Source organism: Vibrio hepatarius (assembly GCF_018860525.1).
Taxonomy (GTDB): domain Bacteria; phylum Pseudomonadota; class Gammaproteobacteria; order Enterobacterales; family Vibrionaceae; genus Vibrio; species Vibrio hepatarius_B.
The window spans coordinates 1-57,671 of the sequence record NZ_JAHKPM010000017.1 but is presented as its reverse complement, the minus strand read 5'-3'; the positions used below and the strand labels follow the sequence as shown (position 1 = coordinate 57,671).

Below are 57,671 nucleotides of genomic sequence, written 5' to 3'. Positions count from 1 at the left end.
CGCTCAAGTGGCAAAAACTCTAAAGAACCTTGCAATTACTTCAATAAAGTCAATCAAAAGCAATCAATAGAAAATGAACCTTACATCAATTAGCTCTACATCAGCGAACACAAGAAGCAGTTCAACTCAATCTGGCGGAGAATCTACAGCCTCCCAAATCAGCAATGAATTTATTACTTTGCTTTCCGCTCAAATGATGAATCAAGACCCATCTGACCCTTTGAAATCACATGAACTGACAGCTCAGTTAGCTCAAGTGGCTTCACTAGAGCAGCAGGAAGGCACAAATAAACTTATGCAAACATTAATCTCTGTTGTAGGTACTCAAGGCAACTTTGCCGCACTAAATACAGTAGGTAAAGAAGCTACAGTTGTATTGTCAGACTTCTCATACGATGGCAAAGAAACCTTATACGGTGAACTTTATATTGATGACGCAAACAAGAACGACAAGTTTACTGTTCAAGTTAAAGACTCGGCAGGTCTAGTTGTTAAAGAAATGGAAGTTGAAGTCTTTGACGGTAAAGCTAAATGGGAATGGGATGGAACTGATCACCAAGGAAATAAATTACCTGAAGGTGATTACAACATCTCTGCATTCCAAGAATCAGAAACAGGAGAAAAATTAGATGTCACCGTGACAACTAGTTCGGTTATAGAAAGTATTAACTTTTTGAATGGCATGATAAATATGGCAAATGGAACCGAGATCCTATTCGGTAATATTATTTCTGTTGCTGCGGATAGTGATGAATAAAGTATTTATAAATCAATAAAATAAAAAAATAATGAAGTTTAAAAGCCAAGGAATTCTTTAGTTATTTTGGCTTCTTGCACTTTTAATTTAACGAAAAAATTAGTATATAACTATAAAAAATATCACATGTCAGATTTTTCAAAAATTGCCCTGTCGGGACTACGTGCTGCCAATTCACAATTAGCAGTAACATCAAACAACTTGGCGAACTCTGAGACTTTTGGATACAAATCTCAGTCTGTTCAATTTAAAGCGTTATTTGCCTCTAATGGCATGAATGCAATGGGTATTGGTACAGCATTAGATGCAACTAAGACAAACTTTTCCAACGGCCCAATGATTCCAACAGGAGACCCACTGCACCACGCGATTGTGGGCGAAGGCTTCTTTATGGTCAAAGACTCTGATGGCGGAAATAAGTTTACTCGCGTTGGCCTGTTTGAGTTTAACCCAGACGGAATTTTGGTGGATAACTCTGGTAACCATGTTCAAGGCTACCTAGCTAAAGACAGTACTGGAACCACAACAGACATTATCCTTGATAAGTCGCCATTAACACCTCAGGTGTCTACCACTGGTGAACTTGACGCAAACCTAGGTACTGATGATGGTACTGGCTCTCTGACCACTACATACAGCGTATATGACGCGCTTGGTAAAGAGCACAGGATGCAAGTTAAGTTTGAGAACAAAGTAGCTAATCCCGCTACAGGCGAAGCTAGTTGGGATATGACCGCAACCATTAACGGTGAAGCAGTAAACCTTGGTCAGGTTCAGTTTGATGCTAACGGTAGAATTAAGAAAGATGCAGCACCATTCACAGATGGGGTTCTTAACATAGACCTTAGTGGTTTAGCTCAACCAATTAACGGGGTAGCGAATGTATCAATAAACATGAGCAAGCTTACGGGTTACGAAGGAGACACATCAATCCGAAATCAAGATATGGATGGTGCTCCTGTTGCAGAGTTTGAAAAGTACCAAATCGAAGCAAACGGTAACATCGTTTCTTACTACAAGGACGGACGTAGTAAACCTGTTGGTCAGATTGCACTAGCCGCAGCAGATAACCCTGACGGAATGTTGGTTGACGGAAGCTATTTCTCACTAACAACAAACTCAGGAAAAATGAGAGTTGGCGTAGCTGGGCAAGCAGGTTTTGGCAGCGTAACTCCCGGAGTTATTGAGGGCAGTAACGTAAGCACAACCGATGAACTTGTAAATATGATCTCTTCACAAAGATTCTTCCAAGCGAACGCAAAAGTAATTGGCGCGAGCAAAGAACTGAATAACGCTCTAATGCAAAACGTTTAATCTTAAAAACAGGCAATACAATGGATACATCCCTTTACTCAGTCATGTCGGCGGCAAAACAATATGGACTCCTACATGAAGTCAACACAAACAATGTCGCCAACGCGAATACAGCGGGATTTAAGCAAGATAAAGTAAGCTTCAAGGCGCTCTACTTGAATGGCGGGGATGCTATCAATAGCACTAGCTTTACAGAGCTTAACAACGTAAGCATCGATCTTACTGCTGGTGCATTAGCTCATACAGGAAACCCTTCTAATTTAGCTATTAGCGGACAAGGCTTCTTTGAGCTAACTGATTTTGAGGGGAATAAATACTACCGCCGCACACTAACTGTAATGAAAAACTCTGACGGGATATTGGTTAATGCAGACGGCGGTAAAATTTCTGGGGAAGACGGAAAGTCAATCGAGATTGGTGACGCACCATTTAAGACCGACCCTACAGGAAACGTAATTGTATTATCTGGCGATGCAACACAAGTTAGTGGAAAACTAAAGGTTGTAAGCCTTAACCATCAATCAGTTTTCAAATTAATCACAGGGGAGATATCTGTAGATCAGGAGATACCTCCTTTACCAGCAAGTGGCTACACAGTCGCACAAGGGTATCAAGAAGCCTCAAATGTAAACAGCGTCAAAGCGATGGCTACCATGGTTGAGACCCAAAAAAATTACGATATGGCATCCAAAACAATGGGAACTATCAAGGCCATACATAAAATATCAAATTCAATTTTAGAGTAACAGCAATGAACGGCGCACTATTAACAGCACAAACTGGCCTTGAGGCTCAGAACCTAAGAATGCAATTCATATCCAACAACCTCGCTAACGCAGAGACAACCGGATATAAAGCATCAAACCCTGAATTCGCAGCATTAATGACAATGAGAATTCGCGAACCTTCAGGTACTGAAGGAGCTGCATCTGGCGGCCTACAAGTTGGAACAGGAGTCCAAACACTTGGCTCGGTAACCAACTTCTCTCAAGGTGCTCCAGTCGAAACAAAAAGAGCACTAGATGTCATGATTGATGGGGATGGTTTTATCCCAGTAGTAAAAGATGACGGAACCAGACTATTCACGAGAGGCGGCACATTTAATATTGATGCGGATGGAGTACTAGTAACACTAGATAATTACGCATTAGACCCAGAAGTATCTGTGCCAGACAACACCGAAAGCATCACCATCAATAAGGACGGGACAATTCAGGTCAAAACACCTGACTCTGATGAGCTTACAGAAGTTGGTCAGTTTGAGATTGTTAAATTCCTTAATCCAAACGGACTGAGATCTATTGCTGGTGGCTACTATGAAAAAATCATCGATTCATCAGGTGATGAAATCACTGGAACACCATCGGAAGATGGGTTCGGCTCGATAATGCAAGGCTACAAAGAAGCCTCGAACGTTAACACCATCACTGAGTTGGTGAATATGATTAACGCGCAAAGAGGTTACGAAATGAACGCCAAAGCAATGAAAGCATCAGGCGATATGATGTCTACACTAAACCAAACGATTTAAAGAATGAAAAATAAAATAGCAACTTTAACCCTTTGTCTGGTTATGGCGGGTTGCGCTAGCCAGAATAAAATCCCTGAAAACAGTCAGCTAAAACCTTTTGAGACTGGGGATATAGTTTACCCGTCTACTGAGCCTCAGGATGGGGCTATTTTTACGACAAGCCAAAACTCAATGATGATTGGAGTAGGCAAGAGATACAACGTCGGCGACATAGTAATAATTCGAATGGATGAGTCGATTGATGCTCAAGATTCAATTAAGAGCAAAACGAGCCAAAAAACTTCATCAACCAGCTCATTTGGTATAACTCTACCAACCATTATTAATGAGCCATATTCAGGCGACATCAATGTTTCTCAAGACAAAAAAGTAGAAGGGGACGGAACATCAAGTCAAAGCCATCGACTAGAAGGCAATATAGCGACAACAGTAACTCAAATTTTCCCAAATGGTATTTTGGAGGTTAAGGGCTATAAAGAAATCACTCTGGAAAGAGGGACAGAAACCATCGCCATAACTGGAAGGATAAGAGAGCAAGATATCTCAACAGCAGACAACAGCGTGGCCTCTAATAGGCTAGCAGGAGCAAAAATTTACTATCGCGGTTCTGGTCATATCTATAACAAATCACAAGGTGGATGGCTTAGTGATCTCGTAACAAGTCCTTACTGGCCTTTTTAATAAAGAGTAGCAATATAATGAAAATAATAAATTTTAAGAAAAGCCTTACTTCACTACTAGTTGTATCTTCATTGATGATGCCGCTAATTAGCACTTCAGCTCAAGCAGAAAGGATCGGTGACATAGCCGAGATTAAAGGCGTAAGAACGAACGCCCTTCAAGGGTTTGGACTTGTTGTTGGCCTACCTAACTCAGGGGATCGTGGTAATTTCGCATCATCGAACTTGGTTACACTAATTCAAAAGTACGGAATTAAAGTACCGGAAAACATCAATTTATCATCTAGAAATGTAGCCGCAGTAATGGTGAATGCTACATTCCCAGCCTTTGCTAAAAAAGGACAAGAAATAGATGTCACAATCTCAACTCTAGGTAACGCAAAAAGCTTAAGAGGGGGAACGTTATTAGCAGCACCTCTAATGGGTCTTAATGGTGAGGTTTTTGCAGTTGCTCAAGGTCAGGTTCTCGTTGACGGCGTAAGTGCTGAAGGAATGGATGGCTCAACACTGGATGTCAACCTAGCTAGTGTTGCAAGAATTCCAATGGGAGCAACCGTTGAAAGAGAGCTGAGTTACGCATCTGTCTTTGAGAACAGACACATAACCATGAATTTAAACTCAAGTGACTTTGCTACAGTATCCGAAGTTGAAAAAACAATAAACAAGGCTTTTGGCGGTGGGGTCGCCAAGGCTATCGATGCAGGCAGCCTCAAAATTGTTGCACCAAAAGACAGCAGCTCAAGAATTGAGTTTATATCTATGCTGAAATCGCTTGATATAACTATACCGGAGCAGCAAGCAAGGGTAGTTATTAACTCCAGAACAGGAACTGTGATGATAACTGAAAATGTATCTCTATCACCTGTAGCGATAAGTGAAGGTAACATAGTAATCAACATATCAGAAGAGCAACAAGTTTCTCAGCCTAACCCTATCTCTGGAGGAAATACAGTAACTACTAGCAGCTCTCAAATTAGTATTGAAAGAAGGCAAGGCGACCTTGAAGTAATAAAAAGCGCTGGAACATTACAAGATTTAGTAAGCGCACTAAATACAATGGGGACGAATTCTAAAGATCTTGCAAATATTATACAATTACTAAAACAGAGCGGGTCGCTCAAAGCTAAAGTGATTGTCATATAATGCAGCTAGACACCAATTACATTATTAATAGTTCCGCTCAAAGTCTGAGCATAAATAACGTAAAAAAGCCCACAGAAGCGGAAACGGCTGCGACAGCCTTTTCCGCTCTATTTGTAGAAAAAATGTTAAACGATATGCAAACGGACGAGTCACTTTTCTCTTCTGAAAAGAAATCTGCTGGAGAAATAATGTCAAACCAATTATTAAACAGACAGCTTTCATTAATAATTTCGGAAAACAGTGACCTTAAACAAACATTCAAAGAATACCTTGAGAAGACACAAAAATGATTTTACCAGAAGTAAATAACCTAACCGACGGCTTGCTTGAATACTATAAGAAAATAGTAGAACTTGAAGGTGCATTGATGTCATTCAATATCATCAATGTTAGCAAAAAACAAAATGAAATCATGGTACTTAGAGTGATGATCAATAAAAGGTGGAAGGAGTTGGAGGAGGCGTTTGTCGAAAGAACCAACAGCCCCTTCACTGCCGATAACTTTGAAGACTATTGCTCAGGTGACGCAAGGCTAAGTATTGCTAGAGCAAACCTACACGGATACTGCACTGAGTGTAGCAAGATACTTGATGTAATATTTGCAGATAACGAACATGCAAAGAAGGTATCAGAAAATTTCTTTGGAAAATCGTTAGAGGAAAAAGCAAACCCAAAATTTGGAAAATGGGGCAAGAAGGCAAAAAATAATGAATCATAATGAATCAGAACAAAGGGACAGACAAGACCTCTAAGGTTAAGTCAAAATTTGTTAAATCCAACATAGAGATTGAAAAGAATTATAAAGAGCACGAGAAGTACATAAAAAATACACTCAGCTCTATATTGAGAAATTACGGTTACAACATAACGCAATCTGAAAGAGAAGATTTAGTTCAAATAGGGTTAATTAACCTTTTTGAACTTCACAGATCTTATGACCCCGAACTTGGAATTCCTTTTCACTCATTTGCTAGGAAAAGGATACATGGCGGATTCATTGATTACTTCAGAAATAACTCAGTAATTCCCAGACGCCAACAAGAGTTGTACCGTAATTATCAAAAAATAAAACAACAAGCTGCATCAAGAGGTGAAACTCTAAACCTTGAGGAAGCGGCGAGTTACCTAGAAATCGAGGTTGATAAACTCTCCTCAATGCTTTTAAATTGGGAAGCAAGATATAGTTCTTCAATGGATGATGTTTACGAAACCCTTAAGCAGGATGAGGACAACCCTTACAATCTATTAGAAAAATCTGTTGATAATGAATCCCTAGTGAATGCCATATCAAACCTTACAGAAAAAGAACAAATAGTGCTCTCGCTATATTTTGACAAAGAATTATCTTTGAGAGAAGTAGGAGAGGTTATGGGTATAACTGACGGGCGGGTGTCTCAAATAAAGAATGACGCCATTAGAAAAATAAGAAACCAGATAGTATGAGATTTAAACCGTGCAAAACAAACTAACTCAACTCAAAGACAATGTCAGTGCTTTGCCATTTAACAAAAAAGCTTTACTTGGCGGAGCACTAGCAGTAAGCGTGGCTGTGAGCGGATTTACAATTCATCAGCTCAGCCAACCAAGCTATGTCACCATGATGACAAATCTTGACCAAACAAACTTACAAACGATCATCCCAATTCTAGAAGCTGAAGGTATCCCCTTTACTGTAGCACCTAATAATTCAACACTATTAGTAGACCGTGACGCAGTACAAAAGGCGACTAATGTATTAGCAAAAAACGGGTTACCATCTAAACCTATATCAGGCTACGAGCACCTTAGTAACTCAAGTAGCCCCTATATGACTAAGTCTACTGAAGAGCAGATATCAAGACAGATCTTGGAAGAGAATCTAGAAAGCTCAATTCTGCAATTAGATAATGTCGAAAAGGCACAAGTTAGGTTGGCAGTAGCAAAAAACAGCCAATTCCTTAGAGATGTATCTCCGTCTAGTGCTTCTGTTGTTTTAACGATAAAAAGAGGTAAGAGTCTCAACCGTGCTCAAATTAATGGGATCGTTAAAATGATTTCATTCAGTATCCCAAATCTACCTGAGGAGAATGTAATAATCCTAGATCACACAGGAATAGCACTATCAAAAGGTTCTGACTACGCTCTAGGAAATATAGGCACTTCCTCGGAACACAAAGCGCAAATAGAAGAACAGCTAAGACAAAAAATAGTTGAGGTTGTTGCCCCTATAGTTGGCCTAGATCAAGTCAGAGTGAACGTAGAAGCCAATGTAAACTTTGATAAAGTAGAAAACACTAAAGAAGAACCCGTTACTTCATCAGTAATACTTAGCCAACAAACAGAAAAAAGCTACGACAAAGACCTAGCTGGTGGCGGTGGCGTAGTTGGTGCAGTCGCGAACCAACCGCCAGATCACGCATCTTTTGAGGAATCACCAGACTCAGGTTCTACAAATAGTTCGCAGGATAAAGGTGTAAGCCACATTAAGGAAACCACAAACTACTCTGTTGGTAAGAGCATAACTCACACAATTAAATCTGCTGGAGAAATCCAGAAGATAAATGTTGCCATACTTTTTGATAGCCGAAACTTTACCGAGGTAGAGCTACCAAAAGCAATAGAAAGCATTACTTCACTAACTCAATCAAGTATTGGATTTAATCCTGATCGAGGCGACAACCTAGATGTCCGTGCCATGACCTTCACAGAGCCTGAAGTGGTTCCTGCGGATCCACTGCCGTTTTACGAGACAAAAATAGGTAAAGACGCAATCGAAGCAGGCAAGATGATAGGCGCAATCCTACTTCTATGGCTTCTGTTCTGGCGTCCTTTAGTAAACAGAATCCTTCCATCATCAAAAGAAGAAGAAAGCAGCAACGATAATGAGGCAGCTAGCCTAACAACAACGGACGAAGCGCTCAATAGCGAAACTGGTCTGGTTGAACAAATTTCAACCGAAGCAACTGAAGCTGAATTTAACAATGAAACAACCAAGTCTATTGAGCTAATGAAGACTAAGCCAACTGAGTCACAAAACGTCCTACAGAGTTGGCTTGCTGACATCTCATTAGAAGACCTTTTAAACTCTGAAAAAGATGAAGATCTAGATTCAGATAATAATAAGTTGGCTGACCCTGAAGAGAAATCAGAAGAAGAAAATAACGAAAGCGCAGCAGGTGAGAAAAATGACAAGTAACCTAACAGGCACCCAAAAAATTGGCCTACTAATTCGAGCAGTTGGTTATGACGCTATAACACCGATTATTCAAACCTTGCAGCTATCAGAAGAGACTCTCGACCTTATTGATAAAGAGACACCGGAAACGGTGTCCAAAAGCCAAGCAATCGAAATCGTAAGAGAGTTTAACACCTCCGTTAACTTAGTTGTGGGTGGTAAGCGCGAGAGCCTAATGGATGCCCTTGATGATATTGGATTCGAGAATGGCGCATTTGGAAAGATATCAAGAAAGATGAATGGCTTTAAAAAGTTATCTTCAATGAGTTCCGAGGAAGTTTTTAACCTGATCAAAATGGAACAACCGCTTCATCAGGCAATTATACTATTTGAGATGCCAGAAAAACTGTCTGTTGAAGTGTTTGGTTATTTCGATATAGATGAACAGTCTAAAATCACACATGAAGCGGATAAAGCTGAGGCTCCTAGTCGAGAAACACTTATTGCAATCAATTCAGTAGTTGAAGACCTAATCTCAAGCAACGAAAGCAGTAACTCTGGAAACCTTGATAGAATATTGTCTTTCACTGATGGTATGGAAGAAGATCATCTCAATAAATACCTTGATAGTCTGCCTGAAGATATTGCTGAAAAGATTAGAGCCAATGTTCTTACGTTTAGCCATATCCTTGAACAAGGCGAAGATGTGTTGTCTGAAATTATTGGTGACATCGGCACTACAGATATCGCTTACGCTTTCTGCCTGTGCGATGAGTCAATATTCAACAAGGTTAAAGCTGGGTTGACTCCAACCAAAGCACAAGACGTCACATTCAACATAGATAAGACTGTCAAAAAAGACGACAAGAAGATGATTTCAGAAGCTCAAAAGCTGGTTATTGTACGAGCCAAAAAGCTTCAGTCTGATGGCAAGATAGAGATTGTGAAATAAGAAAAAAATTCACTAAACTTCCAAGGCACCTACGGGTGCCTTATTTATTACACAGGAGAAATAATGAGGATAAAACCAGCATTAATCATCATTGCAGCAGTTATTGCCCCTTTGGAAGCCGCCTACAATACAGATATTGAAAAGATTCTACTTAGCTACATACCAGCAAGTAAAGATACAAGTTATTCATCTTTAAGAATAAATGATAGAACAAAAAGGCTTTTGGAAAACTGCTCTATCTCTAAGGTTAGTTTCAACATTAATGAAAACAGACCTTCCATATCCACCTTTAAAACAAAATGCCAAGACGGAAGAGAAGTATCATTCTCAGCGAAACTGGACGGGAGGACAAAGAGTTTAGTTGCGAAAAGGAGCATAAAAAGGAAAACTAGACTAAATAGAGATAATTTCGCTATTGATTGGGTTCCAGTTAATGAAATAAACGGAATCACTTTCAAAGATCTAGTTAAAGATAATTACTATCAAACATCTAGAAATCTTACAAAAGGTCAGCCAATAAGTCTTAAAAATGTAGATGTGGCACCTGTGATAGAAAGAGGGTGGCATATAAAAGCAAAGGCTATATTGTCCAATATCGCTATTTCAATTGACGTTGTAGCGCTAGAAGATGGTGCCATTGGAGAAACTATAAAAGTAGAAAATACGACATCAGAAAAGACATTTTACGCAAAAGTACTTAACAGCTCTACAGTGATAATAAATGAACATAAAATTTAATAAAGAAATTATGCAAGGGTTTACCATACCATTCGCAATAATTTTAATACTAGGGATGATTATAATCCCATTACCACCTATAGCTCTTGACCTACTCTTTATCACGAACATAGTGATATCACTGAGTGTTTTGATGGCATGTGTTTTCGCCAAGAGAACACTTGAATTCTCAATTTTCCCAACAGTTCTGCTGCTAGCAACCATGCTAAGGCTTTCATTAAACATAGCCTCAACGCGAGTAATTTTACTTAAAGGTCACGTCGGGAGCGGAGCATCAGGTCAGATTATTGAGTCATTTGGAAACTTCGTAATTGGAGGAAACTTTGTAGTAGGTATAATCGTTTTTGTAATTTTAACGATTATCAACTTTGTTGTTGTAACAAAGGGTACTGAGCGTGTTTCTGAAGTTTCAGCTCGTTTCACACTTGATGCAATGCCCGGAAAACAAATGGCAATTGACGCTGATTTGAACAGTGGTGCCATTACACAAGAACAGGCAACAGAAAGGCGTGCAGAGCTATCCCAAGAGTCACAGTTCTATGGCTCAATGGACGGAGCATCAAAGTTTGTTAAAGGTGACGCAATAGCTGGAATACTAATCCTTCTGATCAATATTATTGGAGGCATTACAGTTGGTTCAGCACAAAAAGGCATGACATTTGTTGAGGCGACAGAAACTTACTTGCTGCTCTCGATTGGTGATGGCTTAGTCGCAATACTACCTTCTATCATCATGGCACTTGCTACAGCTATCATATCAACGAAGGTTAGTAACAACACCGAACTAAGCGAAATGATTAAGATCCAGTTCGGGTCTAATCACATGATCCCAATTATGGCAGGCGCTATTGTTTGCATTATTGGTTTAATACCCGCAATGCCTAATGTTCTCTTTCTGAGTATCGGGGCTGCACTTCTCTTTTTTGGCAGCAAGATAAAGAAAAAAAATGAAGATATCGCGAAAAGGGAGCTAGAAGCGAGTCAATCCACAGAAGAACAGAAACCTCTTGATAGAAAGGGAGTTTCTATCGAAGATATCAAAGAGCACGACACCATTAGACTATCGGTAGGAAGTGGACTTACTGATTTAGTTAAATCTGAAACTACTGCTCTTTTACAATCAATTACTGGTGAAAGAATTGAAATTTCGAAAGAGTATGGGGTACTGATTGAGGCACCTAGAGTAGACTACAACTTTGAGTTAAATCCTAATGAATATAAAATTCACATCAAAGGGCTGCCTTGTGGTGGAGGTGAAGTTTACTCAAACCTTCTTCTTGCCATCGGTGAAGAAGATTTTGAGCCAATTGACGGTATACCTGCAAAAGATCCAGCCTTAGGCTATGATGGGTTCTGGATAATGGAGTCAATGGTTTCGGAAGCAGAAGAAAAAGGTTATGAAGTCTTAGAGCCAAACCAAATAATAACAACACACCTGAGTATCACAATACAAAAGCACCTAGATGCGATGGTCGATACCGACACGGCTCAAAGCATGATTCAGCAACTCGAAAGTCGAAAACCAAAATTAGTAGCTTCAGCAATTAAGGGCGATCAGTCGTTAGTTACCTTACTCGGTATCCTCAAAGCTCTTCTGCATGAGAGAGTGCCGATCACTCAAATGCCGATTATCCTAGAAGCTATGGCTGAACTGCAAAGTTTCAGCGGAATTACCGCTTCGGGATACCTTAGTGAAGTTAGAAAGAAACTTATGCCGTGGATAATTGAAAGCATTATCAAGGAAGCTAACGATACTTCATCACTTAAAGTTGTGACTCTTCACCCTGATAAGCAGATGGCTTTAAGTCAAATGAGAAACCCAGCAGGTGGACTGTTTATACCACCAGAGACACTTGATTCTCTGAAAGAAAATCTTATGAAGGTTAATGAATTCATGAGTGATATGCAGTACCCGCTAGTTTTGATTTGTGATGACACCTTAAGAACGGGACTGTATGACCAGCTTCATATTTTATTCCCAGAAATACACGTATTAGGTATTAATGAAGTTGGCACTAGCACTTCAATAGATATTGCTCACATAATTTCTTAAACTTTTATCAATCAAAAAGACAATATGTTTATAAAGAAAACTACATCGGCTGAATTTGAATCTCAGCAGCAAGCAATTGCAATGAGGGGGTTTGCCTCAAGTATAGGTAGCAAAATATGCGCCTTAACAAGAGGTAACCTATCTATACCTATGGTTCCGTCAGGCAATTTAGAACTAGCCACGCATACCGCAAAAGAGTACATAGAAAATGTATCACCACAGATAAAGTACAAATTGGGTGTACAGTTTGATGAAAGTTCATTCATTGCCATTGGCTTTGATAGTGAATTCTTATCAAAATGCTCTTACTACTGGGCTGGGGGTAGACTAAACGCCCCTCAGAAACATGGGTTAGCAAAAGCTACAAGTTGTGAAATAGCATTCCTCAGACAGTTTATGCAACTTATACATCCTGTTATTACTGAAGAGCTAAATAAGCACTCGGAAGTAATGCTTAAAATAAGTGAACTAGATGACAATGGAGTAGCATTCAAGAACGACCAAAGGGTGCAGGTCAACACAGTGAACTGCACCTTCAAAGAAGAGGTTGTAAAACTATCGATAATTACTTCTGATGGTGTTCTAAAATACTGTAACCTTAACAGTTTAGACGAGAACTCGACCAAGATATCTGATAAGACCAATCTATCTGAACTGAACGTAAACCTTGATGCTCGCTTTGAGGTCTTTAAAGCGAAACTAGGTGATGTGAAGAATCTTAAGGTAGGCGATGAGTTTTACATCCCTACCAGCGAAGTCTCACTCATAAATAGATCAGACAATTCAACAATTGCAAAAGGTCTGCTGGGTAGTGACGACACAAACAATCAATTAATTCAAATTTCAGAAAAAAGGTAAATACCATGAGTAACGCAAACGAAAACACAATCGACAATGTATCAGTTGACCTATCAGTAAGGGTAGGAAAAGTATCAATAAAAATAGGTAAACTAAAAAACCTAAAAGAGGGTTCAATAGTCGAGCTTGACACACAAGCAAGTGACAGTTTCGAACTCCTTGCAGGTGAGCAGCTTCTTGGAAAAGGTACAGTAGAAGAAGTTGATGGAAAGATTAAATTCACAATAACGGAAACAGCATAACATGATTTCTCCAATATCTAATAGCAGCATGCTAGTTGAGATGGAGGCAATGAAGATAGGGGCGGCTAACGCCCCTAGAACAGAAAATGCTCCATCTGAAAACTTTAGTGACCTATTTGCGTCAGCAATTAACAACTCGAACGCACTACAGTCTCAAGCTGCTGATTTATCGAGAAGGTTTGTATCAGGAGAAGAAGGAATAAGCGTAGCTAACGTAATGCAAGCTAACCACAAATCAGAGATTTCCATGGAGGCAACCAAACAAGTAAGAAATAAGCTACTTGAACAATACAAGGAGATATTAAATACTCAATTATAAATAACAAAAAAAATGCAAATACTATTTTCATTACTATTTATCGTCGCATCATTAATAGGAGGCTTTGTTGGCGCTGGTGGTAATATCGCAAATTTATGGCAACCATTTGAACTAATAATGTTAGGCGGGTCAGGAATTGGTTTCTTTATTGCCACAAACACTGGCAAAGGGATGAAACAATTCGCTAAATTCATGACATACTTTTTTAAGCCACCTTACAGCGAAAAAAAATTCCAAAACGTAATCGGCCTAATGTTCCAACTGCATACTCAGTGTTCTCAGAACAAGAAGGAGCTTGCTAAAATACTTGCCGACCCTGCATCTGATCCGATCTTTTCAAAGTACCCAGAAATACTCAATGATGAAGATTCGAGAAAATTCATATGCAATAATTTAAACCTACTAATCGACTCAGGCAGCGTATTATCACCCTTTACATTTGAGGATATGCTCGATGCTGAAATTGAAGCTTACAGAAAAGAATGGATAGCACCATACAAAACAGCCACTGCAATGACCGATACATTCCCAGCATTAGGGATCGCAGTCGCTGTGATGGGGATTATTCTTGCAATGCAATACCTCGATGCAGGAATGGACAAACTTGGTTCAAAGATCGGGGCTGCTCTATTTGGTACATTCTTTGGGATATTTATGGCATACGGGATATTTAAGCCAATATCAGTTAAGTTTGGAAAATACGCAGAAGAGGGTGAGCTTTTCCTTAACGTAATCAAAACCTACATTATGTGCATGGTTAAAAACTATGACCCACTCACAGCGGCAGCAGTAACGAACAAGGATGTCCCGCCAAGATACAAACTGGATACAGGCGTTCTGAGAGAAAAATTACAAAATGATCAACTATAAGAGGTGTTGGACGATTTAGTTATACGTAAAAAGAAAAGAGGTGTACAAGCTGAAGAGGCTGGAGGTGGATGGAAAATCGCTTTAGCTGACTTCATGTGTGCACTGATGATAACATTTTTTGCACTTTGGGCTATAGGCCAGCAAGATCAACAAAGTCAGCAGGAGCTAGCAGACTATTTTAAGGGAGAACACGTAAACAAAGAGCAAAAAATGGCATTACTAGATACCATTTTTGAAGAGATTAAAGAAATCTTAGACGAGCAAGGGATTCTGGTAACCATGGAAAAAAACTCTAGAGGAATAGTAATCAAGTTTGATTCAGCCTCACTCTTTGAGTCAGGTTCAGAAAACCTTAAACCAAAAGCAAGCCACGCTCTGACCACCTTAGCCAAAGAAACTGAGCATACTGGGCTTTTTTATCACATATACGGATATACTGACAACATACCTGTTAGATATGGCTCAGCAATAGAAAATAACCTTCTTCTTTCTGTCATGAGGTCAACAGAAGCAGCAAGAGCTGTTATAAACGGCGGAGTAACTAGCAATAGAGTAACTATTCATGGTGAAGGTCTGTTAAACCCTGACGACAGCGGAAACAGTAAGGATGCAAGGCAAAAAAACAGGAGAGTTGAACTGTACATGTCATATTCTTCTGCACCCCATAAAATCTATGGCAAGAACGTAACTTACACAAAGTTTGATAAGTTAAAGGGCGAAAAATAACAACAAAGGGAGCATGAAGCTCCCTTTTTTATATGTCGTTGATTTACTTTTCAGATAAAAGTTGGAGCAAGCTTGAAGCTGTAACATAGCCAGAAACTGCTCTTCCGTCATCGAAAACTAAGTGAGGGGTGCCTTGTAAGCCAACCCCTACACCAGTCTCGATGCCGCTTTTGACAGCATTTACACCAACAGTATTATTGTCTGAGTGGTCAACACTATCTCCCAACATCAACTGGTCATGAATCTCTCTTTTCTTAGCCTGATCCTGAACAGACATCATTGCAACTGTATTTTTGTACACTCTAGATTGCTCAAAGTTAGGAGCGCCAACATTTCTTACAAATGGAACTACTTTGATATCGTAACCAGCTTCGTTTATCTCTTCATACTCCTCGTGAAATCTTTGGCAGTACCCACAAGTAACATCTGAATAGATATATAAAACACCTTTAGACTCTGCTAGTTTAGACGGATATTCGACAAATTGATCATCCGTTAATGAGCTAACAATTCTCTTGCGAGACTGATCTTTTGCTTGCTCTAGATGATTCACCTTGTCCTGCATATTAACAACGTCACCACCAAGGATGTACTTACCATCTTCAGATATAGCTAACACAGAGTCATTGAGGCTTAGTACATAGAAGTTTGATTTCAATGAAAACTTACTCTCAAGATGTATTCCATCGTGAGAAGCAAGTGCTTCAACAGGATAGTATTGAGCTAGAGCGTCATAGGTTTCTTTTGGTAGTTGTTCCTTAATCGTGTTTGTACTCGCTATTGCAGAGGAAGCAAAAGCCAACGATAGTAATATTGCGATTTTTTTCATTTTTGTTCTATTGTAATTTTAATTAAAAACTTAGGTTTACTAAAAAGGTTAATTCTTAATGAGAGAAACTTCGAATGACATTCTTAAAGAATATCACGCAGCGTCAGCAAGGTTTGCTGAAAATGAACTAGGTGAAGCAATTCTTCATATCACTTCAGCCGCCATAATTTGCATTAAGTGTATTGAGAATACACAAAACCTCAAAGAGCTTAAAAAAAATTATGATGAACAACCTGTAAGTAATCCAAATAAAAATACAGCCATAGCAACCTTGCTTATATATCAAGCTGGTTATCATGCAGAAAACCATGATTACTTAGAATGTTATAAATGTTTTACAGAAGCAGCGTTGCAATTAGGCTTAAATCTTTATGATTTGGATGCTACTCAGTTTGAATATTCAAGCACAGAGGAGCTACACTCCTTATCTAAGGAATATGTAACACAACATACAAAGAAAATATTCAGGTTACTCAAAAATGATAAATAGCGAACAACTAAATAATCTGAAGAAACACCTAAACAGAAGTGCATCAACCATTTTTGTGATCGGACAAGGTATTGATTATAAAGATATCGTTTTGTGGAAAAACGATGCTATTAAATCACTATACTCAGACTCAATTAATGAAGTAATGGAGTCATGGCATAATCTTTTAGATTCAGGAATTGACCCTGTTAAGGTTCCATTTATATCAAATTACACCAATTATGTAAGCGAGACAGCGCTAATTGATTTAGCGAGCTTTTATATACTGAACACATCTATAACCGCCGATGTCGGAGATTGCAGTAAGAACACTGTAACAATAAACCTAAATGGGCTTCTACATAAAGGTGTATGTATAAACACAGGCATTGTAAAAGATGTTAAAACTAGAGGTGATACAGATAACTTAATGCCTGCATTTGTACCAATGTCAGAAAACTACCAACCGTTCAGAGAGGTCGTAGATGAATTGGAGCAATTCATAGAAAAGCAAGAAGTAAGGAGTGTAATTTTCCTTGGATGTTCAGGGAACTGCCCAGTTGTAGAGAGCATCTATAACCGTGCCCTTATCAGAAGTGCTGCTAAAGATCCTGTGTTTAAATGTGTTGTGAACCCAACAGAAACATACATGGACGACCAAGCAGACTTGGTGGTAAGAGAGGATGCCAAAGAGTTCTTAGAATACTTAGCATCCACCTTCAAAGATAAAGATGCAGAAAGGTTCTTTTAATGTGTAACTACCAGCTACTTTCGAGTAAGGCTGCTTTTAATAGCCGACTTCAAAGTTACCCTAAAGAAATTAGGGACGGAATGTCCGCATCACTTACGCAAACGATAGCAACATACGATATAGAAGATAAAGACAAGATAATAGCTTTGTCATTTCTCTGTGATTTAGTGTCTGCCTCTATCGAGTCTAATTTACTGAGTATGATCCATAACATAAAGCCGTGTATGGATAATTCATATGGATTTGAGCTTCATGGTGGAGAGGATATCCGATACCTATATTACCCTGAGTATATCAAAGCGCCAATACAACATGCCATTAGAGCATTTAAACTCGCCTATAGAGCAAAATTTGAAGGAGACTTTGGTGTCTGGATTGACGATTTAATCATAGAGGAACTTGCAGATAACATTGCATATTACATAGATATCTGCACCCAAAGACACTCAAGGCAGTAGCGCTTGGTGCTTACTTTAATTTAAACGAATAAATCCTTATTATAAAAAAAAAGAATGAAAAAATCAGACAAGTTTGAAGATAGCTGGGACGACAACAATTTAAGAAAAAGGGGATCGCTTAAGAGTAATATCCTAATTGCTTCATTTATCGGTGTATTAGCTGTTGGGGGATTTACATATGTTGCTAGTTCTGAAGATGCTGACGATGCAAGAATGCATTATATCAGACAAGATTACGCCAAGAGCTTAAAGGTTATCGAGTCAATTTTAAGTGAGCCTGAGTTAGGCATGCAATATGCTCAAGCTTTAGAAATAAAGTCAGAGATCCTTATGGATTCTAAATCAGAGTTTTTTGATAGGCATGAAGCTTATGCTGCACTAAAAGACCTATTTTTTGAAAGCAAATCTGTAGATACTGCAAGAAAACTTATAGAAATTGGTGACTTCCTAAAGAAGAAAGACAAGGAGTTGGAGCAATTCATTGTTTATCTAGCTAAGAACAAAGATATTGATTCTATTTATAGAATTTCCAGATACTACTTATCTTTAGAGAACACAAGAGATCAGCTTAAAGCAAGGAAGTTCTTGGAAATGTTACCAGAAACAACTGAAAAATTAATCAGTTTATCCAAAGTAGAACTTGCTATTGGAAAAAGTAATACAACAATCAAAAATGCTGAATCTTACCTTAACTCTGCTGTATTTCTAGGCAGCACCGATGCGATGGCTGAACTTGCATTCTTACAGCTTACAAAAGCAGAGATAGATAAATTCTCATCACAAAAGCACAAGGCTCAATTTCCAGTAATGATCAAGAGATCGATTGATATGGGGTACAACGGAGAGCTTCTCCCGAGAGCTGCCATGATACTGAAATTTGGTCGTTTTGGTGTACCTCAAGACTTAACCTTGGCAAATTCTATTGAGAAAATACTTGGCAATGAAAAGATTAATTAGTCTGTTTATTTCAGCAACAATATCGGCTGCAAGCTTAAATTTCGCCCAAGCACAAGATAATATTACTGTAACTAACTATATAGATGGAGTCTCTTATCAGCGTGAAGATGATGGAGAAGTGAGTAAACTGTTAGTGTCAAAGAATGCAGATGAAAAAAGCACTAATAAATACTCAATATCATTAAAGCAAACAGATAATCACAACAACTTTTTTTCTTTATTTTCGAGTATTGATAAACCATTAGAGGAGATTAGTGCATCTGAGATAAATAAGCTTATTAACAGCTCTTTGTCTGGTGTAGGAGAGTCTGTTGTCGTTCTCAGAAAAAAAGTAAGTAAGATAGAAATTGATAGCATCTACGGTTCAGATTCCTTTTTATCAAAAGAGATTAGAAGGTGCAATCTGAGTGAAATTGATATAAAGGTCAAAATAGCCAGTGGCCTCTACACCATAAAGGTCAATGAGATGAAGCCAAAAAAACTCTCTGAAGAAACATTGCACTTACTTACGTTTTGCTAAGGATGACTGTAATACCCACTCATCTAAGAATATCCGATCTTGATTAGAATCAAGCTCGGATATTCGATTTTTATTCCTCTGTATTAAACCATCTAGACCAATAGACTTTACCTTGAGCTTCTTGTAATCAGCTAGCCTTCTTTTATATTCTTTTAGCGCGACATCAAGGTCAGATCTCAAAGAGACTAATTCCCTCTCTATGTTACTTATGTGTCCATAAATGTTAGCCAAAAGTCCTTTACCAACTTCTCCAGTTTTAAAATGACACGATAAGCTACTTATCTGCTCCTCTCTCTCCCTAACATTAAATTTCAATAAATCTACTCTCCTCTTAGTTTCATTAAATAAGTGCTTAGCTAAATCAGATTTCTCATCAACCTTACCTTTATACATCTCAAGAATTTCGATTCTTTTTTTAAGTGCTACCCTGTTCATAATAAATTTAATTACCTATCATTACTCAAAAAAGTGATTGCCATCAAAAACATTAACGCGATAGAAACAACTACTGGTCAAGTTAGTAACGACTTTGAAAGAAGCAATGGCGAGAAGTCTACTAACCATGAATTCATATCACTATTTAATAGTAAAACAGATAAAAAACAATTAATCGACCAATCTAAAAATGAAGATACCGATAAACTTACGGAAATAGAGTTGGACACAGAAAAGTCACAAACATCTTCAATTTCGTCTTCAATTAACCATAATGTAAAAAATCAATCTATAGTTAATGCAGGCATTGACGATGGTGGTGTTGATGAGAACACACCGACGAGATTCCTATCGGAACACGGTAACAGAGGTGAAGAGAAGCGTATAATAGGTAAAGAAATACTTTTTTATTCAGGCACTTCTGTGGAGAATGTTCCTGAAAGGAAGGTCAACGATCCAAGAAAAAGTGAATCCCAAAATGTTGAGGTTTTAAAGCAAAAGCCCCAGAATTCAAACGAGTTAATTTCGGGAGTCGATAAAAAAGTTGACCTTAACAATATAGATAGAGATTCTGCGATAGTGGATGTAAATAAAAATCAAGCTAAACATTTAGATAATGATTTCTTATCATCTAAGAAGCAGACTAATCAAGTAAACCATACTGACTATATGGGAAGCTGCATATCAACCAGAGAAGTGGTAACGTCAGGTAATTACATTTCTTCAGCTAACTCAACATTGAATAACTTATCGGAAACGATAAAATCAGAGATTAGGGAGTTTCAGTCCTCTGGAGTGAGCAATGGTTCAATTACAATAAAAATAAAGCCATCAATACTTGGTGAAATTATAATTACAATAAATAGGGATGACTCTGTTTCAAATGTAAGGAATAACCCTAATATAAATCTTAGAATAGCATCTAGTAATCCAGAAATAGCAAACTATCTTTCTCTAATAAAAAGAGAAGTGCTAAATAAATATGGAGTAAGGGGAGTTTCAATTTTGTCCCATACCATTACCTCCAAATCTGTTACAAAAATATCATCAACACCACTAATAGATAAAGAAAAAGAAAAGACTAAATATTAACCTTTTCTATGATCTTGTTTTTGTTGACATTTTTATTTAATTGAAATTTCACTTTTGATAATTTGACTTTACATCAAAAAAATCACTAAAAATAATTTAAGGAATTAATGAGCTGTGACGAATGTTCAGCTACAAAGAAAAATATAAAAACAAAAATAAATAACAATGCTTTCAATAACTACTAACCTTAACGCTAACCAAGCAGCAACCTCTCTCGGTCGCGCTAACCAAGCTGTACAGGCTTCTTCTGAGAAGCTGACTACAGGTTTGCGTATCAACAAATCAGCAGATGACGTTTCGGGTGCAGCCCTTGCTAACCGTCTTGCTAACAGCTCAGCTAAAACAGCTCAGTTCATCAAGAATGCGAACGACGGAATCAACATGATTCAAGCTGCTGACAATGCAATCAAGCAACAGCAAGATCTAGTTTCGCGATTGCATGAGCTTGCATATAAAGCAGAGAACGGAACCAACACAGGCGATGACACAGCTCTTATCCAAAAAGAGTTTGATCAGTTAGCCTCAGAGATTCTTCGTAATGAAACAGGCGCAGAGTTCAACGGCAAAGCTATTCTTGATGGCACACTATCTGCTGCTATCAACGTAGGTACAGGAACTGATAACCAAATCAACGTTGTTGTTGCTGGCCCACAAGGTACAACAAGAACTGATATCATTGCAGATGGAGCTACTGCTTCAGCTCTTAATCTAAGTGATATTAATGGTGATGGTAGTGTTGCTACAGGTGACCAATGGAAGACAGTAGTTCATGATAAACTTGTCGCATTAGCAAAATCATACTCAGATGACAGAGCTAACATTGGTGCTTCTCAAAACCGTATCGAGTTCTCAATTAAGAACCTTGAAGGTACTAAGCAAAACCTAGACAAAACTCTAAGCTCTGCACAAGATACTGACTTCGCAACTGAAACTGCTGAGTTAGCAAAAGCTAAGGTGCTTGCTAAAACGAGCCAAACAATGCTTTCGCAAGCTAACAAGTCTGTTGAAGAAGTTTCACAGCTACTTCAGTAAACTTAGACAAATAACAGAAAAAGCCAGCACCCGTGCTGGTTTTTTTTGGTTTTATCTTTTGTGTCGATTATATTAAATAAAAAAATGAGGACGAATTTACTTGATGGCTCTGCTGTAGCCTTAAATCAACTTAGATATGCAACACTCATATCTTCTCAGAATATCAATAATGCTGACAATCCATATTATTCTAGAAGTACCGTTGTATTTGGAAGCGACCCTTCTGGATTTTTGACGGTCAGTGCAAAAAGGATGAACAATTTCTTTCTTACTTCGCAATTACACTCGGCAACATCTAACAGTGCTTATTCCGAGAGATATCTGTCATTTGCTGGAAGCGTAGATAAAATCATAACGGGAATCGTTCCTGACTCAAGCGGTTCTGCACAAAACCCTACCTTAGGCGGGGTTGATGATATAACTGAAGCATTAAACTCATTAGCAACTACTGATAGTTCGAGCGGAAGATCTTCGCTGCTTAGCAGAATAAATTCATTAATATCGAATGCTAATTCAATGCAGGAAACTCTTGACGAGTTCAGAAGTCAAGTTGATTCAGAGCTAGTTAGTAACGCAAAGGTTCTTGAAAGCCAAGCAAAGCAGTTGGTAGAAATAAACAAACGTCTATCCTCAACCGCGAACGACAACAACCTTTTAACTCAAAGAGATACTATTTTGGGTCAAATGAGTCAGTTCGTCGATATCGATGTAAATGAAAGAAGTAACGGAGTAGTAGATGTCAAAGTTTCGGGCGGATACAGCCTTGTTGATGGGCTAAAAAGCTATGAGGTAAAAGCGGAAGTTGGCTCATATGGCGATGATTTATACCTTTCCATTAACGGTGATGTGCTTACAAACCCAGAAAAGGTCGGTGGGTCGCTTGGTGGTAATTTAGCTGCTAGGGAAGAGATTATAAATGAATCTGAGAGAGCTTTATCAAAAGCCTTAGTAGGATACTTCTCTGAGTTAAACAACGCGAACAAACTCGGATACACTAAAGATGGATTATCTGGCGGAGATCTTATATCAATCCCAGACTCTAATACTTTAGCCAACATCAAGAATAATGGCACGGGAAATTTCAACATTTCTTTAGACCAATCAAAAGCGTCTGAGTTGACTACTGGCCCAATAGAGATTGAAAAATCTGCGAGCGGGTTTTTAGTAACGGACAAATCATCCGGTAAAACAATAACGTCAAACACCTCTCCAATAGAAGCGTTCGGGTATACATTTGATGCCACAGGCGGAATGGTTGCTGGAGACAAGTTTTTAGCTGACCCTCTACAGAATATGCTAGGAGGAGCTAAAGTAACTTCTGATATAAACGACATTGCTGCCGCATCAAAGCTACCTGTAGCATTTGGGGACACAAATAACTTAAAGAACTTAGCTCAAGTTTCAGATGCAAAAGTATTCAACGATGTGAAAGACACAGTTTATAACGAAATATCAAATGTTTTTGTATCGATTGGTAATACCCATGTTTCTGCAAAACAAAACGCCACTACAAACAAAACGATTACAGAAACTGCCTCAATGAGGTGGGCTAATCTTAGCGGTGTCAACACGCAGGAGGAAGAACTAAATATGGTTAAGTACCAACAGATATACCAATCTGTGTCGAAAGTAATCGAAAGCGATAAAAAAATGTTTGAATCAATATTAGGCGTAGTATGAGAGTAACAACAAATGGAATGTTCCAACACATAAGTGAATCTTCAGGAAACCACTTTAATGCAATATCAGAACAGACGCAGCACACACAATACAGAGTACTTCAATCAGGTGATGACCCGATTGCTCAAGGTCGTATCATAAACTTAAAGAAAAGCATCTCAGATTTGACACAATATAAAATGTCAGCACAGGTGCTCCAAACTGAATTATCAGAAATAGAATCAAGAACAAAATCCTATGGCGAGTTGTTTAATCAACTCAATACTTTGGTTGGCAAAGTTTCAAGCGGGACTATGAACAGCAATGATCTTGTTCAGCAATCAAAGCGAATGGATGGGATGATGGATGATTTGGCACAAATACTTAACACTAAGAACAACAACGGTGAGTACATGTTTGGCGGCACAGCAACCGACACACCACCATTTGTAAAAGAAAAGCAAATGATTGAAATCGATGGTGTAGATCGTGAAGTTGAGATTTGGGTATACAAAGGTAATGATGAGAATAAATTTACTCAAATTGGCGCTAGCGTTAGCTTACCAAGTTCAGCAATTGGCTCTGAATTAGTCAGCGCGAACGGTGAATCAATATTTGAATCTGTAGCTAAAGCTCAATTCTATCTTTCTCAAGGTGAAGACGTACCAAATAATATTTTAGACGAGGTAGAGGTATCATTCAAGGATTTACTCGACCAGAGAATTGGGTTTCAATCTGAAATAGGTCATGCATACTCTACAGCGGAGAGGAATACCAACATGTACCAAGGAATGATTGATGAATACACCAAGCTATTATCGAACACTCAGGATGCGGATTACATTAGTGTTGTAACAGAGATAAAGAAACAACAACAAATAATGACAGCTTTATCTCAATCGTCAAAAGTGCTTATGGAAATGGCACAACTGAAATTCACCTAATAAACATGCTAAGAGGTTTCCAACCAGATGAATATAACGCATAAGATTAAATCAAAATCTTTTGACAGATTGAGCTTCCAACGAATAGGCCGAGTACGAAATGTGCTCGGCAATACTATTGAGGCTGATGGTTTTGACGCACCACTAAATGCCAGATGTCTACTACATGCTGAAAACAGCTATATTTACGCAGATGTTGTCGGCTTTACAGATGGAAAGACCTTACTGCAACCTCTAGGTTCCGTCTCAGGCGTGAAACCAAACACCAAGGTAACTATTTTTTCTGAAAACCCATCCCTTCCGTACTCTGAAGATTACCTTGGCTGCGTGATAGATCCACTAGGTAAAATTCTTATCGGTGAAGAGCAAAACAGCACAATGACCTTAAAAACTAACAACTCCCCCTTGAGTATTAGTCAGAGAGGAAGTATCGATGAGGCTTTCAGTACTGGCGTGAGAGCAATTGATGGCCTTTACCCAATTGGGTTTGGACAAAGGGTCGGTCTATTTGCTGGAACTGGTGTGGGAAAATCTATGCTTTTAGGAATGGTCACAAAATTTTCAGATGCTGACATAGTTGTTGTTGGCTTGATCGGAGAAAGAGGGCGAGAAGTCTACGAGTTTGTTCATGACACACTAGATGAGGAAGCAAGAAAAAAAACCATCATAGTCGCAGCTCCAGCGGACTACCCTGCAATACTAAGAATGCAGGGGGCTGACGTAGCAACATCAATCGCAGAGCACTATAGAGACAAAGGTCTAAATGTATTACTTCTAGTTGATTCGGTAACCAGATACGCGCAGGCTCAAAGAGAAGTTGCGTTATCAGCGGGTGAAGCACCAGCAGCCAAAGGTTATCCAGCGAGTGTGTTTGCAAAGCTACCATTCCTGATTGAAAGAGCAGGAAAATCTAATCTTGGAGGATCTATAACAGCAGTATATACAGTACTTACAGAGGGGGACGACATGAATGACCCTGTCGCAGATGCTGCCAGAGGAGTACTTGATGGTCATATAATTCTGTCTAGAAAAATAGCCAACAAAGGAATATACCCCGCCATAGATGTACCAAGCTCTCTAAGTAGGTTAGCTCAAGAACTATCTGACCACGACACTTACAAATCAATCTTAAAAGTCAAAGAAATGTTTTCTATGATTGACGAAAACGAAGAACTATATTCCTTAGGGCTTATTGAAACAGGAAGTAACCTAGCTATCGATAAAGCCATGAAGCACAAGGAAGAACTAATAGCCTTTGTTGCTCAGGATTTTAGTAAGCCTAGTTTACCTAAAGAAACCAAAGATCACCTCACTGGAGTAATTACAAAGATTAAGTAAATAACATGAAAAACATTAAAAGATTTAGAAGAACCAAAACAAATGAACTGGCTGGAATGAGTAAACATGCCCTTATGATGAGAATGTATAAGGAAATGTATAAACTGCTAGATAAGTGTGAATATGTTATGAAAAACAGAACTCAATACTCACCATCTGAGTTCTTTTCAGTAAAGGCAAAATGTTTAGGGAAAGTAATTTCAATATCGTCGTGTCTAGCTGATACAACTGATATGTCGGCAGATAAAGAAATTGGTGAACTGTTTGTCAAAATGTATAGCTACATATATGTTAATTCGTCAGAAGCGAATAAAAAAATAGACATTGATTACGTAATAAGGGCAAAAAATATGTCTTACAAACTAATCGATGTTTGGGATTCAATTCCAGAATCTAGCAGATACTAATTAAACGTTCATAAAATAATGACGAATAATAAAATAAAAACACTATGAGCTTTACAGTTAGCGGAAATAATGGAGGTATGGTCGTCACACCAGACTTTTACCTTCAAGAAAGAAATAAAGGAAATGTAGGCGCAGGAATTATTGACTCAGCACTATCTAACGAAGAGTATGGTTTCTCGATCTCAGATACAGTTGAGATGATGGTAGCAGCCCAGATGGGAGCGCTTATTCCTGAAAAACAGTCAGCGATAACCAATGCGAACATACAGCAAGGTGCTCTGAGTCAGTTTGAGGCGACAATCGCTATGTTGTCCAAAAACACCATAAAACCACTTAATCAAAAGAACGCGCTTACTTCTTACGAAATATCAAACTCGAACCCAAATGCGATTAGAGCGGAAATATCCAAAACTGGAGCATCGGGTTCACTCGATCTTTCAATTGGATTAGACCAACTTGCTCAAAGCCAATCTCTTAAATTTTCAGGCTTTAGTTCAGAAAACGATGTATTAAAGGCAGGTACATTTACTATCTATTTCGGTCAGTATGATGGCGGAAACTATACTGAAAACGCAAATAGTGGCTCAATAACAGTTGAAATTAAAGATGGTATGACACTGCGCGACTTAGCTGGTGAAATCAATAAGTTATCAAAAGACATTAAGGCAACCATTGTAACAAACAGCGATGGCTCAACGGGACTTGCTCTGATTTCGCAAAAGACTGGTCAACAAAACGCAATGATGGTTACAACATCTGGCGACCCATCACTTACCACGTTTGACTACAAAGGTATAGACAGCTCAACTGCTACTCAAGTACGTGAAACAGCAGATGCAATCTACACGGTCAATGGAATCCAGATGACCTCAGATACGAACAAAATTGAGGATGTGTTTGGCCTAAACTTAACCCTAAATGAGGTAACTAGTGGTGAGGTAAGGATTGGCACAACAGTATCACCACAAGGTGTAATCGATAATGTTTACGCATTTGTAGAGAATTACAATGCCATGATTGATATGTACAATTCATTCAATTCTAAGAATCCAGACGAAGATTTTGTTGGGTCGATCAATGGAAGTAAAGTGTCTGATGCGATAAAGGACGAGATTAACAAATTATTCTCTGACGGTAAATCTCTAAAAGATATCGGAGTGACACGAGACCCTGATGGGCGTCTTTCTTTAAATCAAGATAAATTAGGCGCTGCTCTAGAACTAAATCCAGAGATTGCATATGAAATTTTAGGAACCACAACTAAGTCATCACACACTGGCGTCAATATTGAAGACCTAGGAAACAGCGTAAATGGTGATCACACTATTGTTATCACAAGAGCACCAGAAAAGGCTAATCTAACAGGCACAGCTTTAGTGCCAAACAACACAATAGCAGCAGATACTGATCTAAAACTAAAATTAGGCAATAAAGAGGTGACAATACCAATCTCTGCTGGTGATTACACCCCTGGACAACTTGCAGCAACCATCAATAAAGAAATAAATTTAGCTGGAATTAGCGGATATAAAGCCAGTATAGACGGAGGGGCGCTGAGCATAAATTCAGCCGAATACGGATCTCTTAAATCAATTGAGCTACTATCAGATGTCCCCGAGCTTGGTTTAGTAGCACAAAAGGTAACAGGAAAAGATGTAGCCGGAACAATTAACGGAGAATCATTTCTTGGTGACGGTGCCGAGTTCGAAAGTAAATTTGAGGAAGCATCAAAAGGGATGAAGGTCACTTTCGATCCAGAAAAAATAACCCTTAACCAACAGATAACTATATCAACCAATAAAGGTTTTTTAGATAACCTTGATTCCACAATTAGCAACATAAAGAAATCGACGACATCAGAAATAAAAGAAATTAAAGAGTCGTTAGATAAAACAAGAAACGACTCACTTGTGGCTCAGTTGGAAGAATTACAAAACAAAGAAGATTACTACTACAACATGTATTACCACCAATTCTCTGGTATCTCAGCCGCCTTATCAGAGATGGAAGGAACCATAAAGATGATGGAAATTATGTTTGAAAGTGACAAATAAGTTGTAAAATGAGTGGACACCCCACTCATTTTTTTACTCAAAGGTTAACGATGTCTGGTGAGAAAACCGAAAAACCCACACAGAAAAAGATCAAAGATGCTAGAGAAAAAGGCCAAATACCAAGGTCAAAAGAACTTTCAACAACAGCAGTTCTTTTATTTAGCTTTACATCAATGATCATCTTTGGAGTCAAGATTTTCTACACCTTACAGGATTACACTATGAGATCATTACAATTAGAGATAAACCATTCTGTTTTTGGGAAAGGCATGTTCAACTTTGCTTTCGAAATGACTTCAGGGATCTTGATAACATGTTTGCCTTTTTTCTTAAGCGCGATGATTGTTGCTGTCGCAAGTACTACGGCTTTAGGTGGTTTTATATTCTCCATGAAAAACGCAGTGCCCAAATTTAGCAACATAAATCCAATTAGTGGCATCAAGAAAATGTTTTCCGTCAAGCAATTGGTGGAGTTAATAAAAAGCATACTGAAAGCTGTGCTAATTTTGGTTCCTGCCTACCACATCGTACAAGAAAAGTTCTATTCATATATGTCTACGAGGCTTCTATTCGGCTTCAGAGACTTTATCAGCCATATGTCATCAGAGATCATTGCCTATGGCTTGCTTTTCTCTTCAATCCTTATATTGCTAGTTTTGATAGATGTTCCATTTCAGATTTTCAACCACACTAAGCAATTGAAGATGAGTAAACAGGAGATCAAAGACGAATTTAAAAATACTGAAGGTAACCCTGAAATTAAAGGGAGAAGAAGAAGAATGCAGTATGAAATGGCTGCCAAATCTAAAAATAGCAACATTGATGAAGCAGACATTTTGATAACAAACCCTACTCACTATTCAGTTGGGGTAAAATTTGACCCTGTATCTATGAATACACCAACAATTGTAGCATTAGGGGCTGATCACTATGCACTCTCTATGAGGACGAAAGCTAAAGAACTTAGGATACCAGTAGTGTCTATTCCTCCTCTGGCACGAGTATTATACAAGACATGTGAAGTTGGGAGTGAAATTCCAGTAGAACTATACGCCCCAATGGTAACTGTACTATCTTCAATATATCGCCTCGATGATCGGTTGTCATTTAAGGTAACAGAGCAATTTATCAAAAACCTTAATATTGATGAGTCTAAGTTTAAGTAACAAAAAAATGTGTCGAAGATTATATAAACGGATGAATCAATATGGAACTCAGATCTTTGATGATGGTGGAAAGGGTTTCTAAGGCGAATTTAAGGCAAGTCGATAAGTCAGGTGTACACCCCGATCATAAGCATGATATGGTCAGCAATAAACACCACAATGAAAACAATGAGGTGGAAAAAGAGATTATAAAAAATCTTGGAAGATACCCACCAATAGTAGATCCAAGTTACGAAAAACCCGACCTAGAAAATCTAAAAAGGGAGTATGACGAAGGTATATACGAACCAGACTTGAACACTTTAGCAGAGAAACTTATTGTATACATTTAGTAAATAGCCCCTCTTGGGGCTTTTTTTATACACCTCAACAGTTGTAGTTTTTGACCAATTCACTAATATCTAGTCATTAAATTACCACAAATAAGAGGAATCATAATTGGGTATCCTATATTCAATTGGTCATGCGACCTTAGTTGTACAATTCATTATTTTTATACTGCTCGGAATGTCAGTTCTTTCTTGGGCAGTTATAGCTTGGAAGGCAAAGCATTTCATATCAGTAAGTAGCATCATCGAGGATATTTTAAACTCTACCTCTGGAGAAAGAGACCGAGGCGTTAAAATATCTGATATAAAATCTAGCCTAGGAGACTCTCAAGCTGAGAAAATAATCTTTAAAACAGTTTCTAATGTTGGTCAGAAGATTACCAAGTGCACATCTATAGAGGAAATTGCCCATATAGAAAGGCTTGTGAAAGACAGCTCAAATTCTGAGATTTACAAGTTTAAGACATCTATGGATCGATTTACATCCAGCTTAGCCACTATCGCCTTGATTGCGCCATACGTTGGCCTTCTTGGTACTGTGTGGGGGCTACTAGATGCATTCCAGAACCTTTCTGATGTTAAAGTTGTTACTTTCCAAACTGTGGCACCAAGCATTGTAGAGGCACTGTTTGCAACTGCGATTGGTCTGTTTGTAGCAATTCCTGCATCAGCAGGGTTCAATGTGATCTCAAAACAATCAAACAAAATGGTAGGGAAGTTAACTATGATAAACGACTCTCTAATAAACCAAATTTCACAAATTAAATGCGCAAGCATTCAAGAAAGAAAAAAGGTGAGTTAATGATCAATAGAATGAACGATCATAACAGTGAACTAAAGAGCGAAATGAATATTGTTCCTATGATTGACGTTCTTCTAGTTCTTCTTATTGTTTTCATGATTGCCTCACCTCAGATTTCCTCAAGTGTTGAAGTAAATCTACCAAAGACATCAGTTGAACAATCCTCAGTAGAGCAGAACCAAGACACTGTTATTGTTGTCACAATGAGCAAAGATGATGGTATCTATATCACCAATGCTGCATTAGGAATCTTAGATGAACCTAAGTCACCGAAGGAACTTGTGCTTGAACTTACAACTATCAATAAAACAAGCCAGAATTCCAAGGTTTATCTTAAAGCTGACAAGGAAACTCCATATAAGAAAATTATGTTCGGGCTTGAGCTAGTTAAATCATCTGGTTTTGAGGATGTCAATCTTGTTAGCGAGGGTGTGGAATGACGGGTGCTGGTCACACATTAACAGGCATCTTGTCTGGTATCCCTTTAGCTTACCTTACTGTGAATTATGGTGGCGGAGTAACTGCCGCAGTAGCAACTGTCGCATGCTGCACCTTAGGGTCAACAGCACCAGATTGGCTAGAAATACCTTATTCGGCTGAAGGTAAGGATAAAAAAGGCAACCCCATAAAGGTAACCAAGAGAGTACTAAAACACAGAGGTATTACACATATACTTAGTGTTTGGGTAGCGTTGTTTATGTGGTCTTTTGTCTATCTTAAGAGTGGTGTTAGTCCATTTATTGATATCGGTATGCCAATAGAGGTAATTGCTGCATTTTTCGGGTTCTTTGGTGGCTGTATTGTTCATTGGATCGGTGATTTTCCAAATAAACAGAAATTACCTGTTTTTACTACCCTCGATGGAGTTTCTCTCAATGTATGGCAAAGTGGACATTTCGAAAGAACTACAGGTGCTATAATATTAATTACCGTATGCTCCTTTGTGTTCTACGAAGAACCCATATATCATTTTTTAAAAGAATACATATAACAATTAAAGCCGCCATTTTACGAGGTGGCTTTTTTTGTTAATCTATCAATAAAATGATTAGAAAAATATCGTTAATCTACCTCTTTTCTTTAACGTCATTTATCGCTCAAGCCTCTGATTACACTAGCCTCATAGAAGGTAAGAAATATAGTGAACTTAAATCAAGCTTATACAAAGAACAACCTAATGTATTAGATAGAAAAGAAGGTTACTCTATATTGGATTACGCAATCGCAAAGAAAGACAAGAGAGCTGCAATAATAATAGCTGATTACAATAATAGCTCACTTAGCCAACGCAAGCTAAAAGCAATTGAGATAGAAATAAGTGAACTATCTAGTGAACTTAAAAATACTCAATATGCGAATAAAGAAATTCCAGCACAATTAAAAAAACTAATTGCAGAAAGAGATAAGTTAAAAATTGAAGTAAGCTCAGAGTATATATCAAAAGTTGAGGAGAAACTTGCAAAGCTTGAAGAAGAGGCGAAAAACGACAAACTTGATCCTGTAAAAACAAAGCTAGACCTGATGGAAAAACAGTACAAGGAAAGGCTCAAAGAACTAGAACTAGATCTTAACAACACTATAGCTTTAGCAAAAAGCAACAATATTCAGTCGGAAGAAAACTCTAAGCTAAAGAACAATATAAAGGAGCTAGAGAAAAGGATTAGTTCCCTTGAAGGTCAATTAATGCCTATAGAACTGAAAAACGCGACCCTAGAAAGTCGCGCTATATTTGACGAGGAAATAGACCTAAGCGTTGAATAAAAAAAAGGCTCCTACCACTATAACAATTATTGGCACCGCTAACTGTTTAGCGGTGTCTTTATTTAAAATAGAATGTAATAGTTTTTGGAAGTCTGAAAGGTGTGCTGTGCCCTGTTCTGAGCCAAACTCCTCAATATCACTTAATGCAACCTCATGAAGAACATTTAGGTAGCATTTCTTTTGAAAAATGACCTTTTTATTTTGACCTCGAACCACATTTATCAACAAACCCGACTCGTCATCATTGACCTTAGCTACCTGATAAACACCATTATTATCCTCTATAATGAGCTTACCACCAGAAAATCGCCACTGTATTAAGGCCAAATCGGAGCCTAGCGCAGTACATGAATAAGAAAGACCATTTACCCTCAAGATAAAATACAAACCAAGGTCAGCTACATACGTAACAACCTCCGTTTGATCAGTATCTGTGAAAAAATCCTCAAGGAATAGATTGTCAGACTCACTCATACTTAAATATCAACGTAATTCTGAATTTTAACGTTTATTAAGTTGCCAGTAATTTTTGACATAACACCGATTGATAAAGGCTGAGAGCCCCCTGCACCCATGCATACAATCTGCTTAAACTCTGGGTTATCGAGAGTGAGCTTAGTGACACGCACTAGGGTGCCATCATCTAACTCATTCTTCTGAAATAAAGAATTGTGCTCCTCAACCATAGATACAACTACTCTTGTCTTCTCCGTAGCACGCCTCCCTTTCCCCGATTCAGAGAAATTTAGCATACAGAAGGTCACAGGTAGCTCATCTTCAAGGACTGGTTTTCTATAAATTCTTTTACCACCTTGAAAAAATGCGGTTGTCTCATATGGTAGAAGTGTGAACTTTTTTTTAAAGGTCAACATAGAGTCTTCAGGGATGTTTCTCAAATATAGAGACGAAAGAGGTAGTGACTCCTCAACAAGTGTCTTCTCCATATTTCTTTGGTCAAGAAATCCTTTTTCAACAAGAACTGGGTCGCTAATTTTAGTAACAGAGTTAGCAACCCTAATTGCTTGGCTAGTCGAATCGATTTTCGCCTGACCCCCAAGATCTTTCTGAGCTGCTTTCTGCGCTAAACCTTTGTCCTCAATTGCTGGAGAACTAAAATCGATACCATATTTTGCGGCATAATTCTCGAAGTCCGCAGAGGTTAATTCGGTCGCCGAACTTAGCATAGTCTCAAGCTCATCACCATCAGCAAAGGAACTAAATGATACTACTGCCGCTAAAGCTGGCAGCGCTAAGCGAAATGGCAACCTTTTAAATTTATTCATGCGTTTTCTAATAAATATAAGAGTTGAGGATTTAACGGTCAAATTACCTAATCTACACGATCAATAAAGTTCACGACTTCCTTACTTCTGAATATTTTTTCAGGTACTGAAGGTAGCCTCTTTACGCGCTCTATTGCTAGTTCGATCATAGATTTATAATTTGGAGGGCATACGTTGTTAAATTCGTAGTTATCGATAAATCCGCTACTAGATAACGATAAAGTTACGCTGCAACTTACATTTTTTCTATCATACGGAAGAACCCAAGCATCATAGAGTAACTCATGTATATCATTTTCATATTTACCACGAATCAAAGCCAACTCACGCTTCTCAGCTAAAGCATTCCTTTCAGCAATCTCCCTCAAGGCTCTCTCATTATCTTGTTTTTGCTTTGCTAACCTCTCCTTGATCTCAGCCTCCCTTTTTCGTTCCTGATCAAGCTTTTTCTCTTGTTGACGCTTCTTTTCTAGTTCATTTCTTTTTTTTTTAGCTTCTTCTTCCTGAAGAATCTTGGCTTTACCGGAAAGGTCTTGAATTTTTTGACTTATTTTTTGTAGCTGCTTTTCTTTTTGTGCTAACTCTTGCTCCTTCTTCTTAAGAGCTTGCTGAGTTTTCTGAAATGCCGCTTTCTGTTTATTTAGCTCTACTTCTCTCTCTGATTGCCTACGAGAATACTGCTCTAAAGAATGTTTTAGCTCCTCTTCAGAAACAGAAACACTTTTAATTATCTCCTCCTCACTAATTGCTTTAATTTCTTCATTATTGCTGAGGTTAACTTTATGTTCTTTACCACCAAGCCCCAATACAGCAACCAACAATGCCGCAATAATCAGAACAAAGTGGATGATTGCCGACGCACTTAAATATTTTCTAAAATCCAATTTAATTCACCTATTCACCAAAAGGGGTGACAAGTCACCCCTCAGTTACCCTAGTTACTTAAGAAAGTCTTTGCTAACCTTCTTATAAGCATTTCCTTCCATCATACCGAATATATTTTTTCTCATCTCACTAGCTGTTGAGACCATGATTAATATACTGGTTCCTCCTAGGTAGAATGGTATCCCAAGGTAGGCGTTAACTATTTCCGGTATTGTACAAAGAACAACCAAGTAACAACACGCGATGAATGTTAGCGACTGAAACAATCTCGATAGATACTTTTCTGTCTCAAGCCCACCCCTTAAGCTACGTATAACTTGACCACTCATCATTAGCCCATTCGCAACCTTCTTCGGATTCAACATAGTACCTTTCAAAGCAAACCCGAAAACAAAAGTCAGGACACTAAACAGAGCAATAAACTCAGGAGTACCACCAACAAGCCTATCCTTAACTGTTACCAAAAAGTCCGGCATAAGTGATGAGAAAGCTGACGCTGTAGTGACAAACATAGATATAACGATTGCTGCAAAGATAGGTGGCATCATACCTATTGGGTTTGCTTTAAAAGTGACATATGAAGGTCTAGAGCCGCCGTATTTATCACTTTTAAGCGTTGCCACCCTTCTGCCTGCGTTTTCAAAGTATATGACCATCGCAAAACATATTAAGACAATTGAAATTAAAGCAACCACAGAAACCACCGTAGCTGATCCTTCGCTTACCATACTAGAAATCGTGAAAAAGTTTGAAGGCATCGATGACAGTATTCCGAACATTATGATCAAGCTCGTACCTGCACCAAATCCAACAAATGTCATAATGTTTGCTAACCACACAACAATGAATGTCCCCGTCAAGAGAGACAAGAATGTCGAAACATAGAAAGTAAACCCACTTACTGTAGCTAGCGGCTCACCATTGACATTTTGAGATAACAGGATCGTTGATAGCGTCATTGATTGTGTAAAAACAAGTAAAATCGTAAGCAATCTCTTAATTTGCTCAAGTTTTATTTTTCCATTTTCACTCGCGGCGAACTCCTTCACCTTATCGCTCATCAACTGAGCTACGAAGATCACTATACTCGCGGTAATGTATGGCATTATGCTCAAGGAGAAGACTGACATCCTAGATAATGAACCGCCCCCAATAATGTTCACGAGCTGCAATACTCCACTTTGGTTACTTTGAAATAGACTATCAAAAACCGCTTTGTTGATGTGTGGGATAGGGGTGTGGGAACCGATCCTAAAAAACAACAAACACACAGCCATGGTTAAGGTTGCCCTAAAAAATGTCGAATAATAAAACTTCATAGTTAGCCTATATAAAGATACAAAGTAGTAAGTAAATGACGAAAAGAAACGCAAAAAGGTACGTTTTACCGTTGTATATCAAGTGGAATTTAGGACTTTTGTCCTCATTTGACATTTCTTCAACCTCAGAATAGTTGACTGTATAAATCAGAAGAAATATCAAAAGTATAGATAACGCCCAATGGATATAATTTACCCATTGAGGTGCGGATTGAAGAAGTTCCAAAATTTACCCCAAAAAATGTATCAATATCAATAACTGAATAGAGTTTAAGAAGTAATTCGGAACATTTAAAGAGAGAGAAAGTAAAAAAAGCTGCCAAAATGGCGACCTCTTTGCTGTTTAGTGGAAAATACGATTGATTTTGTACATTTGCCAGCGCCCAATAAAGTAAAAGACAACTGAAACGCCTAAAAGTAAATAGCCAAGCTCTTTCACCCAACCACCAGAAAGATTAAGAGAAGCGCTGCTAAAGTCAGGTACGTTACCTGACAAAAAGATAAACACCATATCTAGAACACAGAAACGAATTGGGTTCTTTGTATAAAATTGAATCTAAGGAGAGAGTACTTATTCACTTCTGAAAACTTACTAGTTGCAGAGTTTAATTGAAAACCTTGTTCTGAAAGCTTATCTGATACCTTTTCTGACAACTGCTTGCGTAGTGTAAATGGACTGAACGAGTAAATTAAGGTCATAATCGGCTTGAGCCACCAATCTACCTCTGCCATAACAAGAAGAGGGTTCGCCATAAATTTCACACTGTTATTTGCTTCTTTTTTCCATATTTGCCAATTTTATAATTCATCCAAGCCAAGAGACTGAAGGAGATTTTCCGATAGACGCTTGTCGGTATGGGTAACCTCTTTGCTATCAGTAGATTTTTTACCTTTGCTCGGCAATTTCAATTTTTCAATCGATTCATCACCGTTAAGTTCAATCAATGCATTAATCGCAGAAGAGAATTTCAAAGCTTTAGACAAAGGTAGCCCCCTAAAGGCTCTATCCATCGCTTTTTTATATTCTTGATCGCCAAACAAGCTAACCAATTCAAATGCAGCTAAATCTAGCTCTGAAGAAATTGTGCCGCCATTCTCTACTGAAGACCCTGACTCTTTAGGATCTTCAACCACATTGCGTGAAACATCTTTTTTGGTAAAAGTGAATGTGTAATGAGAGCAGACTCGTTCTCTAATTTTTGAGTGTAAGGTTGAGGTTAGTTTATGGTCTAAAGCGCCAACCAGAGAAGGCTCATCAGACATCTTGTTAAAATTCAGAAGAAAGAACGTTGATTTAATGCAGCGCTCTTTGACATCGAAATAAAGATGAAACCCTACAGGCAACATGCTCAGATTGACTTGTATAATCCTAAGGATAGACTCATGGACTCTGATGACATCTCGACTAAACAGATCTTTAGAAAACTCTTTTGAGAAGACCTGCATCTTCAGTGCAAAAATTTCTTTCCCTTTTGATTTAGGGTGTTCGTTGTGCAGTGCAGCTAGAGCTTGTCTGTAGTCTATAGAAAAGTATTTATTATCAAATTTATACCCATTAAAAAAAGGCAAAGCTTTATTTGGGAAATTTGATAACTTCTTCACCTTGCTAGGCTTGGTTATCATCATAATTAGAGTTTTGTATGCGATTATTTACTCCAATATTATACACGCACTTATATGTAAATCTACTGATTTTTACCTTACATCAAGCTCCTGAAATATCCAGTTTGTTAGTGGCACTTTATAGGGCGCTCCGTATTGATTAAAAGTACTTCGATCAACAAGGAGATAACCATTCCATTGATGATGTGAGTAATTATTCTTCAAAACGACCAATTCATTACCATTTGCGCATGAATACCTATCAACTGTAGCACCATAACCCTCGTTAGTAATAGGCTCATCCTTACAAGACATAAGCTTCACGAGCTTGCTCACTGTTTGGATACCATCTAACCTCTCATTAAGAGAATAAGGCTCCGATGAAGTAAAAACAGTGTTGATATCCCATGGATAGACTTGCTCAGTGATATTAACTGAGTAAACAACTTTTAATCCCTTAGGCTCACAATCCTCACCTACATACAATCCGCCACTACTAACCACCAGCGACGATGACTTTGACGTACAAGCAGAACTGAATGCTGGAGCAACACCCGAGTCATAACCTAAAACAAGCTGCTGTCTAGGCTGAACATGTTTATAGTAAGGTGCTTTTATCATTTGCATGAGACGCGAATGCTTTTTAGTATCGGCTGAACTGAAATCATCCATTTCGATTCCAAAAAACATTAATCTCCTAAGGTTATTCGCGGGCTGCTGAGTTAACCCAGAAATATTTAGGAGAGCATAAGGTGTCTGATTTTTGCCATGCCATAACTCAACATAATCCGCAGTTGATAAACTAGAAAATACACCTTTGGGTTTTCTACTGTAGAAAGTTAAGTTGAACTTTTTCTCACCAACTTGCAGTTCCCTTGCTATTACTGACGCTGATGCAACATCTTTCTCTATTGCTTGCCTATCGATTGCCGCACTCGCCATAGGAAATGAAGCTAGCAAAGCAGCAGATAACGCAATTTTAGTTTCGAACTTTTTTGTCATTTTTCACAATTTGTTTTAGTTAGGTTGCTAACCTATACTTTTGATACTTCCAATACGTATCGCGATTGCAATACGTCTAATAATTATACTAATTGTTGTTTTTTATCTAAGGTAAATTCAAGTGAAGCGTCTAACCAAACTCTTTAAGACCATGCAAGGTGAATCTCAATTCACCAGAGATCAATACAATAAAATCATATGGCCCACACCAAAAGAGGCTTTAAACATTTTTGGATGGACGAGTGCTATGCTTGTTACGTTCGCTATATTAATCACATTTGTTTTTGATCCACTTTCTATTGAAATCGTTCGATTCCTGTCTGGATTTAAATAACATTCTCTAAAAATGGCTAGTTTGTAGTCGTGCCCAATCACGACTACAATTAAAGGAAAGTTTGAAATGAGTTTTCCGACAAAAAAACTAGCAACAACCCTCGCTGTATCCATAGCGCTATCTACTAGTGTTGCCTTCGCAGGTTCTACAAGCTCGACAGCTACGGCAGATCCCTTGGCCTGCACAGACGAAGAAATACTGGCGGTTATGGCTGAATACGAAGCAAGCTTAGGCTCAATCGATAAGTATCATGTTCCGCGTTTCGAAAAGTTCAGAGAAGTGCGTATGGCTTACAATGCTCAAGATCCTGAAACTAAGGAAAAAAATCTCTGTGATGTCCTAGCTGACCCTTCCTTCGAAATTCCTTCTATAGACTTAACCATGCTTGAAGCTGGCTGGACTTCACTAAAAGCACTTATGGCTGGTAATTCTGGGGGTGTGGACTGGAGTACTGTTATGAGCGAGGCATACCAAGCCGGAATGAATAAGGCGAAAGAATGGTGGTTACAAAACAGTTGTAAATTAGCCAAAAACTTCAGTGAATCAGTTAATGAGTCAATTGATGATGCATATGAAGACGCTCAAGACATGGCTAAAGATGAGACAGAGAATGCTGACCAAGCAAAAGACCTTGGTATAAATGATTTAGATAAACCTCTTTACCAGCAAGTCGCCGAGAAGAAGACTGAAGAGCAACTTGGTGAGTATGCAGGTTATGCTAAATGGTATGATGAGGAAGAGTGGGGCGAAGAAGGACGCCAAGACTCCATGGACAGTATAGTCGATAAAATTATAGGTGATGGTCTTGATAATACCTTGGACAATAATTTAGATGGAAAGGGTAGTGATAGATTAGGCAATATCTTAGATAAAGTAGAACCTGATTACTAATCTACAGAAAAGAAAAGGGCGGCATATTTCCGCCTTATTTTTTATTTTGGTAACCACACTTTGAGGTTCTCTGAGCAACGCATGATTGCATCTTGGACGTATCTAGGGTTCATAGATAGCGCGGTTAGATCTGCTTGCTGCAAACTACCTAAAATCAAGTTCTCTTTATACGACTCTTTTCCTTCGATCAAACGATTAAAAATCCCTTCAGTAATGAAGACCATTTCATCATCGAGACCGAAGTAACCGCATCCTGCGACCAACGAGGCTGTTTTTGAGTATTTCTGAAGTGCAACCATCTCCGATGCATTCTGAATTGTATAGGCACTTGAGTAAGCCAATGCTTTAAGCGCGTCTTTGCGAAGGTCTGACATTTGTGCTTGCCCTTCAATAAAGCTAAGAGCTTCACTTAACCCCTTCGTCTGATGAACCTTAACACCAGCAAAAGCCACCAGCTCCCCATCAAAGTCCAGCTTTTGAACACCGACAGTAGATACACGCTGATCTTTAGGTATGTATTGCATCTCTTCAACGGTAACATCAACCGCTAAGGCCGACATAGAAGAGAAAGCCACCAGCCCAGCTATTAGTAATTTTTTCATATTCATAATTTTATAATTCACCTTCGAGTGATGGACGCTTAGATACGGCGAACGCACCCGAGTTTCTTTTAGCAGACACAAGGGAAGGCACGATAGTCAATGAGCTAAACATACCAACACCAACGCCAGCTAACATAGTCAAAGAGAAAGCATGCATAGACTCACCACCGAACAGGAATAGTGAAGCTATAACAATCAAAGTCGATACCGCAGTATTCACATTTCGTTTTAACGTCATTTCCATAGCAGTTTGAACAGGGTCTTTCTCATCTTCTCTTATTAGCTCCCTCACTCTATCTAGGGTAACCACTGAGTCATTTATTGAGTAACCAATAATAGCCAGTAGTGCACCTACAACAATAGAAGACATCTCAATCCCGAATATACTCAATGTGAAAACAGTAAAGGCGATATCGTGTACAAGGGCGATGAGGGTAGCGATAGCCATTGTGCTGTTGTATCTAATAGAAAGGTAAATCATAACGCCTAGGAAAGCGAAACCTATTCCGTACAACGAAGCTTGAACTAACTCTTGCCCTAGAGAAGCACCAATAGTGTCCCTAGATAGCTTGTGCTCTTCCAAGTAGGAGAGTTCCGCCTCATTCAGATTTGCCTCTTCCAGCATTTGCACTGTAGCCCCATTTGAAGACCCCGATATATTAAGCTCAGAGTTATCACCCAACATGTCTTTAACTTCATCCACAGATGCATTTAGGGTGTATACGACACCACCAGTAAACTCTATGTTGTAGTTAAGAGTACTTGCGCCCGTCGCGAAGAGCAGCGCTATAACAAAAGCAAAGCCCAGCATAAACTTAGCAATGCTATTTCGAACATTCTCAATTAGAACAAAATTCATAAGTAACCTATTCGTCTCTCATGAACCCACAGAAGTCTCACCCTATGGATTCATATTTTAAAAAAAGAATTGTAGAAGTCTATCGCCAATGCAGGCCACATAGGATGGAGACAATCAAACCAAGAAATGATTTTCTCTTTCTAGAGTCAGTAGCATGAAGCTCTTCTTTAACAGAAATCATTACTGCACCTCTTTCTTGCAAGCGATCTCGCGACATTTCTTTTGAACCAACAGCGTTAAGGCAAGTAGACCTGACCCAATTAGAAAAAGTGATTGGCCTGCCTCTTGGCTAAAGATTCGCTCTTCTACCATCCATACATGCTGAAGGTTTGAGATCACAGCCAATCCAAGCGAAATAGCCATAAGCGCAAAGAGAGGCCAGTAGATAATTTTATAGAACATAAGGGATACCTTAGTGAAAATTAGAATACAGTTTAGTCATTACTGAGCAGGTTTAATGTCGTTATGCACTAATGGCTTTTCTTTCATCCATGAAGTGCTGAAGTACATATTGATGAAGTACGAACTTATGACGGTACACACAACACCTAGAGCAAGAGTAATCGCAAACCCTTTTAAAGAAACTGATGACACGTTGTACAAGATGATAGCTACTAATAGGGTGGTAGCATTTGCATCGAGAATTGGTAACGCTGAACTTTTAAAAGAATCTAGGAGAGGGGTTTTAGTCTTACCCAGTAGCTCTTTCTCTCTTTCGATTACTATGATGTTCGCATCTACAGCCATACCCATAGTCAAGATAATACCTGCTAAACCAGCCATCGTTAGTGAGGCACCCATAACAGATAGTGCTATTACAATAAGTGATGCATTCACTATGAGTGTAAAAATTGCAAAAAGCCCACGAGCGCGATATAGGTAGATTACATACAGAGATAGAGCCAATAAGCCGATAGCGAACGAAGTAAATCCCTGCGTTGCATTCTCTACCCCTAGTCTAGAGTCAATAGTAGACTCAGAAACAATGAACATAGGAACAGTTAAGGCACCTGACTTTAATACAAGAGCAAGATTCTCTGACTCCTCTAGAGACCCAAGACCAGTAATAATGAAACTACTAGAGAACTGCCCATTAACGCTTGCAACAGAAACTACTTTCTCGGAAACACTTCTAATAGGCTCCCCACCTTCATCAGGAATCACATAGTCTGAATCCGTAAGGGTGGTTACAATAGGCTTACCTATATTATCTCTAGTGAAGTTACCCATCTTCGAGCCGCCATCAGAGTTTAAGCCAATTGACACAACTGGGAATCCAGTGCTTGGATCTAAAGTGGCTATAGCTTTGGTGATTGAGTCTCCAGATACTATCGGTGTGTTACTTCTTACTACAGGTTGGCCTTTAAAGCTCAACATTACACCTTTCTCTGGATTCACCGCTCGGTAGAACCCTATTTCAGCAGAAGATGCCAAAATAGATTTAATGCGATCTATTTCATTCCCCTTAGAGATCTCAACAACTATCTTGTCTGCACCTTGGCGATAAACGCTAATATCAGCTACCCCAAGAGCGTTTAGACGAGTTCTTAGCGTGCCGATGTTTTCTACCACTGCCTCTCCTGTTTTTGCCACCACATGACCGCCAAGGCCATTGATAACGACACAAGTGGGAGTTCTAGTTAGCTTTAGAGTAGGGAACTTACTCAGTAACTCATCTGTAACAGAGGGATGAAGGTCGCTTCCTTCGAATACTAGAGAGTCTGTCACACTAGCTTCTTTGTTGAGCTGGTGGCTTTTACTAAATAGCTCCTCAAGAGCCTTTACTTCTTTCTCTTCTACAGCCTTGCTATCAAGTTGAAGAACTATCTGACCGCCCCCAACTAAATCAATGCCGAATGATATTTTTGGAAGACCGAAGTCGATTTTTGGATGAAATACTGAGATTGCTAACAGTATCGGGATGAGAATGACGATGAAAGACGCCATCTTATGAGTAAGCTTATTACCCATGGTAAAACCTCGTGTGATGTATTTTGTGAGGTTAGTTTAATAACTAAAATTTGATATTGTAAGTCATTATATTGCTACTGTTGAGCTGGTGGATTTTACTCGGCTCAATCAACTAATCCAACAAAAAAGGTTGATCCTACGCCTAGAACCTGCACTTAAGCAGCCTTGTCCATTAAAACTGAATATAATTACTCTCGTTATAGCTAAAAAAGACTGAAAAAAACCTCTAGATGAGAGATTGATTCATAAAAATTATTTAAGGAGGGGAAGTAGCCGTTTTTATAAAGAAACTCCCTTCAATATGGAATTAAAGCGCAATGAAGATCATTGCGCTTTTTTTAATACATAATTACAGGTTTATTTATTAAACTCTGTTACCCATTGAGCTGGGATTATGACTACTTGAATGATTGTGGTTAGACTGATTCTGCCCATAACTATTGGATTTTTCGATAATAGCTAGAGCCTTAACTACAGTTTTGTTCTTTTGGATATTCTGCTTGGCTCTGTCATTTAATGACTTGTAAGCAATTTTGATATCTGAAACTAACTGCTCTTTTTTACTAGCCCATTCAGCCTTACTTTCTGGGTTATTTTTTGCATCTTTAAATTTTGGGTTATGCTCTGTAAGTTGTTTGGCTAAGTCGCGAACCTGATTGAAAGCCTCATCAGACAATTTTCTCGCAAAGCCATTCCCTCTTGGCTTTGGCTCAGATAAATGATCTTGAATCTTTTTTGTCATTGATAAGTATCTACGATGAAATTCAGGTATACGTTGATCCGAAATTAAAGCTTTTAAGGTGCTTACCTTTTCAGCCTTATCTTTTTCCCATAACTTAACAGCCTCTCGACCTTTCCTTGATGCAAGACCATACTTTTTACGATGCTCACCTAGTGATTTTGCAGCATTAAAAATGTGAGAGTAGGTGGACTCCATTAAGCTCTTCTGTTGAGCTAATGCTTTAGCAACCTTAAGGGTATCATCGACAAGCTTATCACCGTCAACAGTACCTTTGACCTGATCACCGAACTCTTTAATCAACCTATGCCTTTCATTGTCTGCGCCCTGCATCTTCTTCAAGAAGTCATTCATATCATTCAACAATAAGAACTCATTGAATTCAAATGAAAGGGGGGCTAGCTCCTTTAAGGCAATATCTACAACCAAATCAGATGCAAATTCCATATCAGATTTCGACTCAAATGGAACCACGACGGGGTTACAAGGAACACCAACAAGCTTAAAGAACTTATAGAGAGAAGCAGATTTGCTATGTCCTGCAAGATCATTATCGAATGCCAAAATGAATTTTGAATCACCCGACTTTTCCATCACTCTTCTTTTGGCTTCCGCCTTATGTTCATCTGTTACGATTTCCGTGTACACAACATGCTCATGCGTGTAAACAAGCTCGCCGTCATCATTAAGAGACACGCCAGCAGCTTCCATAGTTCTTTCGATACATGTTCTGTCAAAAACCATTTGGTTATCTGACGGAACTTCAGTCATTCTGTTTTCAGAATAAACTACAGAAATCTTATTGCTCGGAACACCGGAAAACTCCATAACCTTGTTGAAAAAATTCAGAGCCGCTTTGCTAGATGGCCTACCGTCATCCACAAACTTAACAGACTCCGCGCTACCAAAAAACCTAGACAAGTTTTCTGATAACTCTGATTTATCTCTAACTTCGTAGGTCTTATCAACTAAGTAACCATCTCCATCATCTTTATCTTTTGGCAAGAGTAGGGAGAATGAGTTCTCAAACCAAGATGGAACATTTGTTGCTGACATCAAGGAGTAAGCGGAGTACATGCTCTTATCTCCCCCAGCCAACTCGATAGCAGACAAAAATGCATACATATCAATGTTTGCCTCACCAAGGACAATATACTTCTCATCTTTGGCTTTAACGATATGAGCAGTGCCACTAGTTGGCGCACTCTTAACAAACATCTTTGTCCATTTTCCGTCAGACGAAGGAACAAACCTTTGTACAATAGGCTTCATTACATCACCAAAGCCGTCAAATGCCACCATAGATACAGCCTCTCGGTGATCACCATCAATACTTGGGTAAATGATATTTTGAGACTTAGCTACATCAATCACTGACTGACTGATACCGCGCCCTCTCAGGTAAGCTTCAAATTTTTCTAATAAAGCAGTATCTGAAGTCGCAGTAGGTAAAGGAGGGAGGGCTTTAAGCACTGCTCTTCTGCCGTCATTCATCGCATGACCAATGGTCATAGTAGAATTCTTTGGATCACCAATGTAGGCGAGGACTGATTTGGAGATTTCCTTTACTGCTTTCTCTTTATTACCATTGAACGCCTTGAGGTCTAAAATCCCGTATTTGACCAATGAATCAATTAACCTAGAGCTGTTGTTTGGGCGGATCTTACCATTAGGCACTAACCATTGAATCGGTGAACGATCTCCCCATCTGTTTGCAGCAACTGATTCCGCGCAAACAGTAACCAAATTGAGACTGTCTGCTCCACGTAAAGAGTAAACCTTTTGGTCTTGTGAATCAGATTTAGCTACTTGAACATCCAAATAGTTAAGGTCATTAAGAGCTGTTAATATGAAAGCCACAGGCTGGTCAGCCAGAGACAGTCTAGCGCTACTAGTTATGTTAAGCTCGGGAACTCTAGCCTTAAGCTCTTCATCAAAGCCTGAAACATACATATCCATAATGTCGCGAACAAAAGGGTTTCTCTTAAAGAAGCCACCCTCAGTAACGCTTGCCCCCACAGCCTCAGATATACTTTCTATCAATACCTTTTCTTGCTCTGCTTCAGAGTCCGAATTTGGTAACGTACCTTTGGCAAATGTCCAGCTATCATTCCTACTAGGCTGAGAAACAGACACCAATCTACGCCCACCTGAAATCTTCTTCAACTCAACATTTATAACTACCTCAAATGGATCAGTAGCACCCTTTCTTCCCTCTGGAGTAGGCTGAACAAATGAGTAATTAACAACGCCGTCTTTTTCTGATCGTGACGCCGTAACTCTATTGCTTATGGTGTTGTTTAAGTTTGTTGATGAAGAAGCCTCAGATAGTGCCCCAAGATCGACCATAGCTCGTTTTGAAGCGCTCTTCCTTCTGCTCGCACCACCAGAAATGTTAGGTTCTAGTGCGAGTTCCCTTTGGTTAGAGGCTAAAAAAGGAACTTTGGCATTCATGGCCTTCCGATAAATGGACTGCTTCAACGAATGGTCTAGTTCTGCACATGAAATAAAAGAAGCATCAGGGTCGGCGACGAGAGACTCAGACATAGCCACATAATCAAATTCTGTGTCATTGTTTTTGAAGTACGAAGATAGTTTATCTGTGCAGAAACGGGCTATTTCACCCTCCATTACACCTATATTAGATGGGTCTGACGAATCTACTTCAACCCTGATAATCTGGTTAAGGTTCACGAAAGCGCTGTGCTCAACCTTACCTGTAGGTCTACTTTTAGAAAAACGAGAAACAATAAGCTCCATCTTGCCAGCAAGTATGTTTGGCTTACCAATAATCTCAACGCCGACTCCATCAACCTCGTATTGCATTCTCGCTTCACGGTTATCAGGGAGCGAAAAGCGTCTTGCGCTGAACTCATTTTCAGCATGTTCTGGGCGTTTTTCAGTAAGTTTTATATCTATCATCGTTTTTTCTAGTTTTTTATGTTCAACACGAGGCTATGAGTCATCTTGAACTTTTCTCGTGGTGTTTTACTCTTCTACTGTCACTATTATACCATAAGAAAGCCATAAAAAATGAATTTAAAGAAACAACTACTAACGGTAGCCCTGATTACAATCTGTAGCTCCAGTCAGGCTCTTCCACTAATACCTGCACCGAACGTACCAGCTAAATCTTTCAAAATGATAGATATCTCTACAGATTCAGTACTAGCCGAAAAGGACTCAGCGAAAACGACTGAAATAGCCAGCCTCACTAAAGTAATGACAGCATACGTTACGTTTAATGAACTAAAAAACGGAACACTTAACCTAGATGATGAAGTTTTGATAAGCAAAAAAGCTTGGCGCACTGATGGGTCTAAGATGTTTATTGAGGCAGGAAAGAAAGTTCGGGTAGAAGATCTTGTTAAAGGAATGATTATTGTATCTGGAAACGACGCTTCCGTAGCATTAGCTGAGCATATTGCAGGTTCAGAAGAAAGGTTTGTTGAACTGATGAACAATTACGCCAAGGAAATTGGCATGACAGACACTGTTTTTGCCAACGCGACAGGATTACCAACCAGAGCTGAACAGCACTCGACAGCTAGAGACCTTGCTACATTAGCCACCAGAGTGTTTAAAGATTTCCCAGAGTATACGCACTACTTTAAAGAAAAAGAGTATACATTTAATGGCATTACTCAGCCGAACAGAAATAAGCTACTTAATGAATCTGATTCATATAGCGGTATGAAAACAGGATACACAGTAAGATCTGGATACAGTCTAATGAGCAGCTTCAACGAGGATGGGCGTGAGATTATTACAATCGTACTCAACTCGGACTCAGTAACCGACCGATTTATGGCGGCTAAAACGTTAACAAATTATGGTTATAGAAGGTTCGCGAATGTAAAACCTATAGAGGGAGGCTTACCAATCACCAAGATTCCAGTACTTTACGGAAAAGCCGACTCAATTTATGTGTACGCCGAAAAAGATCTCTCTAGCACCATACCAATCGGCATAAACCCAATTACTGAAGATATACACTTAGTAGGGAAGCTGGAGAAGAATGGAGATAATGACCCAGTCCTATTCGCTCCTGTAGACAAAAATTACGTAGTAGGTAAGTTAACAGCTTATTACAAAGGCGAAGAACTAGGTAGTGTTAACTTAATAACCAAAGAAAAAGTAGAAGAAGCAAATCCATTTAAGAAAATTAAAGATTGGGTAAAGCTAAAAATAGGTCAGTAAGTTTGAATATACAGAATTGATTTAATAATCTGTATTCAATTAATTATACGCATAATAGTCAGGCAAAATGTTTAAAGCAGCGAAAAGTTTACTCAAAAATATAAAAATCGAAGATATCACTCTCGACTTAACGAGTGGGAATACTGTTATTTACCAACAAGGTTGTGAAAACAACCCAATTAAGGTTAATGAACCTGCAATCCTAGTGATTGACGGTGATTCTTGCTTAGCTTTCGGGAAAGAAGCTGAAAGCATCACAGGTAAATGCCCTGAAGGCGTTAGGGTGGTTTACCCTGTACAGAATGGAATTATAGCTGAGCCAAATTATTGCGAACAATTACTTAAACACTATTTCAAAATGCTAGCGGATCAGAACAAGACTCCCTTTAAGTTTTTGCAAATATATCCAGATGTTCTTGCAATAATGCCTGATGGTGCCACAGCAAGCACTCAGAAGGTTATGACTGAAACTATTGATGCTGCGGGAGCAAAGGGGATTGAGCTTATCTCATCACTTCAGGCTGCCGCCCGAGGCATTGGAGTTGGAAAAGACAACTCAGGCGCTTCAATAATCATGAATATAGCCAAAGACTACACTGAGATTGGGATTATTTCACTGAACAAGATTCACTACTCAACCACAATGCAACTTGGCTACGATCATTTTATCAAAAGTATCATTGAGTACATTCGAGTACATTCTGAGTTCACAATAGGCGTTAACAATGCCAAAAAAGCTCTAGATAAATTAGGGACAGCATACTTTTTACCTGAAGACGATGAGCATCAAGAAGAAGTGATATCTGGTCTTCTAAAAAGAACCTCAGTACCAGAGAGCCTTAAGCTAACAAAGATGCAGGTTTATACAGCGATAAGACCTTTGGTAGACAAGTTAGTTACTGGTCTTCTTGAAGTTCTAGAAAAATCAAAAGAAGACATGGCTGACGACCTTAAGGAAAATGGGGTAAATATTGTCGGACTAGGAGGAAGGATATCTAGTCTAGATATGGCAATCTCTGAAGCACTAAACATTCGAGCCTCAATAGCGAAGAACTACGAAACTTGTACTGTTGAAGGAGCTGGAAAAATTCAAGCTGCTAGAAGAAAACGATAATGGAACCAGCAAGAGTTCTAGTTAGAGAATATGACACTAAGGCCAAAATGGCGACCCTCTGCAACCAAGCACTAAAGCTTCGAGCAAGAGAGAAAAAAACAAAATTAGTGAATAACCAAAAGATGACTTCACTAATTGACGCCTTCATAAAGGAAAAAGCCTTAACGCTCAGATACTCAATATTACTTACGATTATCTTCGGGCGTGAGTTTGAAGAAATTAAGAAAAGGGTCACATCTGGCTCATATTCTCTTGAGCCTATCTCGACCGAAAACTACTGGGACAGAGGTTCTTCAAAAATAAAAAAGGTAGACGCAATATTTTTTGCATACACATTCTATTGTGAAGCCTTCCCTAAGGGTGAGCAAATAATAATCAGCCTAAACGAAATGCTCTTAAATAATAATGACATTGATGTTTTAGAAGCTATCGATCAGTTAATAAACGAGTGCTAAATGGGCGGGAGACTTATCTTGAAACGCCTTAAACCTTATTTATAATCACTATATTACCACTATATTTGTGAGATTTTTTAATGATAGTCAATCAGTTTAAGGATGAAGTTCTAAAGCTAGCCAAACAACAAGGCAGCGAAATTGCTTACCTTACCCATGCAGCCAAAGTCCTGCTTAAAGTTTTTGAAGAAACGCGCTCACTACTCGTTAATGCGAATAACCTTATTGACGTAAATGAGTATGAAAAACTGATAAATAATCAGCTAGCAAGAATACCAAAACTAGAAAATGTTTCACCAAAGCTAAGCCCTAGCGTAGATTCAATAATTAGAGGTTCTATTGTCGCAAGCGGCTCAAGTGCCAATGTAACTGAACTACACCTTTTAATAGAGTTTATCTGCAATGTTATCGACAATGAAGGTGATGATTTAGCGACACTAGCGAAAGCCTGTGAAACTCCTCTCGAACTAAGAACTGAGCTAAAAGCTATGCTTGGCGGAGAAACCATTGAGAGCCTTGAGAAAGAAAGTAGTGATAGCAAAGTTAAACGAGGCTACTCTGAGCTTGCAGCTCCATTTACTGATCCATTGATTGGAAACCAAGATCAATTAATCAGACTTAAGGATGCAGTTAATAAAAGTGGTGGCTCAATTATCGCTATAGTTGGCGAAAAGAGAATAGGCAAGACAACATTGATTGAAAGTTTAAATCACTGGATTAACAACGCGAATGAAAACATCTCAAAAACTGGAATCTATACTTTAGACACCACTGAGATTATAAACACCAGTATGAACAGAGGTGTACTAGAGCAGTGTCTATCTAGCGCTATACAAGATAGTAAGTCTGAGAGAAGCATATTGCTCATTGACAACATTCATTACCTTAATGATGCATGTAGAGATCCTGAGTTTATGCCATTTTTGGCAAGTGCGGCGGATCAAGGGGTCGTTATCATCTGTACTCTTACCCCAGACACGTACAGCATGGTTTTTGATAAACGTGGTTATCGTACCTCCGTTCTTCGAATAGACCTAAAAGAACCTAACAAAGACGTTAGGCAGAAAATCTTACTTCACCACGCTGATAAGATTTCGAATTTAGAACATGTGATTTTTGACAACAAAGCAATAGATGCTCTCTCAGAGCTTGGCGAAGCTCACTTTAGAACAAATACGCTTCACAACAGCATCGAGGTTCTTGAACGTTCTGCAATCAAACATGATGCAGATATCGTGACTAAACAGGTGATTACCGAAGTAGTTGCATCGGTTAAAGGAGTTTCCCTAGATACGATTTCAAACGACCTTGCAAAAAAACTTAAGACACTGAGCAAAAACATAAAAGCTGAACTTTTTGGGCAAGATCACGCTGTTGATGAAATATGCGAACAAATACAACTTTCTAGTCTAGGTTTCAAAGTTAAAGACAAGCAACCTAAAGCATCATTTATGCTGCTTGGTGGAAGCGGTGTTGGTAAAACAGAAACAACAGAAATACTAGCAAGAGAGCTTGGTGTAGAAACACTTGTACTCGATATGGGGGAGTACAAGGAAAGGCACACAGTATCCAAACTACTTGGTGCGCCTCCGGGCTATATTGGTCACGACAAGGGTGATGGGATACTAGCTGAGTTCATTGCGAAGAACCCTGACGGCGTAGTCTTATTCGACGAAATAGAAAAAGCTGATCCTCAAATTTACGACTTACTACTAGCCGTATTGGATAAGGGAAGGCTTACAACCAACACTCAAAAAGAGATCGATTTAACCGGAAACATCATATTATTCACATCAAACTGCGGAGCTGATGGGATAGGGTCTAGTAAGTTCGGTCTACTTGGTAAAAAAGAAGAAAAGATAACTGTAGACAGAAGCGCTTTCGAAAAAGCCTTTAAGCCTGAGTTCAGAAATAGACTGACCAAGATTATTGATTACAAGACATTGGCTGAAGACGACTTAGTTAAAATAACACTGAAATCAGTAAATAAAATCAGTGCTAAGGCAAAAACTCAGTACGGATTGACGATTGATGTCAGCGAAGAAGTGTTAAGACACATAGCCAACGAGTATTACAAGATTGATATGGGTGCTAGACCTATTGAGAAGGGTGTTGAAACTGAGATCGGTTCACAAATCGGTACAGCTATCCTTAATAGCAAGAAAAAGTTACGAGGCATTAAGTTCTCTATGAAAGAGAATAAAGTAACTTATACAACAAGCTAAAAATGAGTTAGCGGTACATTCAATAAAGAGCAGCGAAAGCTGCTCTTTTCATTTCCTGCAAACAGTCTAAGATGAGCTTGAAACTAACTGCATACACACGAAGTGAAAAAATGAATGATTTCAGACATATTTACAACGATAAGTTGATTACAAACCTCGACCCTATCAAAGACAAAAAAGAAATACTTGCAAGAAGTGATCTTGATTGGAAATACGAGGTTAAACCGCTCTTTTACTACAATACCCCTACTGAAATTGTATTAAGTGGCAGCAAGCAGTTACTAATAAATCGAAATGGAGTAATGACTAAGGTTGCTGTCAGAGGAGAGGATTTCCACATAATCTCAATAGATGACCTGTATGACGTCTTCTTAACACTTAAAGAACCACTAAACCTATCACTGTACGCCATAGGCCACACCAGAGAGGGAAAGTTCATATACATTGTAGCAGAGATGGTTAGAAGGCATAACGTAGTTGAATCAGATCTTGGATTTCGTCATTGCATAATCATACACACAGTAAATGATGGTAACGGAAAGACGAAGATCTCACCTGTATGGCTAAAGAATGATGAAATTCAGTACCAGTTGTCTGTTATAGGGGGTGAGGATAAAAAGGGGGAACCACTTTATCTATCCACATGCTATGAGATTAGTCATCATTTCAACTTCGATAGCCTAGAAGCTGCCATGGAGGTCAAAAAAATTATCGTAGAACGAAATGATGACTTCGAAGTCAGAATCTCTAAATTGAATGAGATAGATATTAGTAAAAAGCACATCAAAGAATTTCATCACCGGATATACAGAAGGTTCGAAATAGGCAATGAGAAAACAAAGGTAGCTTACTCAAATATCACCGATAAGCTAGCATTGCACTATGAAAACTTCAATAAAAAACTACCAAATGAATATAAAGACTCGCTATTTTCCCTGTACCTATCGTTCATAGCTTTCATTGATACTGAAAAAAAAAGAAAGTTAGGTAAAAACGGTAGAATTACTAGCATCAACTTCACTCATGACAACGTAACAAAACGAGTTGCGTTTGAAGAAATATTTAAGGTTGGTGGTATCGTATTGAATGAAAAGAGCCATGAAGTTGATGACAAAAAAACCACAAGCTATTATTGATTTGTAAAAGGAAAACTAAGCAGAAGTATGAATCTAAACTCAAAAGAATTCATGGAACACAAGTCAAACTCTTTCACAGAGCTTCCTGACGGCACCACGGATAGAGGAAAACACAGTAATTGGCAACCAATTCATAATCCAGAGCTTAACTATTTTACTCAAAGTTTTAATGAGTACCTATCGCCTTATCGCGAGTATTTGCCGATTTTAGCAGCAGTTTACGGTTATAGTGATGGCGAATTCAGCATTTACTACCACGCCATGATAGATGAGGTTTGCATTAACCTAAATGGTAGGTGGTGCACTTCGTAAATCAATTGTTAACCATGGCTACCGAGAGTGACTTAATAGGTAGGCAAGATTTTCTTAAAGGAAGACTTAATAAAAAAGGCACTGAATCAGCGCCTTTTTAAACTCTAAGACAAAAAAACTTATGCTTCAGCCTTAGCTACCTTCATGGCCTCTTTGATTGCACTGTTTTGAGATGATTTTTTATCCCATTTGTTCGACACATTAAGGCTTACTAAACCGTTTGCAAGAACATTAATTACAGTGCCATCGACTTTTTGACCGATTTCGTAAACTTCATCTGACTTATAAGCGCGACTAGGAACAGCATTTCTACCTAAAATCACACCCACCTGTTCACGATTACCTACTAGGCACTTAACCTGAACGTCACCGTTTTTGGCTATAGCGCTTACTACACCCGAAATCTTAGAGCCACGCTTGATCGAGTTAAAAGGATTCTCCTCAGTTTGCTTAATTGAAGCAACAACTCGTCGATCTTCAATATCAATAGAAGTAAGTACTGCCTTAACTGTATCCCCAACATTAATATCAAGGATTGCATCGCGGGAGTTTACCCAGCTAATTTCGCGAGTAGGCACGATTGCATCTACATCTTCATGAACATTGATGAAAATCATCTTATCACCAATAGACTTAACTGATGCGTCAATAATGTCTCCCTCTTTGAACTTTTTACTAATAAAATTCCAAGGGTTCTCAATGCAGTCCTTACGAGAAACCAAAACATCTTCGAAGCCAAATGTGTCGTCAAAACCTACGACTTTAACCTCAATTTCAGATCCACGACGGAACTCAGCGTTAATAGAGCTAGTGGTCATACGAGTCCAGCTTACATCATGTGCTTTAACCACACCTGATACGCCACCTACAGACACTCGAATGTCACCATTTCCTTCGACTTTTACAACTTTGGCGGTGCGAGTTGAACCAACCTCAAGAGCTTTTTTAGCCTCTTCCCAAGCAGACATATCTAAGTGCTTAACTGAAAGGAAGTAACGATTTGTATCACTATCTTTGTGTTTTACGATTACCTGAAGGCGATCTCCAATAGCAAAGTCTTCTGGCTTAGCATCATTGATATCCCAACTTAAGTCAGATGCATGAAGGAGAGGACTTACACCACCAATATCGATGAATGCACCGTATCGCTTAATGTTGATCACTTTACCTTCAACTGTATCACCTACATTCAGTTCACGATCTAATGCAGGGACAATACCACCACGCTCATCCAAAATTGCAGCCTTACGAGAAACCACAAGGTTGTCATGCGTAGAATCGTGAGAAAGAACCTTTACTCTAACCATTTGGTTTATGAATTGTTCGGGATCCTGAACGGGAACAACATCTACAAGTTTTCTTGGAATGAAACCAGTTAGATAACCAACCTGAACGTTAAGACCAGCGTTAGCTAAACTAACAACTTTGGCATCAACTATTTCATTGTTAGCAACCATATCTGGGATATGCTCAGACTGCTCACGAAGCATTACTTCGCGGTGCGTAATCTTAAGTTGACCATCACCGTCATCAAGAGCCTCGACAACGACTTTAATCTTGTCACCAACTGCTGGTGGCTCAACAAACTCGTCTCTAGCGATGTGACCTTCAGTGTGTAGGCCAACATCTACGATTATTTTATGTCGGTCAACGAAAATAACTTCAGCCTCAATAATCTCGTTAGGCTTGTGCTGAAAGTTAACCATTGACTCACTTAGTAATTGTTCAAAATTATCCATTAGCGTCCTCAAAGGAAATATATTCTGTTAAAAATCTGAAATGAGGTTAGTAACTTTAAAATATAGATGTCAAATAGATTTGATACTTTGTTTGTAAATGGGGACAATTTAATAAAAATGAATCGAATATTATTTGTAAGCCTAATAACGGCAAGCATTAACGCACCATTGATGGCTAATAATGAATCAATAAAAATACCTGCGACAGGCGTAATAGCACATTCAGTTCTGTCAAAAGCAGAATTAGCAAAGGTTAAAAACTTCGAGATGAAAAAAGCAATTGAGATTGCGAAAGAAAAAGGAGAACTTTCATTAACTGAGTACAAAACATCAATTATAAACTCAACCGCCAAGGCTTACTTGCTTCAATTGCCTGAGTCTTCAGCCGCCACAAGAAAGAAGCTGGAGGACTTAACCTCCCAAGCATTCATACTTTCAGAAGGCTATTTGTGGGCTGAAGATATCTTGGAGAAGGCAGGGAAAAGCAAATATAAACAAAAGCTTAATAGTGAAATGGAAGTTCTTAAAGCGAGGCTTATTCAATCCAGATCAATCAGAACCGATGTTGAAGGAGTGATCAGCACACTCCAAATTGAACTATCAAAAACCCAAAGCCTAGAAAAAAAAAGGCAAACTGAAGAGGCGAAAAAGTTACTTGCGGCTAAAGATGATGAACTTAGAGAAATAATGAAAAAAAAACTCCTTCTCGGGGGCTTTGAATATAATGTTTATTACATTACAGCACATAGCGAACCACAAAACGATGAGTCAGAGCTATTAAGAAAAGTATTTAAATCAATATCAGATTTAAATGATATTAAGGTTGAAATTACTGGTAGAGCAGACCCAAGAGGTAATCGTGAATATAACAACAATCTAGCCAGAGAAAGAGCCAATGTTATTAGGAAAATAGCGAAGGAGTCAGGATTAAAAGAAGAGAAAATGTCTGTTAGTAGTTATGTTAGTGATGTAAAAATTAAAAAAAATAGAGAGTTACACTTCTTTGATAGAAACACAACTATTCTAATTAGAAAATTAAAATAATTTAAAAACGAAAGAAAGGGAGCATAAAGCTCCCTTACTGACCTAGTTTATCTATTTATTTTCTAGCCCATCAGGGAAACTAGGAAAACCTTGGTTATCGCAACACAAATGGGGTTTGGAGGCGAAACCTAACTTGGTGAAGCAATTCCCCACGAATTGCAAACTCACCTTCGACGCTATATCTAGGTGGACGAAATCCCGTTAGCTGGGAAAAATCCCCTGTCGATTCTCTTTCCAAAAAGTCTTCACTCTTGACATGCACCTGAGCCTAAATGCACGTTTAACGTCGCGAGAAATCGACGGCTCCCGAAAGAGACAAATTAAGTATACACGCGAACAGTCTCAAATCAAGAAAAATCACCGAATAACAACAAAATAACACAGACTTAGCTCCATGAACTTAGATTGCTTATAAATCTGAAGTAATATAATGACAAAATGGAGAAAAACATGACAAATTCAAAAATCAAAGAAGCATTTGAGAAGTTAAATCCACCTCAACAAACCTCAGTCCGAGAAGACAACCCTAGACTACTTATCCTTGCTGGGGCTGGTAAAACGTCTACACTTGTTTTCAGAGTTACTAGACACCTTATAAAAGATAAGTTTCTACCACATCAAATTGTTGGACTTACTTTTACAAACAAAGCAGGCAAAGAAGTGACTTCTCACCGCCTTATCAGGCGATGTTTCTTATTTCGTTAGCCGTTGCTCGATAGTATCGAGACTTATACAGCTTCCATAAGCAGAGACGACTGTCCAGCCGCTTTTAATTCTAGAATACCTTTATCATGGAAATTAAGAGCGGCATTTAGCAATTTCGCCGTAAACCCTCGCCCGATGAGGGCGGGGATATAAGGCGTGAGACGCGATAGCGTCTTACTCTGGAGTCGATTGACTCTCTACATAGGCTTTTAATGTTTCAATTGTCGCACCGCCAGCAGTGCAAGCAAAGTATGAGCGAGACCATAGGGCTGAGCTTTTGCTCTGCCTTGTAAGGTGCGTGTTTTGTATTTGTAACATACGAGATGAGACGGCTTTCAAGTTGTTAACCATTACACTAATTGAAAGTTTTGGAGGATATGATATCAGTAAATGGACGTGATCTTGCTCTCCATCCATTTCTATCAATTCACACTCCAGTTTTACACACGATGATTCAAAAGCCTCCCTTAACTGCTCGATCATAACTCCAGTAAACAACTTACGCCTGTATTTCGTTGTAAACACCAGATGAACAACTAGCTTGCTTACGCTGTGCCTTTTTCTGAGGTAATCTTGAAGCAACTCTTTGTTGTGCTCACTCACTTTACAAATCCCCGATAAGTCAATAATATAAATGTATTATACAGGTGAGCACTGAAATGTTAAGAGCAACAAAAATACGAATTTATCCAACACAAGAACAAGCTGAGTTTGTAATTGCTCAGTTTGGTGCTGTGCGTTTTGCGTATAACAAAGCTCTACATTTAACGTCTCATATGTACCGCAAGCATGGTGTCACACTGAATCCTAAACAGGACATAAAACCATTACTTTCCGTTGCCAAGAAATCACGAAAATATCATTGGTTGAAGCAATATGATTCAATTGCTTTGCAGCAATATGATTCAATTGCT

General features: G+C 38.7%; 64 protein-coding genes (1 of these 64 running past the window's edge). 47 read left to right on the top strand and 17 right to left on the bottom strand.

All coding sequences use genetic code 11. The features are described from left to right. The 19 genes from flgC to KO511_RS04585 all read left to right on the top strand — a co-directional run. Positions 1 to 70, top strand: partial view of a flagellar basal body rod protein FlgC gene (flgC, locus tag KO511_RS04675; RefSeq protein WP_215986314.1) — the end only. It extends 338 nt beyond the left edge of the window; the window shows 70 of its 408 coding nt (coding positions 339-408); its start codon lies beyond the left edge, outside the window; its stop codon occupies positions 68 to 70. 3 nt (positions 71 to 73) lie between these two features. Then, the gene (locus KO511_RS04670) at positions 74 to 757 is read left to right on the top strand and encodes a flagellar hook assembly protein FlgD (RefSeq protein ID WP_215986313.1); all 684 of its coding nucleotides are present in this window, start codon (positions 74 to 76) and stop codon (positions 755 to 757) included. Positions 758 to 883: 126 nt separating this feature from the next. Beyond that, the gene (locus tag KO511_RS04665) at positions 884 to 2,071 is read left to right on the top strand and encodes a flagellar hook protein FlgE (protein ID WP_215986312.1); all 1,188 of its coding nucleotides are present in this window, start codon (positions 884 to 886) and stop codon (positions 2,069 to 2,071) included. A 20-nt stretch (positions 2,072 to 2,091) separates the two neighbouring features. After that, a complete protein-coding gene (locus KO511_RS04660; protein ID WP_215986311.1) occupies positions 2,092 to 2,817 on the top strand; it encodes a flagellar hook-basal body complex protein in 726 nt (241 codons plus the stop codon). A 5-nt stretch (positions 2,818 to 2,822) separates the two neighbouring features. Next, a complete protein-coding gene (gene flgG, locus KO511_RS04655) occupies positions 2,823 to 3,602 on the top strand; it encodes a flagellar basal-body rod protein FlgG (RefSeq protein ID WP_215986310.1) in 780 nt (259 codons plus the stop codon). Positions 3,603 to 3,605: 3 nt separating this feature from the next. Continuing rightward, complete coding sequence (locus KO511_RS04650) at positions 3,606 to 4,283, top strand: flagellar basal body L-ring protein FlgH (RefSeq protein WP_215986309.1); 678 nt, start codon at positions 3,606 to 3,608, stop codon at positions 4,281 to 4,283. Between the two features lie 17 nt (positions 4,284 to 4,300). After that, positions 4,301 to 5,425 carry a flagellar basal body P-ring protein FlgI gene (locus tag KO511_RS04645; protein ID WP_215986308.1) on the top strand — a complete coding sequence of 375 codons (1,125 nt, stop codon included), beginning with the start codon at positions 4,301 to 4,303 and terminating at the stop codon, positions 5,423 to 5,425. Further along, positions 5,425 to 5,715 carry a hypothetical protein gene (locus KO511_RS04640; RefSeq protein WP_215986307.1) on the top strand — a complete coding sequence of 97 codons (291 nt, stop codon included), beginning with the start codon at positions 5,425 to 5,427 and terminating at the stop codon, positions 5,713 to 5,715. Before KO511_RS04645 ends, KO511_RS04640 begins: the two co-directional genes overlap by 1 nt. Continuing rightward, a complete protein-coding gene (locus KO511_RS04635) occupies positions 5,712 to 6,143 on the top strand; it encodes a hypothetical protein (protein ID WP_215986306.1) in 432 nt (143 codons plus the stop codon). Before KO511_RS04640 ends, KO511_RS04635 begins: the two co-directional genes overlap by 4 nt. Continuing rightward, the gene (locus KO511_RS04630) at positions 6,143 to 6,868 is read left to right on the top strand and encodes a sigma-70 family RNA polymerase sigma factor (RefSeq protein WP_215986305.1); all 726 of its coding nucleotides are present in this window, start codon (positions 6,143 to 6,145) and stop codon (positions 6,866 to 6,868) included. Before KO511_RS04635 ends, KO511_RS04630 begins: the two co-directional genes overlap by 1 nt. Positions 6,869 to 6,878: 10 nt before the next feature. Beyond that, positions 6,879 to 8,600 carry a flagellar basal-body MS-ring/collar protein FliF gene (gene fliF / locus KO511_RS04625; protein ID WP_215986304.1) on the top strand — a complete coding sequence of 574 codons (1,722 nt, stop codon included), beginning with the start codon at positions 6,879 to 6,881 and terminating at the stop codon, positions 8,598 to 8,600. Further along, a complete protein-coding gene (locus tag KO511_RS04620) occupies positions 8,590 to 9,531 on the top strand; it encodes a FliG C-terminal domain-containing protein (protein WP_215986303.1) in 942 nt (313 codons plus the stop codon). The genes fliF and KO511_RS04620 overlap by 11 nt, the downstream gene beginning before the upstream one ends. A 63-nt stretch (positions 9,532 to 9,594) precedes the next feature. Continuing rightward, a complete protein-coding gene (flgA, locus tag KO511_RS04615) occupies positions 9,595 to 10,269 on the top strand; it encodes a flagellar basal body P-ring formation chaperone FlgA (RefSeq protein WP_215986302.1) in 675 nt (224 codons plus the stop codon). Continuing rightward, entirely contained in the window at positions 10,253 to 12,322 is a 2,070-nt protein-coding gene (locus tag KO511_RS04610; RefSeq protein ID WP_215986301.1) for an FHIPEP family type III secretion protein, read from the top strand. Before flgA ends, KO511_RS04610 begins: the two co-directional genes overlap by 17 nt. Before the next feature lie 24 nt (positions 12,323 to 12,346). Beyond that, positions 12,347 to 13,180, top strand: coding sequence for a hypothetical protein (locus tag KO511_RS04605; protein WP_215986300.1), 834 nt, complete (start codon positions 12,347 to 12,349; stop codon positions 13,178 to 13,180). 5 nt (positions 13,181 to 13,185) lie between these two features. Further along, positions 13,186 to 13,422: a FliM/FliN family flagellar motor switch protein gene (locus KO511_RS04600; protein ID WP_215986299.1), complete on the top strand. Its 237-nt coding sequence runs from the start codon at positions 13,186 to 13,188 to the stop codon at positions 13,420 to 13,422. 1 nt (position 13,423) lies between these two features. Then, on the top strand, positions 13,424 to 13,741 hold the full coding sequence (fliE, locus tag KO511_RS04595) for a flagellar hook-basal body complex protein FliE (RefSeq protein WP_215986298.1): 318 nt from the start codon (positions 13,424 to 13,426) through the stop codon (positions 13,739 to 13,741). A 12-nt stretch (positions 13,742 to 13,753) separates the two neighbouring features. Then, positions 13,754 to 14,611: a motility-associated protein gene (locus KO511_RS04590; RefSeq protein ID WP_215986297.1), complete on the top strand. Its 858-nt coding sequence runs from the start codon at positions 13,754 to 13,756 to the stop codon at positions 14,609 to 14,611. A gap of 6 nt (positions 14,612 to 14,617) precedes the next feature. After that, positions 14,618 to 15,337 (top strand): OmpA/MotB family protein, encoded by a 720-nt coding sequence (locus KO511_RS04585; protein ID WP_215986296.1) that lies wholly within the window; start codon positions 14,618 to 14,620, stop codon positions 15,335 to 15,337. Between the two features lie 43 nt (positions 15,338 to 15,380). Here the strand turns inward: KO511_RS04585 and KO511_RS04580 are convergent, their stop codons facing one another. Beyond that, the gene (locus KO511_RS04580; RefSeq protein WP_215986295.1) at positions 15,381 to 16,166 is read right to left on the bottom strand and encodes a thioredoxin fold domain-containing protein; all 786 of its coding nucleotides are present in this window, start codon (positions 16,164 to 16,166) and stop codon (positions 15,381 to 15,383) included. Between the two features lie 58 nt (positions 16,167 to 16,224). Here KO511_RS04580 and KO511_RS04575 point away from each other — a divergent pair, with 58 nt between their 5' ends. The 5 genes from KO511_RS04575 to KO511_RS04555 are packed head-to-tail and all read left to right on the top strand — an operon-like array spanning position 16,225 to position 19,321. Beyond that, the gene (locus tag KO511_RS04575) at positions 16,225 to 16,656 is read left to right on the top strand and encodes a hypothetical protein (protein WP_215986294.1); all 432 of its coding nucleotides are present in this window, start codon (positions 16,225 to 16,227) and stop codon (positions 16,654 to 16,656) included. Further along, complete coding sequence (locus KO511_RS04570) at positions 16,646 to 17,386, top strand: hypothetical protein (RefSeq protein ID WP_215986293.1); 741 nt, start codon at positions 16,646 to 16,648, stop codon at positions 17,384 to 17,386. Before KO511_RS04575 ends, KO511_RS04570 begins: the two co-directional genes overlap by 11 nt. Continuing rightward, the gene (locus tag KO511_RS04565) at positions 17,386 to 17,844 is read left to right on the top strand and encodes a hypothetical protein (protein WP_215986292.1); all 459 of its coding nucleotides are present in this window, start codon (positions 17,386 to 17,388) and stop codon (positions 17,842 to 17,844) included. The genes KO511_RS04570 and KO511_RS04565 overlap by 1 nt, the downstream gene beginning before the upstream one ends. Before the next feature lie 54 nt (positions 17,845 to 17,898). Next, positions 17,899 to 18,801: a hypothetical protein gene (locus tag KO511_RS04560; protein WP_215986291.1), complete on the top strand. Its 903-nt coding sequence runs from the start codon at positions 17,899 to 17,901 to the stop codon at positions 18,799 to 18,801. Next, a complete protein-coding gene (locus KO511_RS04555; RefSeq protein ID WP_215986290.1) occupies positions 18,785 to 19,321 on the top strand; it encodes a hypothetical protein in 537 nt (178 codons plus the stop codon). Before KO511_RS04560 ends, KO511_RS04555 begins: the two co-directional genes overlap by 17 nt. On the opposite strand, the gene KO511_RS04550 is transcribed toward KO511_RS04555, so the two are convergent. Then, positions 19,304 to 19,756 carry a hypothetical protein gene (locus KO511_RS04550; protein WP_215986289.1) on the bottom strand — a complete coding sequence of 151 codons (453 nt, stop codon included), beginning with the start codon at positions 19,754 to 19,756 and terminating at the stop codon, positions 19,304 to 19,306. The genes KO511_RS04555 and KO511_RS04550 overlap by 18 nt on opposite strands. A 33-nt stretch (positions 19,757 to 19,789) precedes the next feature. Between KO511_RS04550 and KO511_RS04545 the strand changes: the two genes are divergently transcribed. The 13 genes from KO511_RS04545 (at position 19,790) to KO511_RS04485 (ending at position 32,340) form a co-directional block, all read left to right on the top strand. After that, positions 19,790 to 20,848, top strand: a complete 1,059-nt coding sequence (locus tag KO511_RS04545) for a hypothetical protein (RefSeq protein ID WP_215986288.1) — start codon at positions 19,790 to 19,792, stop codon at positions 20,846 to 20,848. Between the two features lie 165 nt (positions 20,849 to 21,013). After that, positions 21,014 to 21,880: a flagellin gene (locus KO511_RS04540; protein WP_215986287.1), complete on the top strand. Its 867-nt coding sequence runs from the start codon at positions 21,014 to 21,016 to the stop codon at positions 21,878 to 21,880. A gap of 84 nt (positions 21,881 to 21,964) precedes the next feature. Continuing rightward, complete coding sequence (locus KO511_RS04535; RefSeq protein ID WP_215986286.1) at positions 21,965 to 23,560, top strand: FlgK family flagellar hook-associated protein; 1,596 nt, start codon at positions 21,965 to 21,967, stop codon at positions 23,558 to 23,560. Continuing rightward, positions 23,557 to 24,483, top strand: coding sequence for a hypothetical protein (locus KO511_RS04530; protein ID WP_215986285.1), 927 nt, complete (start codon positions 23,557 to 23,559; stop codon positions 24,481 to 24,483). The genes KO511_RS04535 and KO511_RS04530 overlap by 4 nt, the downstream gene beginning before the upstream one ends. Positions 24,484 to 24,510: 27 nt before the next feature. Continuing rightward, positions 24,511 to 25,821 (top strand): FliI/YscN family ATPase, encoded by a 1,311-nt coding sequence (locus KO511_RS04525; RefSeq protein ID WP_215986284.1) that lies wholly within the window; start codon positions 24,511 to 24,513, stop codon positions 25,819 to 25,821. A 5-nt stretch (positions 25,822 to 25,826) separates the two neighbouring features. Then, a complete protein-coding gene (locus tag KO511_RS04520; RefSeq protein ID WP_215986283.1) occupies positions 25,827 to 26,228 on the top strand; it encodes a flagellar protein FliS in 402 nt (133 codons plus the stop codon). Positions 26,229 to 26,272: 44 nt separating this feature from the next. Beyond that, a complete protein-coding gene (gene fliD, locus KO511_RS04515; RefSeq protein WP_215986282.1) occupies positions 26,273 to 28,282 on the top strand; it encodes a flagellar filament capping protein FliD in 2,010 nt (669 codons plus the stop codon). 50 nt (positions 28,283 to 28,332) lie between these two features. Then, positions 28,333 to 29,448 carry a flagellar biosynthesis protein FlhB gene (gene flhB / locus KO511_RS04510; protein ID WP_215986281.1) on the top strand — a complete coding sequence of 372 codons (1,116 nt, stop codon included), beginning with the start codon at positions 28,333 to 28,335 and terminating at the stop codon, positions 29,446 to 29,448. Between the two features lie 41 nt (positions 29,449 to 29,489). After that, positions 29,490 to 29,780, top strand: coding sequence for a hypothetical protein (locus KO511_RS04505; RefSeq protein WP_215986280.1), 291 nt, complete (start codon positions 29,490 to 29,492; stop codon positions 29,778 to 29,780). A 106-nt stretch (positions 29,781 to 29,886) separates the two neighbouring features. After that, positions 29,887 to 30,579 (top strand): MotA/TolQ/ExbB proton channel family protein, encoded by a 693-nt coding sequence (locus KO511_RS04500; protein WP_215986279.1) that lies wholly within the window; start codon positions 29,887 to 29,889, stop codon positions 30,577 to 30,579. Further along, on the top strand, positions 30,579 to 31,019 hold the full coding sequence (locus KO511_RS04495; RefSeq protein WP_215986278.1) for an ExbD/TolR family protein: 441 nt from the start codon (positions 30,579 to 30,581) through the stop codon (positions 31,017 to 31,019). Before KO511_RS04500 ends, KO511_RS04495 begins: the two co-directional genes overlap by 1 nt. Next, entirely contained in the window at positions 31,016 to 31,570 is a 555-nt protein-coding gene (locus KO511_RS04490) for a metal-dependent hydrolase (RefSeq protein WP_215986277.1), read from the top strand. The genes KO511_RS04495 and KO511_RS04490 overlap by 4 nt, the downstream gene beginning before the upstream one ends. 53 nt (positions 31,571 to 31,623) lie before the next feature. Beyond that, positions 31,624 to 32,340 carry an HlyD family secretion protein gene (locus KO511_RS04485; protein WP_215986276.1) on the top strand — a complete coding sequence of 239 codons (717 nt, stop codon included), beginning with the start codon at positions 31,624 to 31,626 and terminating at the stop codon, positions 32,338 to 32,340. Here KO511_RS04485 and KO511_RS04480 read toward each other — a convergent pair. From KO511_RS04480 to KO511_RS04445, 8 genes are all read right to left on the bottom strand, one after another. After that, positions 32,326 to 32,814, bottom strand: a complete 489-nt coding sequence (locus KO511_RS04480; protein ID WP_215986275.1) for a hypothetical protein — start codon at positions 32,812 to 32,814, stop codon at positions 32,326 to 32,328. The two genes, KO511_RS04485 and KO511_RS04480, sit on opposite strands and share 15 nt — an antisense overlap. Positions 32,815 to 32,816: 2 nt before the next feature. Next, positions 32,817 to 33,623, bottom strand: a complete 807-nt coding sequence (locus KO511_RS04475) for a hypothetical protein (RefSeq protein WP_215986274.1) — start codon at positions 33,621 to 33,623, stop codon at positions 32,817 to 32,819. Positions 33,624 to 33,670: 47 nt separating this feature from the next. Further along, positions 33,671 to 34,507 carry a hypothetical protein gene (locus KO511_RS04470; protein ID WP_215986273.1) on the bottom strand — a complete coding sequence of 279 codons (837 nt, stop codon included), beginning with the start codon at positions 34,505 to 34,507 and terminating at the stop codon, positions 33,671 to 33,673. A gap of 54 nt (positions 34,508 to 34,561) precedes the next feature. Further along, complete coding sequence (locus KO511_RS04465; RefSeq protein WP_215986272.1) at positions 34,562 to 35,671, bottom strand: preprotein translocase subunit SecY; 1,110 nt, start codon at positions 35,669 to 35,671, stop codon at positions 34,562 to 34,564. Between the two features lie 499 nt (positions 35,672 to 36,170). After that, positions 36,171 to 36,323, bottom strand: coding sequence for a hypothetical protein (locus KO511_RS04460; protein ID WP_215986271.1), 153 nt, complete (start codon positions 36,321 to 36,323; stop codon positions 36,171 to 36,173). Positions 36,324 to 36,340: 17 nt separating this feature from the next. After that, positions 36,341 to 36,580: a hypothetical protein gene (locus KO511_RS04455; RefSeq protein WP_215986270.1), complete on the bottom strand. Its 240-nt coding sequence runs from the start codon at positions 36,578 to 36,580 to the stop codon at positions 36,341 to 36,343. A gap of 45 nt (positions 36,581 to 36,625) precedes the next feature. Further along, the gene (locus tag KO511_RS04450) at positions 36,626 to 37,429 is read right to left on the bottom strand and encodes a hypothetical protein (RefSeq protein WP_215986269.1); all 804 of its coding nucleotides are present in this window, start codon (positions 37,427 to 37,429) and stop codon (positions 36,626 to 36,628) included. 93 nt (positions 37,430 to 37,522) lie between these two features. Then, positions 37,523 to 38,431 (bottom strand): hypothetical protein, encoded by a 909-nt coding sequence (locus tag KO511_RS04445; RefSeq protein WP_215986268.1) that lies wholly within the window; start codon positions 38,429 to 38,431, stop codon positions 37,523 to 37,525. A 400-nt stretch (positions 38,432 to 38,831) separates the two neighbouring features. On the opposite strand from KO511_RS04445, the gene KO511_RS04440 reads away from it, so the two are divergent. Next, positions 38,832 to 39,656, top strand: a complete 825-nt coding sequence (locus KO511_RS04440) for a hypothetical protein (protein ID WP_215986267.1) — start codon at positions 38,832 to 38,834, stop codon at positions 39,654 to 39,656. 41 nt (positions 39,657 to 39,697) lie between these two features. Here the strand turns inward: KO511_RS04440 and KO511_RS04435 are convergent, their stop codons facing one another. From KO511_RS04435 to KO511_RS04415, 5 genes are all read right to left on the bottom strand, one after another. After that, positions 39,698 to 40,264 (bottom strand): hypothetical protein, encoded by a 567-nt coding sequence (locus KO511_RS04435; protein WP_215986266.1) that lies wholly within the window; start codon positions 40,262 to 40,264, stop codon positions 39,698 to 39,700. Between the two features lie 4 nt (positions 40,265 to 40,268). Next, positions 40,269 to 41,117 carry a protein translocase subunit SecF gene (gene secF / locus KO511_RS04430; protein WP_215986265.1) on the bottom strand — a complete coding sequence of 283 codons (849 nt, stop codon included), beginning with the start codon at positions 41,115 to 41,117 and terminating at the stop codon, positions 40,269 to 40,271. A 180-nt stretch (positions 41,118 to 41,297) separates the two neighbouring features. Then, positions 41,298 to 41,519, bottom strand: a complete 222-nt coding sequence (locus KO511_RS04425; protein WP_215986264.1) for a hypothetical protein — start codon at positions 41,517 to 41,519, stop codon at positions 41,298 to 41,300. A 39-nt stretch (positions 41,520 to 41,558) separates the two neighbouring features. Beyond that, positions 41,559 to 43,088, bottom strand: coding sequence for a protein translocase subunit SecD (gene secD, locus KO511_RS04420; RefSeq protein WP_215986263.1), 1,530 nt, complete (start codon positions 43,086 to 43,088; stop codon positions 41,559 to 41,561). A 364-nt stretch (positions 43,089 to 43,452) separates the two neighbouring features. Continuing rightward, positions 43,453 to 46,749, bottom strand: a complete 3,297-nt coding sequence (locus KO511_RS04415; RefSeq protein ID WP_215986262.1) for a hypothetical protein — start codon at positions 46,747 to 46,749, stop codon at positions 43,453 to 43,455. A 111-nt stretch (positions 46,750 to 46,860) separates the two neighbouring features. Between KO511_RS04415 and KO511_RS04410 the strand changes: the two genes are divergently transcribed. From KO511_RS04410 to KO511_RS04385, 6 genes are all read left to right on the top strand, one after another. Then, the gene (locus tag KO511_RS04410) at positions 46,861 to 48,027 is read left to right on the top strand and encodes a D-alanyl-D-alanine carboxypeptidase family protein (RefSeq protein ID WP_215986261.1); all 1,167 of its coding nucleotides are present in this window, start codon (positions 46,861 to 46,863) and stop codon (positions 48,025 to 48,027) included. 67 nt (positions 48,028 to 48,094) lie between these two features. Next, complete coding sequence (locus KO511_RS04405; protein WP_215986260.1) at positions 48,095 to 49,141, top strand: rod shape-determining protein; 1,047 nt, start codon at positions 48,095 to 48,097, stop codon at positions 49,139 to 49,141. Continuing rightward, positions 49,141 to 49,596: a hypothetical protein gene (locus KO511_RS04400; RefSeq protein ID WP_215986259.1), complete on the top strand. Its 456-nt coding sequence runs from the start codon at positions 49,141 to 49,143 to the stop codon at positions 49,594 to 49,596. The genes KO511_RS04405 and KO511_RS04400 overlap by 1 nt, the downstream gene beginning before the upstream one ends. Before the next feature lie 80 nt (positions 49,597 to 49,676). Next, positions 49,677 to 51,821, top strand: a complete 2,145-nt coding sequence (locus KO511_RS04395; protein ID WP_215986258.1) for an AAA family ATPase — start codon at positions 49,677 to 49,679, stop codon at positions 51,819 to 51,821. 110 nt (positions 51,822 to 51,931) lie between these two features. Next, positions 51,932 to 52,957 (top strand): hypothetical protein, encoded by a 1,026-nt coding sequence (locus tag KO511_RS04390; RefSeq protein WP_215986257.1) that lies wholly within the window; start codon positions 51,932 to 51,934, stop codon positions 52,955 to 52,957. A 27-nt stretch (positions 52,958 to 52,984) separates the two neighbouring features. Then, complete coding sequence (locus KO511_RS04385; protein WP_215986256.1) at positions 52,985 to 53,269, top strand: hypothetical protein; 285 nt, start codon at positions 52,985 to 52,987, stop codon at positions 53,267 to 53,269. A gap of 119 nt (positions 53,270 to 53,388) precedes the next feature. On the opposite strand, the gene KO511_RS04380 is transcribed toward KO511_RS04385, so the two are convergent. Further along, complete coding sequence (locus KO511_RS04380) at positions 53,389 to 55,008, bottom strand: S1 RNA-binding domain-containing protein (protein ID WP_215986255.1); 1,620 nt, start codon at positions 55,006 to 55,008, stop codon at positions 53,389 to 53,391. A 66-nt stretch (positions 55,009 to 55,074) separates the two neighbouring features. Here KO511_RS04380 and KO511_RS04375 point away from each other — a divergent pair, with 66 nt between their 5' ends. Then, positions 55,075 to 56,052, top strand: coding sequence for an OmpA family protein (locus KO511_RS04375; protein ID WP_215986254.1), 978 nt, complete (start codon positions 55,075 to 55,077; stop codon positions 56,050 to 56,052). Positions 56,053 to 56,502: 450 nt separating this feature from the next. Continuing rightward, positions 56,503 to 56,757, top strand: a complete 255-nt coding sequence (locus KO511_RS04370; protein ID WP_215986253.1) for a UvrD-helicase domain-containing protein — start codon at positions 56,503 to 56,505, stop codon at positions 56,755 to 56,757. Between the two features lie 174 nt (positions 56,758 to 56,931). Here the strand turns inward: KO511_RS04370 and tnpA are convergent, their stop codons facing one another. Next, complete coding sequence (tnpA, locus tag KO511_RS04365) at positions 56,932 to 57,360, bottom strand: IS200/IS605 family transposase (RefSeq protein ID WP_215986252.1); 429 nt, start codon at positions 57,358 to 57,360, stop codon at positions 56,932 to 56,934. A gap of 56 nt (positions 57,361 to 57,416) precedes the next feature. On the opposite strand from tnpA, the gene KO511_RS04360 reads away from it, so the two are divergent. Then, on the top strand, positions 57,417 to 57,671 hold a 255-nt coding region (locus KO511_RS04360), incomplete at its 3' end, for a helix-turn-helix domain-containing protein (protein WP_215986251.1).

Coding starts and splice junctions, on each gene's coding strand:
- KO511_RS04670 (WP_215986313.1), top strand. CDS start 74: ATGAACCTTACATCAATTAGCTCTACATCAGCGAACACAAGAAGCAGT.
- KO511_RS04665 (WP_215986312.1), top strand. CDS start 884: ATGTCAGATTTTTCAAAAATTGCCCTGTCGGGACTACGTGCTGCCAAT.
- KO511_RS04660 (WP_215986311.1), top strand. CDS start 2,092: ATGGATACATCCCTTTACTCAGTCATGTCGGCGGCAAAACAATATGGA.
- flgG (WP_215986310.1), top strand. CDS start 2,823: ATGAACGGCGCACTATTAACAGCACAAACTGGCCTTGAGGCTCAGAAC.
- KO511_RS04650 (WP_215986309.1), top strand. CDS start 3,606: ATGAAAAATAAAATAGCAACTTTAACCCTTTGTCTGGTTATGGCGGGT.
- KO511_RS04645 (WP_215986308.1), top strand. CDS start 4,301: ATGAAAATAATAAATTTTAAGAAAAGCCTTACTTCACTACTAGTTGTA.
- KO511_RS04640 (WP_215986307.1), top strand. CDS start 5,425: ATGCAGCTAGACACCAATTACATTATTAATAGTTCCGCTCAAAGTCTG.
- KO511_RS04635 (WP_215986306.1), top strand. CDS start 5,712: ATGATTTTACCAGAAGTAAATAACCTAACCGACGGCTTGCTTGAATAC.
- KO511_RS04630 (WP_215986305.1), top strand. CDS start 6,143: ATGAATCAGAACAAAGGGACAGACAAGACCTCTAAGGTTAAGTCAAAA.
- KO511_RS04620 (WP_215986303.1), top strand. CDS start 8,590: ATGACAAGTAACCTAACAGGCACCCAAAAAATTGGCCTACTAATTCGA.
- flgA (WP_215986302.1), top strand. CDS start 9,595: ATGAGGATAAAACCAGCATTAATCATCATTGCAGCAGTTATTGCCCCT.
- KO511_RS04610 (WP_215986301.1), top strand. CDS start 10,253: ATGAACATAAAATTTAATAAAGAAATTATGCAAGGGTTTACCATACCA.
- KO511_RS04605 (WP_215986300.1), top strand. CDS start 12,347: ATGTTTATAAAGAAAACTACATCGGCTGAATTTGAATCTCAGCAGCAA.
- KO511_RS04600 (WP_215986299.1), top strand. CDS start 13,186: ATGAGTAACGCAAACGAAAACACAATCGACAATGTATCAGTTGACCTA.
- fliE (WP_215986298.1), top strand. CDS start 13,424: ATGATTTCTCCAATATCTAATAGCAGCATGCTAGTTGAGATGGAGGCA.
- KO511_RS04590 (WP_215986297.1), top strand. CDS start 13,754: ATGCAAATACTATTTTCATTACTATTTATCGTCGCATCATTAATAGGA.
- KO511_RS04580 (WP_215986295.1), bottom strand. CDS start 16,166: ATGAAAAAAATCGCAATATTACTATCGTTGGCTTTTGCTTCCTCTGCA.
- KO511_RS04575 (WP_215986294.1), top strand. CDS start 16,225: ATGAGAGAAACTTCGAATGACATTCTTAAAGAATATCACGCAGCGTCA.
- KO511_RS04570 (WP_215986293.1), top strand. CDS start 16,646: ATGATAAATAGCGAACAACTAAATAATCTGAAGAAACACCTAAACAGA.
- KO511_RS04565 (WP_215986292.1), top strand. CDS start 17,386: ATGTGTAACTACCAGCTACTTTCGAGTAAGGCTGCTTTTAATAGCCGA.
- KO511_RS04560 (WP_215986291.1), top strand. CDS start 17,899: ATGAAAAAATCAGACAAGTTTGAAGATAGCTGGGACGACAACAATTTA.
- KO511_RS04555 (WP_215986290.1), top strand. CDS start 18,785: ATGAAAAGATTAATTAGTCTGTTTATTTCAGCAACAATATCGGCTGCA.
- KO511_RS04550 (WP_215986289.1), bottom strand. CDS start 19,756: ATGAACAGGGTAGCACTTAAAAAAAGAATCGAAATTCTTGAGATGTAT.
- KO511_RS04540 (WP_215986287.1), top strand. CDS start 21,014: ATGCTTTCAATAACTACTAACCTTAACGCTAACCAAGCAGCAACCTCT.
- KO511_RS04535 (WP_215986286.1), top strand. CDS start 21,965: ATGAGGACGAATTTACTTGATGGCTCTGCTGTAGCCTTAAATCAACTT.
- KO511_RS04530 (WP_215986285.1), top strand. CDS start 23,557: ATGAGAGTAACAACAAATGGAATGTTCCAACACATAAGTGAATCTTCA.
- KO511_RS04525 (WP_215986284.1), top strand. CDS start 24,511: ATGAATATAACGCATAAGATTAAATCAAAATCTTTTGACAGATTGAGC.
- KO511_RS04520 (WP_215986283.1), top strand. CDS start 25,827: ATGAAAAACATTAAAAGATTTAGAAGAACCAAAACAAATGAACTGGCT.
- fliD (WP_215986282.1), top strand. CDS start 26,273: ATGAGCTTTACAGTTAGCGGAAATAATGGAGGTATGGTCGTCACACCA.
- flhB (WP_215986281.1), top strand. CDS start 28,333: ATGTCTGGTGAGAAAACCGAAAAACCCACACAGAAAAAGATCAAAGAT.
- KO511_RS04505 (WP_215986280.1), top strand. CDS start 29,490: ATGGAACTCAGATCTTTGATGATGGTGGAAAGGGTTTCTAAGGCGAAT.
- KO511_RS04495 (WP_215986278.1), top strand. CDS start 30,579: ATGATCAATAGAATGAACGATCATAACAGTGAACTAAAGAGCGAAATG.
- KO511_RS04490 (WP_215986277.1), top strand. CDS start 31,016: ATGACGGGTGCTGGTCACACATTAACAGGCATCTTGTCTGGTATCCCT.
- KO511_RS04485 (WP_215986276.1), top strand. CDS start 31,624: ATGATTAGAAAAATATCGTTAATCTACCTCTTTTCTTTAACGTCATTT.
- KO511_RS04480 (WP_215986275.1), bottom strand. CDS start 32,814: ATGAGTGAGTCTGACAATCTATTCCTTGAGGATTTTTTCACAGATACT.
- KO511_RS04475 (WP_215986274.1), bottom strand. CDS start 33,623: ATGAATAAATTTAAAAGGTTGCCATTTCGCTTAGCGCTGCCAGCTTTA.
- KO511_RS04455 (WP_215986270.1), bottom strand. CDS start 36,580: ATGGCGAACCCTCTTCTTGTTATGGCAGAGGTAGATTGGTGGCTCAAG.
- KO511_RS04445 (WP_215986268.1), bottom strand. CDS start 38,431: ATGACAAAAAAGTTCGAAACTAAAATTGCGTTATCTGCTGCTTTGCTA.
- KO511_RS04440 (WP_215986267.1), top strand. CDS start 38,832: ATGAGTTTTCCGACAAAAAAACTAGCAACAACCCTCGCTGTATCCATA.
- KO511_RS04435 (WP_215986266.1), bottom strand. CDS start 40,264: ATGAATATGAAAAAATTACTAATAGCTGGGCTGGTGGCTTTCTCTTCT.
- secF (WP_215986265.1), bottom strand. CDS start 41,117: ATGAATTTTGTTCTAATTGAGAATGTTCGAAATAGCATTGCTAAGTTT.
- KO511_RS04425 (WP_215986264.1), bottom strand. CDS start 41,519: ATGTTCTATAAAATTATCTACTGGCCTCTCTTTGCGCTTATGGCTATT.
- secD (WP_215986263.1), bottom strand. CDS start 43,088: ATGGGTAATAAGCTTACTCATAAGATGGCGTCTTTCATCGTCATTCTC.
- KO511_RS04415 (WP_215986262.1), bottom strand. CDS start 46,749: ATGATAGATATAAAACTTACTGAAAAACGCCCAGAACATGCTGAAAAT.
- KO511_RS04410 (WP_215986261.1), top strand. CDS start 46,861: ATGAATTTAAAGAAACAACTACTAACGGTAGCCCTGATTACAATCTGT.
- KO511_RS04405 (WP_215986260.1), top strand. CDS start 48,095: ATGTTTAAAGCAGCGAAAAGTTTACTCAAAAATATAAAAATCGAAGAT.
- KO511_RS04400 (WP_215986259.1), top strand. CDS start 49,141: ATGGAACCAGCAAGAGTTCTAGTTAGAGAATATGACACTAAGGCCAAA.
- KO511_RS04395 (WP_215986258.1), top strand. CDS start 49,677: ATGATAGTCAATCAGTTTAAGGATGAAGTTCTAAAGCTAGCCAAACAA.
- KO511_RS04390 (WP_215986257.1), top strand. CDS start 51,932: ATGAATGATTTCAGACATATTTACAACGATAAGTTGATTACAAACCTC.
- KO511_RS04385 (WP_215986256.1), top strand. CDS start 52,985: ATGAATCTAAACTCAAAAGAATTCATGGAACACAAGTCAAACTCTTTC.
- KO511_RS04380 (WP_215986255.1), bottom strand. CDS start 55,008: ATGGATAATTTTGAACAATTACTAAGTGAGTCAATGGTTAACTTTCAG.
- KO511_RS04375 (WP_215986254.1), top strand. CDS start 55,075: ATGTCAAATAGATTTGATACTTTGTTTGTAAATGGGGACAATTTAATA.
- KO511_RS04370 (WP_215986253.1), top strand. CDS start 56,503: ATGACAAATTCAAAAATCAAAGAAGCATTTGAGAAGTTAAATCCACCT.